Source organism: Caballeronia sp. INML2 (assembly GCF_023631365.1).
Taxonomy (GTDB): domain Bacteria; phylum Pseudomonadota; class Gammaproteobacteria; order Burkholderiales; family Burkholderiaceae; genus Caballeronia; species Caballeronia turbans.
This window is the reverse complement of record NZ_JALQDH010000074.1, coordinates 343941-400001: the sequence shown is the minus strand read 5'-3', so window position 1 is coordinate 400001 and position 56061 is coordinate 343941. Positions and strand designations below refer to the sequence as shown.

General features: G+C 65.3%; 56 protein-coding genes (2 of these 56 running past the window's edge). 33 read left to right on the top strand and 23 right to left on the bottom strand.

Annotated features, from left to right (window positions below; genetic code table 11):
• The 3 genes in view from NCT32_RS26655 to NCT32_RS26645 are tightly spaced (at most 33 nt apart) and all read right to left on the bottom strand, a layout consistent with a single transcriptional unit that may run on beyond the window.
• Positions 1-1108, bottom strand: the 5' portion of a protein-coding gene (locus NCT32_RS26655) for an FAD-binding oxidoreductase (RefSeq protein WP_061116487.1). It extends 227 nt beyond the left edge of the window; only the first 1108 of its 1335 coding nucleotides appear in the window; it begins with the start codon at positions 1106-1108; its stop codon lies off the left edge, out of view.
• A gap of 2 nt (positions 1109-1110) precedes the next feature.
• A complete protein-coding gene (locus NCT32_RS26650; protein WP_061116486.1) occupies positions 1111-1824 on the bottom strand; it encodes an HAD-IA family hydrolase in 714 nt (237 codons plus the stop codon).
• Between the two features lie 33 nt (positions 1825-1857).
• A complete protein-coding gene (locus NCT32_RS26645; RefSeq protein ID WP_061116485.1) occupies positions 1858-2934 on the bottom strand; it encodes an ABC transporter ATP-binding protein in 1077 nt (358 codons plus the stop codon).
• A 101-nt stretch (positions 2935-3035) separates the two neighbouring features.
• Here NCT32_RS26645 and NCT32_RS26640 point away from each other — a divergent pair, with 101 nt between their 5' ends.
• The 6 genes from NCT32_RS26640 (at position 3036) to NCT32_RS26615 (ending at position 11867) form a co-directional block, all read left to right on the top strand.
• Entirely contained in the window at positions 3036-4007 is a 972-nt protein-coding gene (locus NCT32_RS26640; RefSeq protein ID WP_061116484.1) for a LysR family transcriptional regulator, read from the top strand.
• Positions 4008-4382: 375 nt separating this feature from the next.
• Positions 4383-6815, top strand: coding sequence for a glucose/quinate/shikimate family membrane-bound PQQ-dependent dehydrogenase (locus tag NCT32_RS26635; protein WP_061116483.1), 2433 nt, complete (start codon positions 4383-4385; stop codon positions 6813-6815).
• Between the two features lie 153 nt (positions 6816-6968).
• On the top strand, positions 6969-7988 hold the full coding sequence (locus tag NCT32_RS26630) for a porin (protein WP_061116482.1): 1020 nt from the start codon (positions 6969-6971) through the stop codon (positions 7986-7988).
• A 252-nt stretch (positions 7989-8240) separates the two neighbouring features.
• Positions 8241-9536, top strand: coding sequence for a sugar efflux transporter (locus NCT32_RS26625; protein ID WP_061116481.1), 1296 nt, complete (start codon positions 8241-8243; stop codon positions 9534-9536).
• A gap of 59 nt (positions 9537-9595) precedes the next feature.
• On the top strand, positions 9596-10522 hold the full coding sequence (locus NCT32_RS26620) for a LysR substrate-binding domain-containing protein (protein WP_061116480.1): 927 nt from the start codon (positions 9596-9598) through the stop codon (positions 10520-10522).
• Between the two features lie 85 nt (positions 10523-10607).
• A complete protein-coding gene (locus NCT32_RS26615; protein ID WP_250490632.1) occupies positions 10608-11867 on the top strand; it encodes an MFS transporter in 1260 nt (419 codons plus the stop codon).
• 94 nt (positions 11868-11961) lie between these two features.
• Here the strand turns inward: NCT32_RS26615 and NCT32_RS26610 are convergent, their stop codons facing one another.
• From NCT32_RS26610 to NCT32_RS26580, 7 genes are all read right to left on the bottom strand, one after another.
• A complete protein-coding gene (locus tag NCT32_RS26610; RefSeq protein ID WP_061116478.1) occupies positions 11962-13194 on the bottom strand; it encodes an MFS transporter in 1233 nt (410 codons plus the stop codon).
• The gene (locus tag NCT32_RS26605; protein ID WP_061116477.1) at positions 13191-14393 is read right to left on the bottom strand and encodes a YbfB/YjiJ family MFS transporter; all 1203 of its coding nucleotides are present in this window, start codon (positions 14391-14393) and stop codon (positions 13191-13193) included. Before NCT32_RS26605 ends, NCT32_RS26610 begins: the two co-directional genes overlap by 4 nt.
• A gap of 109 nt (positions 14394-14502) precedes the next feature.
• A complete protein-coding gene (locus tag NCT32_RS26600; protein WP_061116476.1) occupies positions 14503-15426 on the bottom strand; it encodes a LysR family transcriptional regulator in 924 nt (307 codons plus the stop codon).
• A 78-nt stretch (positions 15427-15504) separates the two neighbouring features.
• Positions 15505-15921: an organic hydroperoxide resistance protein gene (locus NCT32_RS26595; protein ID WP_061116475.1), complete on the bottom strand. Its 417-nt coding sequence runs from the start codon at positions 15919-15921 to the stop codon at positions 15505-15507.
• 36 nt (positions 15922-15957) lie between these two features.
• A complete protein-coding gene (locus NCT32_RS26590) occupies positions 15958-16230 on the bottom strand; it encodes a hypothetical protein (protein WP_061116474.1) in 273 nt (90 codons plus the stop codon).
• Between the two features lie 56 nt (positions 16231-16286).
• Positions 16287-16505, bottom strand: coding sequence for a DUF4148 domain-containing protein (locus NCT32_RS26585; RefSeq protein WP_061116473.1), 219 nt, complete (start codon positions 16503-16505; stop codon positions 16287-16289).
• A 205-nt stretch (positions 16506-16710) separates the two neighbouring features.
• A complete protein-coding gene (locus tag NCT32_RS26580; protein WP_061116472.1) occupies positions 16711-17250 on the bottom strand; it encodes a thioredoxin family protein in 540 nt (179 codons plus the stop codon).
• Between the two features lie 239 nt (positions 17251-17489).
• Between NCT32_RS26580 and NCT32_RS26575 the strand changes: the two genes are divergently transcribed.
• From NCT32_RS26575 to NCT32_RS26565, 3 genes are read left to right on the top strand one after another with little or no spacing between them, the layout of a single operon-like run.
• Positions 17490-17633, top strand: coding sequence for a hypothetical protein (locus NCT32_RS26575; RefSeq protein ID WP_250477655.1), 144 nt, complete (start codon positions 17490-17492; stop codon positions 17631-17633).
• The gene (locus tag NCT32_RS26570) at positions 17620-18363 is read left to right on the top strand and encodes a response regulator (RefSeq protein ID WP_061116471.1); all 744 of its coding nucleotides are present in this window, start codon (positions 17620-17622) and stop codon (positions 18361-18363) included. Before NCT32_RS26575 ends, NCT32_RS26570 begins: the two co-directional genes overlap by 14 nt.
• Complete coding sequence (locus NCT32_RS26565; protein ID WP_061116470.1) at positions 18360-19688, top strand: HAMP domain-containing sensor histidine kinase; 1329 nt, start codon at positions 18360-18362, stop codon at positions 19686-19688. Before NCT32_RS26570 ends, NCT32_RS26565 begins: the two co-directional genes overlap by 4 nt.
• Before the next feature lie 56 nt (positions 19689-19744).
• Here the strand turns inward: NCT32_RS26565 and NCT32_RS26560 are convergent, their stop codons facing one another.
• The 6 genes from NCT32_RS26560 to NCT32_RS26535 form a co-directional block, all read right to left on the bottom strand.
• Positions 19745-20512 carry a glycosyltransferase family 2 protein gene (locus NCT32_RS26560; protein ID WP_061116469.1) on the bottom strand — a complete coding sequence of 256 codons (768 nt, stop codon included), beginning with the start codon at positions 20510-20512 and terminating at the stop codon, positions 19745-19747.
• A 61-nt stretch (positions 20513-20573) separates the two neighbouring features.
• Positions 20574-21383 (bottom strand): 1-acyl-sn-glycerol-3-phosphate acyltransferase, encoded by an 810-nt coding sequence (locus tag NCT32_RS26555; RefSeq protein ID WP_061116468.1) that lies wholly within the window; start codon positions 21381-21383, stop codon positions 20574-20576.
• A complete protein-coding gene (locus NCT32_RS26550; RefSeq protein ID WP_061116552.1) occupies positions 21376-22236 on the bottom strand; it encodes a MipA/OmpV family protein in 861 nt (286 codons plus the stop codon). The genes NCT32_RS26555 and NCT32_RS26550 overlap by 8 nt, the downstream gene beginning before the upstream one ends.
• 5 nt (positions 22237-22241) lie before the next feature.
• The gene (locus NCT32_RS26545; RefSeq protein WP_061116467.1) at positions 22242-23570 is read right to left on the bottom strand and encodes an NAD(P)/FAD-dependent oxidoreductase; all 1329 of its coding nucleotides are present in this window, start codon (positions 23568-23570) and stop codon (positions 22242-22244) included.
• 20 nt (positions 23571-23590) lie between these two features.
• Positions 23591-24307: a 3-oxoacyl-ACP reductase FabG gene (gene fabG, locus NCT32_RS26540; RefSeq protein WP_061116551.1), complete on the bottom strand. Its 717-nt coding sequence runs from the start codon at positions 24305-24307 to the stop codon at positions 23591-23593.
• A gap of 154 nt (positions 24308-24461) precedes the next feature.
• On the bottom strand, positions 24462-24722 hold the full coding sequence (locus tag NCT32_RS26535) for a phosphopantetheine-binding protein (RefSeq protein ID WP_061116466.1): 261 nt from the start codon (positions 24720-24722) through the stop codon (positions 24462-24464).
• Positions 24723-25188: 466 nt separating this feature from the next.
• Here NCT32_RS26535 and NCT32_RS26530 point away from each other — a divergent pair, with 466 nt between their 5' ends.
• From NCT32_RS26530 to NCT32_RS26485, 10 genes are all read left to right on the top strand, one after another.
• Positions 25189-25842, top strand: coding sequence for a hypothetical protein (locus NCT32_RS26530; protein WP_061116550.1), 654 nt, complete (start codon positions 25189-25191; stop codon positions 25840-25842).
• Positions 25843-25862: 20 nt separating this feature from the next.
• On the top strand, positions 25863-27545 hold the full coding sequence (locus tag NCT32_RS26525; RefSeq protein ID WP_061116549.1) for an AMP-binding protein: 1683 nt from the start codon (positions 25863-25865) through the stop codon (positions 27543-27545).
• Positions 27546-27613: 68 nt separating this feature from the next.
• A complete protein-coding gene (locus tag NCT32_RS26520) occupies positions 27614-28522 on the top strand; it encodes an acyl-CoA synthetase (RefSeq protein WP_061116548.1) in 909 nt (302 codons plus the stop codon).
• Between the two features lie 4 nt (positions 28523-28526).
• Positions 28527-29111: an outer membrane lipoprotein carrier protein LolA gene (locus tag NCT32_RS26515; RefSeq protein WP_061116465.1), complete on the top strand. Its 585-nt coding sequence runs from the start codon at positions 28527-28529 to the stop codon at positions 29109-29111.
• 7 nt (positions 29112-29118) lie between these two features.
• Positions 29119-31491, top strand: a complete 2373-nt coding sequence (locus NCT32_RS26510) for an MMPL family transporter (RefSeq protein ID WP_061116464.1) — start codon at positions 29119-29121, stop codon at positions 31489-31491.
• Positions 31488-32300, top strand: a complete 813-nt coding sequence (locus tag NCT32_RS26505; protein WP_061116463.1) for a polysaccharide deacetylase family protein — start codon at positions 31488-31490, stop codon at positions 32298-32300. Before NCT32_RS26510 ends, NCT32_RS26505 begins: the two co-directional genes overlap by 4 nt.
• 32 nt (positions 32301-32332) lie before the next feature.
• Entirely contained in the window at positions 32333-33055 is a 723-nt protein-coding gene (locus NCT32_RS26500) for a bifunctional 2-polyprenyl-6-hydroxyphenol methylase/3-demethylubiquinol 3-O-methyltransferase UbiG (protein WP_061116462.1), read from the top strand.
• Positions 33056-33134: 79 nt separating this feature from the next.
• Positions 33135-34340, top strand: coding sequence for a beta-ketoacyl-[acyl-carrier-protein] synthase family protein (locus tag NCT32_RS26495; RefSeq protein WP_061116461.1), 1206 nt, complete (start codon positions 33135-33137; stop codon positions 34338-34340).
• The gene (locus NCT32_RS26490) at positions 34337-35134 is read left to right on the top strand and encodes a beta-ketoacyl synthase chain length factor (RefSeq protein WP_061116460.1); all 798 of its coding nucleotides are present in this window, start codon (positions 34337-34339) and stop codon (positions 35132-35134) included. The genes NCT32_RS26495 and NCT32_RS26490 overlap by 4 nt, the downstream gene beginning before the upstream one ends.
• Complete coding sequence (locus NCT32_RS26485; protein WP_061116459.1) at positions 35131-35598, top strand: hypothetical protein; 468 nt, start codon at positions 35131-35133, stop codon at positions 35596-35598. Before NCT32_RS26490 ends, NCT32_RS26485 begins: the two co-directional genes overlap by 4 nt.
• Here NCT32_RS26485 and NCT32_RS26480 read toward each other — a convergent pair.
• The 5 genes from NCT32_RS26480 to NCT32_RS26460 all read right to left on the bottom strand — a co-directional run bounded on the left by NCT32_RS26480 (position 35571) and on the right by NCT32_RS26460 (position 40909).
• Positions 35571-36347: a class I SAM-dependent methyltransferase gene (locus NCT32_RS26480; RefSeq protein ID WP_061116458.1), complete on the bottom strand. Its 777-nt coding sequence runs from the start codon at positions 36345-36347 to the stop codon at positions 35571-35573. The genes NCT32_RS26485 and NCT32_RS26480 overlap by 28 nt on opposite strands.
• A 101-nt stretch (positions 36348-36448) precedes the next feature.
• Positions 36449-37111 carry a hypothetical protein gene (locus NCT32_RS26475; RefSeq protein WP_061116457.1) on the bottom strand — a complete coding sequence of 221 codons (663 nt, stop codon included), beginning with the start codon at positions 37109-37111 and terminating at the stop codon, positions 36449-36451.
• Positions 37112-37337: 226 nt separating this feature from the next.
• Positions 37338-37919, bottom strand: a complete 582-nt coding sequence (locus NCT32_RS26470) for a flavin reductase family protein (protein ID WP_061116456.1) — start codon at positions 37917-37919, stop codon at positions 37338-37340.
• 276 nt (positions 37920-38195) lie between these two features.
• The gene (locus NCT32_RS26465; protein WP_061116455.1) at positions 38196-39581 is read right to left on the bottom strand and encodes an MFS transporter; all 1386 of its coding nucleotides are present in this window, start codon (positions 39579-39581) and stop codon (positions 38196-38198) included.
• Positions 39582-39817: 236 nt separating this feature from the next.
• Positions 39818-40909 carry a porin gene (locus tag NCT32_RS26460; protein ID WP_061116454.1) on the bottom strand — a complete coding sequence of 364 codons (1092 nt, stop codon included), beginning with the start codon at positions 40907-40909 and terminating at the stop codon, positions 39818-39820.
• A gap of 298 nt (positions 40910-41207) precedes the next feature.
• Here NCT32_RS26460 and NCT32_RS26455 point away from each other — a divergent pair, with 298 nt between their 5' ends.
• The 13 genes from NCT32_RS26455 (at position 41208) to NCT32_RS26395 (ending at position 54119) form a co-directional block, all read left to right on the top strand.
• Positions 41208-41786: a UbiX family flavin prenyltransferase gene (locus NCT32_RS26455; RefSeq protein ID WP_061116453.1), complete on the top strand. Its 579-nt coding sequence runs from the start codon at positions 41208-41210 to the stop codon at positions 41784-41786.
• A 194-nt stretch (positions 41787-41980) separates the two neighbouring features.
• Complete coding sequence (locus NCT32_RS26450) at positions 41981-43168, top strand: FAD-dependent monooxygenase (protein ID WP_061116452.1); 1188 nt, start codon at positions 41981-41983, stop codon at positions 43166-43168.
• Positions 43169-43212: 44 nt separating this feature from the next.
• The gene (locus tag NCT32_RS26445; protein ID WP_250477846.1) at positions 43213-43728 is read left to right on the top strand and encodes a VOC family protein; all 516 of its coding nucleotides are present in this window, start codon (positions 43213-43215) and stop codon (positions 43726-43728) included.
• On the top strand, positions 43725-45071 hold the full coding sequence (gene fahA, locus NCT32_RS26440) for a fumarylacetoacetase (RefSeq protein ID WP_061116450.1): 1347 nt from the start codon (positions 43725-43727) through the stop codon (positions 45069-45071). Before NCT32_RS26445 ends, fahA begins: the two co-directional genes overlap by 4 nt.
• The gene (locus NCT32_RS26435) at positions 45068-45835 is read left to right on the top strand and encodes an alpha/beta fold hydrolase (RefSeq protein WP_061116449.1); all 768 of its coding nucleotides are present in this window, start codon (positions 45068-45070) and stop codon (positions 45833-45835) included. The genes fahA and NCT32_RS26435 overlap by 4 nt, the downstream gene beginning before the upstream one ends.
• Positions 45836-45859: 24 nt before the next feature.
• Entirely contained in the window at positions 45860-46678 is an 819-nt protein-coding gene (locus tag NCT32_RS26430) for a xanthine dehydrogenase family protein subunit M (RefSeq protein WP_250477845.1), read from the top strand.
• Positions 46679-46699: 21 nt separating this feature from the next.
• Positions 46700-47167: a carbon monoxide dehydrogenase subunit G gene (locus NCT32_RS26425; protein WP_061116447.1), complete on the top strand. Its 468-nt coding sequence runs from the start codon at positions 46700-46702 to the stop codon at positions 47165-47167.
• A gap of 12 nt (positions 47168-47179) precedes the next feature.
• On the top strand, positions 47180-47689 hold the full coding sequence (locus NCT32_RS26420; RefSeq protein ID WP_061116446.1) for a (2Fe-2S)-binding protein: 510 nt from the start codon (positions 47180-47182) through the stop codon (positions 47687-47689).
• Complete coding sequence (locus NCT32_RS26415) at positions 47686-50019, top strand: xanthine dehydrogenase family protein molybdopterin-binding subunit (RefSeq protein ID WP_061116445.1); 2334 nt, start codon at positions 47686-47688, stop codon at positions 50017-50019. The genes NCT32_RS26420 and NCT32_RS26415 overlap by 4 nt, the downstream gene beginning before the upstream one ends.
• A 23-nt stretch (positions 50020-50042) precedes the next feature.
• Positions 50043-50768, top strand: a complete 726-nt coding sequence (locus NCT32_RS26410) for an enoyl-CoA hydratase/isomerase family protein (RefSeq protein ID WP_061116547.1) — start codon at positions 50043-50045, stop codon at positions 50766-50768.
• Between the two features lie 46 nt (positions 50769-50814).
• On the top strand, positions 50815-52380 hold the full coding sequence (locus NCT32_RS26405) for a UbiD family decarboxylase (protein ID WP_061116444.1): 1566 nt from the start codon (positions 50815-50817) through the stop codon (positions 52378-52380).
• A 104-nt stretch (positions 52381-52484) separates the two neighbouring features.
• Complete coding sequence (locus NCT32_RS26400) at positions 52485-53411, top strand: LysR family transcriptional regulator (RefSeq protein WP_061116443.1); 927 nt, start codon at positions 52485-52487, stop codon at positions 53409-53411.
• Positions 53412-53660: 249 nt separating this feature from the next.
• Complete coding sequence (locus NCT32_RS26395; RefSeq protein ID WP_061116442.1) at positions 53661-54119, top strand: PRC-barrel domain-containing protein; 459 nt, start codon at positions 53661-53663, stop codon at positions 54117-54119.
• A gap of 60 nt (positions 54120-54179) precedes the next feature.
• Here NCT32_RS26395 and NCT32_RS26390 read toward each other — a convergent pair whose 3' ends face one another.
• Entirely contained in the window at positions 54180-54575 is a 396-nt protein-coding gene (locus NCT32_RS26390; protein ID WP_143756278.1) for a hypothetical protein, read from the bottom strand.
• 127 nt (positions 54576-54702) lie between these two features.
• Between NCT32_RS26390 and NCT32_RS26385 the strand changes: the two genes are divergently transcribed.
• Positions 54703-55446 carry a hypothetical protein gene (locus tag NCT32_RS26385; protein WP_250477843.1) on the top strand — a complete coding sequence of 248 codons (744 nt, stop codon included), beginning with the start codon at positions 54703-54705 and terminating at the stop codon, positions 55444-55446.
• 146 nt (positions 55447-55592) lie between these two features.
• Here NCT32_RS26385 and NCT32_RS26380 read toward each other — a convergent pair whose 3' ends face one another.
• Positions 55593-56061 carry the 3' portion of a DUF2950 domain-containing protein gene (locus NCT32_RS26380; RefSeq protein ID WP_250477842.1) on the bottom strand. The gene runs 446 nt beyond the window's last position, so only the last 469 of its 915 coding nucleotides appear in the window; its start codon lies beyond the right edge, outside the window; its stop codon occupies positions 55593-55595.

Here is a 56061-nt window from a genome sequence, read left to right as displayed (position 1 = left end):
CGACATGCGGCAGCGCGTTGAACGTCATGCCGACATAACCCGACCAGCGATATTCCACCGCCACATCCTTCAATTGCGGAAAGAGCGCGACCATTGCGCGTTGCAGCGCGTCGAACCCGGTCGGCTCGCCTTCCTTGCCGAATGCATCGCGTCCGCCGAAGAGCACGCGGCCATCGACTTTACGGAACCACTTCATCATGCGGCGCGTTTCCGTATAGCTGCGACGATGCACCATGAGTTGCGAATCGAGCTCAGGCGACAGCGGCGCCGTTGCGATCATCGCGCTTCTGAACGGCACCAGTTCACGATGATAGGAAGCCGTGGCGTCGGTCAGATTCGAGTACGCGTTCGTGGCGACGATCACCTGCTTCGCGCGCACCGCCCCGCCTGGCGCCCGCAAAAGCACGCGGCCGTCTTGCGCGCGCGCCATGTCGATCACCGGTGTCGCTTCGTAGATCGGCACGCCGCGCGTGGTCAGGCCCGCCGCTATGCCGCGTACGTATTCGAGCGGCAGAATCGTGCCCGCATCCGCGCTCAGCACGCCGCCGACGAAACCCTTCGCGCCCGTCTCATGCTGCACTTGCGCGTGAGACTGCACGGTCATCGAAGCATCGCCGAGCATCGTGCGCACCCAGTCCGCTTCGGCACAGATCGATGAGAGCGCGCGCTCCGTATGCGCGCAGCGCAAGCTGCCCGTGTGCTCGAATTGCACGCGCGTCAGCTTGAATTCGTCGATGAACGCCTCGACCGCACGCACGCCGTCATGTGCGAGCCGATGCATGCGCTTGGCCACATCGATGCCATGCGCGCCCGCGATGGCCGGAAAAGACAGCCGGAACTTCGACGACACCACGCCGCCATTGCGCCCGCTCGCGCCCCAGCCGACCGGATTCGCGTCGAGCACCGCGCATTCGACGCCGCGCTTTTGCAGCGCGTATGCGGCGCTCAGGCCCGAATAACCCGCGCCGATGATCGCCACCTCCACATCGATGTCGCGTGCCAGCGGCGCGCCCGTGCTGACCGGCGCGTCCATCACGGGCACGCGCGCGGCCATCGCCCGCCATAGCGATTCGGGTTGCGGGCGCGATGCCATGGTTGGGGTGCGCATTGTCAGGCGACGGCGCGTACTTCGTCGTCGACGGCATCCGCGAGCGCGGCCAGCGTCGCGAACTTCCAGGTCGGCGTGGTGACTGCCTCGGGCACCGGCGTCGCGCCGAAGCCCTTCATGCCCTGACGCCGCTCGATCCAGCACGTTGCATAGCCCAGCTTCGTCGCGATGCCGATATCGTGATACTGGCTCTGCGCCGTATGAAGAATCTCCTCGAACTTGTAGCCAAACGCCGCCTGACGTCCGCGGTTATAGGCGAAGAATTGCGGATCGGGCTTCGCGACGCCAGTTTCATCGCAGCACACGGTATCGTCGAACGGATTGCCGAGCGTGTGCGTATAAGCCGACAACGCGACGCGATCCGCATTGGTCATCGCCACGAGACGGAAGTGCTTGCGCAGCCGCTTCAATGCAGCGACGGAGTCCTCGAACGCGGGCCATTCGAGGACATCGCGCTGAAATGCTGCGGCGGCTTGCGCATCTTCGGGCAAGCCGAGTTGTTTCGCGAGGTACAGATAGACGTTCGCCATCTCATGGCTCGAACGGCCCGGATGCTTCGCACGGCCGTCCATATACGGCGCGAAGATCTGATCATCGGTCAAGTCCTTTGCCTTCGGGCCGCCCAGCCGGCGCACAGAATCCAGCACGCCCTTTTCGAAGTTGATCAGCGTGCCGACGACATCGAACGTCAGGACCTTGAAATCAGTGAGATTCATTGCTTCATCCTCTACGGGTTGCGGTAAAAAGAATCAGGCCGACACGACGATCGTGTCTTGCGGATCGAGCGCGACGATCATCGAGGCGCCCGGCGCGGGAATGCGCTTGCGCGCCTCGTGGCTGCCGGGTTGCCGAAGACTGATCGCGGTGCCGTCGGCGAGCGCGGCGAACACGCGCAGGCTCTCGCCTTGATAGAGCACTTCCGTCACGCGGCATGAAAGACAGTTCACATTCGCACGACCCTCGTCGCCGTCGATGACGAGCTTTTCCGTCTGCACGGCAAGCAATAGCTTTTCGCCGCGCGGCAAAGGGTGCGCAGTGCGCAGCACGGTGTCGCCGAGACGCACCGCATCGTCGCCGGCGCGCGTGACATCGAGCATCGTCGCTTCGCCGATGAAGCTCGCGACGAACGCATCGCAGGGACGGTCATATAGGCGTTCTGGCGTATCGATCTGCACGAGCCGGCCGTCCTTCAAGACTGCGACGCGATCGCTCATCGTAAGCGCCTCGCGTTGATCGTGCGTCACGTTGACGATGGTCGCGCCGAGCTGCCGATGCAGTCTGCGCAACTCGATCTGCATGGTCTCGCGCAACTGCTTGTCGAGCGCGGAGAGCGGTTCGTCCATCAGAATGAGTTGTGGCTGAAACACGATTGCACGCGCCAGCGCCACGCGCTGTTTCTGTCCACCGGAAAGCTGATGAATGCCGCGGCTTTCATAACCTTTGAGTTCGACCATCGCGAGTGCATCGGCGACGCGCTTCGCCCACGTCGATTTCGGCTCGCGGCGCGCGCGCAATGAGAACGCGACGTTCTCGCCCACGCTCATATGCGGAAAGAGCGCGTAATTCTGAAACACGATGCCGATATCGCGCTTGTGCGGCGGCGCAAATGTAATGTCACGCTCACCGACCCATACGCTGCCCGATGAGGGCTGCACGAAACCGCCGAGGATGCCGAGCAGCGTCGTCTTGCCCGAACCCGACGGCCCGAGCAGCGAGACGAACTCACCCGGCGCGATGTCGAGCGATACGTCGTCCAGCGCTGTCACCGCGCCGTAGCGCTTGGTCGCGGACCTGATCGACACTCCCGTTTTAGCGCGTGCGTCCATGTCGTTCGTCTCGTCGAAAAGAGCAGTGGTTGGGAAAATACTATGTCGCCATGTTTTTGACGGCAATTCCAAAATTGTTGGATCGGGCATAACATGAAGTCATGCCAAACCTTCGCAAGAAACTGCCTAGCGCCAACGCGCTCTTCGTGTTCGAAGCGGCCGCGCGCTGCGGGAATTTCACGCGCGCCGCGCAAGAGCTTTATGTGAGCCAGCCCGCCGTCAGTCGCATGCTCGCGCGCATGGAAGACCATATCGGCGTGCGGCTTTTCGAACGCGTGCGCGGCGGTATCCAACTTACGGAAAGCGGAGAGATTCTGTATCGCAAGATTTCCGAAGGCTTCAGCGGCATCGAAAGCGCGATTCGCGAAATTGAGGCGCGCGCGACGGGCGTCGAAACGGTCACGCTGTCCGTATCCACCGGCTTCACGACGCATTGGCTCATGCCGCGCATGAGCCGCTTGAATCAAGCGTTTCCCTCGGTCGACATGCGGTTTCAATTGATATCGGGGCGCATCGGCGGCCCGCTGGTCGATGTCGATCTGGGCATGCGCTTTCTGCACGATGAAGAGATCGACGAAAACGCCGTGCTCGTGATGCCCGAGACGCTGCTGCCGCTGTGCAATCCGCGTTATCACGAACTCGCGCAGACGGATGCGGCGCGCGCGCATGGCGATACGGTCATCGTCATGGATGACGAGGAGCGCGGCTGGCACGAGCGTTTTCATGCGTTCGCTTCAAAGGAGCGCCATGCGGCCGGCATGCTGCGCTTCAACGATTACGCGATCGTCGTACAGGCAGCCTTGCTCGGGCAAGGGATCGCGCTTGGCTGGCTGAACGTGACATCGCACTGGCTCGCGCAAGGCGCGCTCGTGCCGGCCGAAGAGGAACTGCTCGTCACGAGTCGCCGCTGCTGTCTGCTCACACCGCCGAACCGGCCGGTGCGGCCCATCGTCGCCAGCGTGCGCGAATGGATCATTCAGGACGCGTTAAGCGACATGCGCACTGTCGAGATCAAATACCCGCGATTGGGTTTGCGTGAAGCGCTTCGTCAAACCGGCATCGAGCTCGGCTGAGGGCGTTTTGCCCGCCCGCTCGGTCTACAACGAAAGGCGAGCAATGCGGCGGATCGGGGAAGCCCTTTCTGCGCCCAACCGCATCGCATGGAACCGCATGCGGATCAGGAGTACTCGGTGCGTGATCGCATGAGTTCACAAGTCGCCCCCATTCGTCGGGACGCGTCAGCCCCCTGTCTTTGAGAAGTAAGCTTCAGGTCCAATCCTGCAGGGTTTTAACTAATTGTTTAAAATTCGCACCGGTGATTGGTGGATATGGTCATCGGCATATCGACTGCAGTCGCTGTCGCACCACGGAGCGCTCGCGGTCATTTGCACGTAGCTTTCGGTTCTCGCGTGCCGGCCTCACGCGAACAGTTTCATGGGAGAAGTCAGATGTCTGGAAGTGAAGCCCGGCCCTCAGCGACGCTGAGAGCCGGATGTGCATTGCTGGGGCTAGCGCTGCTGGCAGTGGGCCTGTTTTTCGTCGTCGGTGGCGCGAAGCTCGTGTCATTGCATGGTAGTGCTTATTTCCTGATTGCGGGCGTGGTCATTGCCGTATCCGCCGTGCAGTTCTTTCGGGCAAAGTCGTCCGCTGTCGTCATCTACGGCGCAGCATTCATTGGCACGCTGATCTGGGCGCTAATCGACGTCGGCCTTGATTTTTGGCCGCTCGTATCGAGGCTCATGGTGCCGGCCGGCTTCATGGTGCTGGCACTCCTCACCTGGCCGTCGCTTCGTAAGACCGATACCGCGCCGTCCGCAGCGAAGCCCGCCTTCGCACTCGCGGCTCTTATCGCGCTCGGCATGATCGTGACGTTCGTGCAGATGTTCCAGCCGCATCCGACGGTCGCCTTAGACGGCGTGCCGACGCCGCTCATACCCGTCGCGAAAGAGCAGGCGCAGAAAGACTGGAGCAATTACGGTAACACGCCGGGGGGCAGCCGCTTCGCCGCGATCGATCAGATCACGCGCGACAACGTGAACGACTTGCGGGTCGCATGGACTTTCCATACCGGCGATGTCCCCATCAGCCCGACCGGCAACGGCGCCGAGGATCAGGAAACGCCGCTGCAGATCGGCGATCGCATCTATCTTTGCACGCCGCATAACAACGTGATCGCCGTTGATGCGGACACTGGCAAGCAAATCTGGAAACGTGAGATAAACGCGCAGGCGCAGGTGTGGAACCGCTGCCGCGGTCTCGCTTATTTCGATGCGACCAAGCCGCTCGTTCAGCCTACGTCGGCGGGCGCGACGCCGGTGCCGCCCGTCGCCATCACGGCGGGAGCCAACTGCCAGCGCCGCTTGTTGATGAATACGATCGACGCGCGCCTCGTCGCTATCGATGCCGATAGCGGCGAAATGTGCGAAGGCTTCGGCGATCACGGCTTCGTCGATCTGAAAGCGGGCCTCGGCGAGGCGGCCGATCCGAAGTACCAGCTGACATCCGCGCCGACGCTGGCGGGAACGACAGTCGTGGTCGGGGGACGCGTCGCGGACAATGTGCAAACCGACATGCCGGGCGGCGTGCTGCGCGGCTTCGACGTGATGACGGGCGAGATGCGCTGGGCGTTCGATCCCGGCCACGACGATCCCAACGCGCGCCTGCAGCCGGGTAAGACCTATGCGCGCAGCACGCCGAACTCGTGGGCGCCCATGTCCTACGATCCCGCGATGAACACGGTGTTCATCCCGATGGGCAGCTCGTCTGTGGATTTGTGGGGCGGCAACCGCACACCGCTGGATCATCGCTACGCCACGTCGATCCTCGCTCTCGATGCGGCCACTGGCAAGGAAAAGTGGGTGTACCAGACCGTTCACAACGACCTCTGGGACTTCGACGTGCCGATGCAGCCGAGCCTCATCGACTTTCCCCAAGGCAACGGCCCGGCGAAGCCAGCTGTCGTGTTCGGTACCAAGTCCGGCCAAATCTTCGTGCTCGACCGCATGACCGGCAAGCCGCTCACCAAGGTCGAAGAACGCCCGGTTAAGAAAGGCACGATCCCGAACGAGCAGTATTCGGATACACAGCCGTTCTCCATGGGCATGCCGACGATCGGTGTCGGCCCGCTCAAGGAATCGGACATGTGGGGAGCCACGCCGTTCGATCAGCTGATCTGCCGCATCAGTTTCAAGTCGATGCGTTATGACGGCCTCTTCACGGCGCCGGACACGGATGTATCGCTGAGCTTTCCCGGATCGCTCGGGGGCATGAACTGGGGTAGTGTCTCGACCGATCCGAACCATCACGTCATCTTCGTGAACGACATGCGCCTCGGACTGTGGGTGCAGATGATCGCGCAGAAGACGGACAATGCAGCCGCAAGCAACGGCGGAGAAGCGGTGAACACGGGCATGGGCGCGGTGCCGCTCAAGGGCACGCCCTACGCGGTGAACAAGAACCGCTTCATGTCGCCGCTCGGCATTCCGTGCCAGAAGCCGCCGTTCGGCACGCTGTCTGCCGTCGACCTGAAGACGCGCAAGCTGCTGTGGCAAGTGCCGGTCGGCACCGTGCAGGATACCGGTCCATTCGGCATCAAGATGCGCGCGAAGATGCCCATCGGCATGCCGACGCTCGGCGGCACACTGGCGACGCAGGGCGGCCTTGTGTTTATCGCGGGCACGCAAGACTACTATCTGCGGGCGTTCGACAGCGCGACCGGCAAGGAAGTGTGGAAGGCTCGCCTCCCCGTGGGCAGCCAGGGCGGTCCTATGAGCTATGTCTCGCCGAAGACCGGCAAGCAGTACGTGCTGATTTCGGCGGGCGGCGCACGTCAGTCGCCTGATCGCGGCGACTATGTCATCGCGTATGCGCTGAGTCGATGATGCGTTTCTGACGAAGAACGGCGGCGGCGCCCGACGCGCGTGCCGCCGTGCGCTCCCCACAATTGAGCAGTATCGGCGGCTCCCGCCGAAGGTTCCATGAGTTCGATCATTCCTTCGAGTCGCCTCGTTGCGAGGCGCTCTCGTTCGCACGCCATGACGCGGCGTGCAGTTTCAGTCGGCATTGCCGTTTTATCCGGCGTGTGCGTATCAGCGGGTCACGCGCAAAGCTCGGTCACGTTATATGGCGTCATCGATACGAGCATCGAGGTGACGAATCCCGGCTCATCGTGGACGCCGCGGATGGATTCGGGCGCGTATCGCGGCTCGCGCTTTGGCGTGCGTGGCTCCGAAGCACTAGGTTCGGGCACGCGTCTGCTGTTTGACCTCGAAGGTGGCTTCAACTCCGCCGACGGCAGCATGTCCACCCCCGGCACGCTCTTCAATCGCCAGGCGTGGATGGGTGTCGGCGCGCCGTGGGGCGAAGTGCGCGTGGGCCGCCAGTATTCGCCGATTTACATTCCGTTCAAGGGACAACTCGATGGCTTCGGCGCGGGAACCATCGCATCGGGCCTCAACAATCTGTCGAAAATAACGCCCTACACCAACAACGGCATTACGTATCTGTCGCCGGATATGCACGGCTTGACGGCGACGGTGATGATCGCGTTGCGCGACAGTGGCAGCGGTAACGGCCTGTCCGGCGACTTCGAAACCTTCGCGTACCGTCAAGGCCCGTTGCGCATCTCCTACGCGCATCAGCAGACGCACGGCGGCACGGCGACGTTGCGCTCCAACCTCGGCGGCGTGTCGTACCGGCTCGGTCACGTGACGGCGTTCGTGTCCTTCTTCAACGACGATGGCGGTTCGCCCCGATATCACAACGACGGCTTGTCCACATCCGTGCGCTATGCGTTTAGCCCGCGTTTGCGCGCTTCCGCAGGGTACGCGTTCGCGCGCGACCGTTCGGGCGGCGGCAACGACGCGGACCAGTTCAGCCTCGCGTGCGAATACGACGTGTCGCCGAAGCTGCTGCTGTACGCGAGCGGCGCGATGCTACGCAACCGCGGCAATGCAACCTTCACGCTGAGAGGCGTCAACGTCACCGGCCTCACGCCTGCCTATCCTGGCGCGCCCGTTCGTGGCGTGCAGATCGGCATGATCGACCGCTTCTAGGCAAGCGCAGCCGTCAGTTGCTGGCCGTGCCGCAAAGAGCCTTACCTCATAATCTACGCTCGGGCACTACAGCTCGCGCCGAAGCGCAATACCGACCGGGCCATCACGATCGACCGTTTGCCACACAAATCATCGGATCGCAATGGCAAACTGCCGCAAAACCGCGGGCGTCGCTACCGCGCGGAACGCCGCTTGCGCCCGCAGCACGACCCGCACTTTCGCGCCCGAGGCCTACAAGCCGACCCACGTCCGATGAACACACGCCTCTTCAGCCTCACACGCATCCCGTTCTTCCTCCCACTCGCCGGCGCAACGCTGATGCTCGGCGTCGCGATGTCGTTCACCGCGCCGTATCTGTCGCTGTTCAGCGTCGAGCAGGCGGACATGAGTCCTCTGCGGCTCGGCGTATTCATGACGCTCATCGCCGCGAGCGGCGTCGTCGCCAGCGCTTTCGCCGGAAAATGGTCCGACAGGCACGGCCACCATCGCGGATTGCTGCTGGCGGCGCTCATCGCATCGTCGCTCGGCTTTTTGCTGCTGTGTCTCGTGCGCAATTACGCCGCGCTGGTCGCGATCGGCGTCGTGTTTCTCGGCGCGGGCGGCTCGGCCATGTCGCTCGTGTTCTCCTTTGCGCGGGCCGCACTGCCCGTCGATGACGCCGCCGAGCGATCCTTCGCGCTCGCCACGCTGAGGACCGTCCTCTCGATGGCCTGGGTATTCGGCCCCTCCGTCGGCGCGCTCGTGCTGGCCGCGGCCGGTTTCTACGGACTGTTTCTGTTTGCGGCAGCCTGCTTCATCGCGTGCGGCGCAATCGTCTGGCGCATGCACGATTCGCCCAAGGGCGACGCGCACAGCGCGCCCGCGCACTATGCAGGCGATCCGTCATCGCTGCTCGAAGTGACCGCGCCCGACACCGATGAATTCGTGCCGCCGCACGCCGGTGTGTCGCACTCGCGCGCGGAAATCTGGCGCGCCACGATCGCGATGACGCTCGTCGGACTCGCCGCGAGCGCGACCATGATCGTCTTGCCGCTTTACGTCGTGCACGGCATGCACGGCACGCGCATCGACGTGTCGGTGATGCTCGGGCTCGGCGCATTCCTCGAAATTCCGACGATGCTCGCGCTCGGCGCACGCGGCTCGCGACTCGACAAGCAGCGATGGCTCGCGTCGTCCGCGGCGGTGCACATGATCTATTTCGTTGCGGTCGCGGCATCGCAAAGCGTTCAGTTCCTGATTCCGATGCAGGCCTTCAATGCGTTCGTCGTGTCGGTGATTTCATGTCTCGGCATGACCTACATGCAGGACCTCATGCCGCGAACCCCGGGTGCGGCGACGGCACTGTTTTTCAACGCATCGCGCGTCGGCTCGATTCTTTCCGGCGTGTTGTCGGGCGCGCTCGTGGCGGCGCTCGGTTATCGCGGCACGTTTCTCGTCTGCGGTGGCATCGCGCTCGTCGCGGCGGTGCTGTTCGCCAACCCGCCGTTCAGGCTCATCGCGCGGCGCCTGGTTGCCTGGTGGCAGGCGCGGCGTCAGCCGGCTCGCTGACATCGCCTGCATCGGCAATGGCAATATAGACGCACACGTCGTCCATCCAACACGCCAACATGCCCCAGCGCCTCCCGCCGCTCAATGCACTGCGTCTTTTCGAAGCCGCCGCACGCCATCGCAGTTTCAAGGTCGCCGCCGCCGAACTCAACGTGACGCCGGGGGCGGTGAGTCACGGCATCGGCGCTTTAGAAGACATGCTCGGCGTCGAGCTTTTCGTGCGCGAGCCGCGCGGGCTGTCGCTGAGCGCGGCGGGCGAGCATTATCTGCCTTACGTCGCCGAAGCGTTCTCGCTCATCGCCATCGGCACGCAAACGCTGCCCGACAAGCGCAAGCGCCGCTCCATCGCCGTCACGTGCGCGCCCACGCTCGCCGCGCGCTGGCTCGTCCCGCGCCTCGCGGATTTCCGCGCGCACTGGCCCAACGTCGACGTGACCGTCGACACCTCGCGCCGTCAGGCGGGCTTTCCCGTCGATGGCTTCGATTTCGGCCTGCGCCTCTCCCGCGGTCCGGTCGACGGCGCGTCGTGGCAACGTCTGTTCGGCGAGCGGCTCGTGCCCGTGTGCAGTCCGGCCTATCGCGCAACGCTGACGGGCGCGGACGGCATGCCCGATCTCGCGCGCGCCGCGCTCATCCACGTCGATACGGCGAGTCAGGACTGGCAGGCATGGATCGACGCGGCGGGCATCGACGGCCTCGATCTCCACGGCGGACTGCGCTTCGATACCGTCCAGCTCGCGTTCGATGCCGCCGCGGCCGGGCTCGGCGTCGTCATCGGCAGACGTCCGCTCGTTGATCGCGAACTGGCGGCGGGCACGCTCGTCGAGGCGTCCGCGACGAGCGTCGAAACGCAGACCGCCTACTGGCTCTGCGAGTCGCCGCAAGCGAGCGCCCGCGCGGACCTCGTCGCGTTTCGCAACTGGCTGATCGCGCAGGCGGCGGAGTTCATCGAAAACAACGGCGACGAAGCGAACCGTCACGGTTGAACTGCGTTCATCCGTTCGCGAAAACTTTTCGTTTGTCAGCACGGACGTTCGCCTGCGAGGATGCGCGCAAGGAGGAAAACGCGCCATGTCATCCCTGTCGAGCACTACGAACACCAACCGCGCAACGACGTGGGCGCTCATCGGCGCTGCCGCGCTGGTCCTGAGCGCCGCGATGGGCGTGCGTCAGACTTTCGGGCTATTCATCGGGCCGTTTTCTTTCGATCGCGGGCTGCCCGTCACGCTGGTCGCCTTCGCCATTGCGCTGCACAATCTCGTCTGGGGCTTCGCGCAGCCGTTCGCCGGCGCCGCGGCCGACCGATACGGTGCCGCGCCCGTGGTCGCGACGGGCGCGGCCACGTTTGCCGCGGGACTCGCGCTCGCGGCCGGCGCGACTTCCGGATGGATGCTCGTGCTCGGGCTTGGACTGCTCGTCGGCATCGGCATCAGTTGCACGAGCTTCGGCGTCGTGCTCGCGACGGTCGGACGCGTCGCGTCGCCACACACGCGCAGTGTCGCGATGGGTCTCGCCAGCGCGGGCGGCTCGCTCGGGCAAGTGCTGATGGTGCCGTTCGCGCAGACAGTGCGCGTGCATGCGGGCGTGCCGGCGTCGCTCTATGCCCTCGCCTTCGTGCTGCTGCTCGCCGCGCCTCTCGGCATCGTGCTCGATCGCGCGAGCCGTCGGAGCAAGGCATCGGTGTACGCATCGGCATCGAACGAAACACACGCGATGCCGCTGCGCGAGACGCTCGCGTATGCGTCGCGTCATCGCGGCTACCGGCTGCTCACGCTCGGCTTCTTCACATGCGGTTTTCAGCTCGCGTTCATCGCCACGCATCTGCCGGGCTATCTGATGCTCTGCCACATGCCGGTCGGGCTCGGCGCGACGGCGCTCGCGCTGATCGGCTTCTTCAACATGATCGGCAGTTGGGGATGCGGGTGGCTCGGCGGACGCTGGCGTCAGCATCACGTGCTCGCGTGGCTCTATCTGATTCGCGGCGGCACGATCGCCCTCTTCGTCCTGCTGCCGACGACGAGCGTGTCCGTCGTCGTCTTCGCCGCCGTCATGGGGCTGACGTGGCTCGGCACGGTGCCGCTCACGAATGGGCTCATCGCGAAAGTATTCGGCACGCGGCATCTGGGCACGCTGTTCGGCGTCGTGTTTCTCAGCCACCAGCTCGGCTCTTTTCTCGGCGCGTGGCTCGGCGGCTATGTGTTCGACACGACCGGTTCGTATTCGCTGATCTGGGGTGCGACCGCCGTTGCGGGTCTCGTCGCGGCGCTGCTGCACTTTCCTATCGATGATCGGCCTGTCGACGAAGCATCGATCGCGGGCGTGCGGGCTTGATTGGAGCGTGTCAGAAAATGTCGCCAACCCGCTTCGCATACCCCGACAAAAGAGCCCAACATGCTCCGAATGAAACCTGACCACGCGCGATACCTCAGCGCCGCCGCGCCCAGTACGCCAGCCCCGCACATGCAATCAGCAAGCTGCCAGTGGCGAAGAACACTGAGTGCAGCCCGAACCACACGCCGATCTGCCCGCCGATCAGCGGCCCCACCACCTGCCCGCTGAACTGCGCCGACTGCAGATAACCGAGCATCTGCCCGCTGCTGTTTTCACTGACGGCGCTGCGCGCGAGCTTCGCGATGGAAGGCAACAGGCCGGCAAGCGTCATGCCCATCAGCATGCGCAGTCCGGCGAGCTGCCACCACTGATGCACGAACGCCTGCGGAATCATCGCGATGCCGGTCAGCACGAGGCATCCGACGATCACATTCCAGCTTCCGATGCGATCCGCCAGCGCGCCGAGCCGCGCCGCCGTCAACATGCTGCCGAGCGCCGAGCAGGCCATGACGATGCCCGCGATGCGCGCCACGTGATCCGCACTCACGCCGAGACTGCCGATATAAACGGTGATGACCGGTTCGATCGACATGTTCGCGACCAGCACCATCATCGCGGTCGCGAGCAGCGCGGCGACCACGACATGGTTCGTGCGTGGCGCATGCGTCGAAGCCGCGTGCGACGCGCGCTTCTTCGCATCGTCGGGATGAAAGTCCTCTCTCACGAGAAAGATCGTGGCGAGCGCAGCCACCGTAATCATTCCCGCGCCCGCAAAAAACGTCCCGCGAATGCCGATCAATCCCGGCAGCATTCCGCCGATGAGCGGCCCGGCGAGATTGCCCGCGAGCGCGCCCGTCGACAATATGCCGAGCGCCCAGCCGGCCCGCTCGCGCGGCGCCTGCGTGCCGATCATCACGGTCGAGGCCGAGGCATAACCGCCGATCAACCCCGCGAGCAGACGCAACACGACCAGTTGATGCACCGAATGCGCCACGCCGATCAACGACATCACGACGGCCATGCCCACTGCCGCGCGCACGAGCATCGGCTTGCGGCCGTAGCGATCGGCGAGGCGTCCCCAAAGCGGCGCGGTGACGGCGGTGCCGAGAAACGTCGCGCTGAACGCGACGCCCGACCATTCGATCACCGCCGCCTGCGATTCCACGCCGAGCTGCCGGACATACAGCGGCAAGAACGGCAGCAGCATGCTGAGGCTCACGAGCGTCGTGAACGAACCGAACACGCAGACGGCGAGATTGCGCCGCCAGTACTGTTCGTTGCGTTCGGCGTAACCGGGCGGCACCGATGCGGAAATAACCTGGCTCATTTCGACCTCAACGCGGCAATGAGATCGATGGCGAGCGCAATCGCAAGCGCCCCCGCCCCGATCCCGAACAACAACCGATAATTGCCGCCGCTATTCGAAAACAGAAACGAGAGACCGTAAGCCGCGAGCGCCTGCAACACGGCGAATCCCGTGGTCGCGGTGCGCCACGCGCCCTTTTGCGCCGCCGGATGATGCCCGAGCAGTTCGTTCACGCGGCCGAGCACGAGCGGCACGATGCCCGGCGTGAACGCACCGACCAGCACGCTCGACACCATCAGCACACCCGAACTCGACGAAACCGCGGGCAGCGCGACGGCCACGAGCTGAAGCAGATACGCCACGCGCAATGCAGGCCCGAAGCCGGCGCGGTCGGCGAGATGGCCCGCGAGGAGCGGTCCGGCCATCGCGCCGAGCCCATACAGCACCCAGAACTCCGCGCCCGCGTCGACACCTTTGCCGAGACCACGCGCGACGAAATCGACGAGAAAAATCATATGCGGCACGAGACCGACCGCATTGAGCGCGTACTCGACGAACAGCGCGCGCAACGCGGGCGGCGACGGCGCCTTCGCATGGCGGTGTTCGTTCGCGTGCGCGGAGGCAGGCGCATCCTGCGACGGCCATCCGTTCCACGCGACGATCGTCAGCAGCGACGCCACCACCGCGAGCCCGAGCCAGGTCTGCGTGAGCCCTTGCCGAAGCAGCAGCGGCACGATCGTCCCCGACGCCGCGATGCCGAGCCCGATGCCGGTGAAGATCGCACCGCTCGCGAACCCGCGGCGCGACGGCGCGACATGCGCAATGATCGTCGGCGCGGCGAGCACCATCAACGCGCCGCCGGAAATGCCCGACAAGAACCGCCACGTGAAGAACCAGAGAAACGAAACAGGAAACGCGCACGCGATGAAGGCGACGGTCGCGAGCACCATCATCGCGCGCAGGACGGTCGCGGCGCGCGCGTGCCGCGCGAGCCAGCCCGCCGCGAGCGCGCCCGCGAGATAGCCGCCGAGATTGGCTGCGCCGAGATACGCCGCCGTCGACGCCGGAAACCAGTGCGCGCCGATGATCGCCGGCAGAAGCGGCGTGTAGGCAAAACGCGCAAGCCCGATGCCGATCAGACTTGCGCTGGCGCCGGCGAGCATGCCGCGCCAAAGATGGAACGGCTCGGGTTCCGGTCGATTCAAGACTGCGTATCGCATAGCCCCTCCACTACGGCTTCGAGCGCGGCCTACGCGCGCTTCGATGAAGGCCAGTCTATATTCGATCGAATGTGGAGAGAATCGACGCCCGCAGGAAGACAATCTTCCGTTATGCGGTTGAATCGATCTGCAATTGCTTGAAGTGACGCCGCAACCGCGGCGTCGCGAAATCGACGAACGCGCGCACCTTCGGCACCGACAGCCGTCCGTGCGGCGTCAGAAGATGCACCGGCAACGGCGCATGTTCGCTATCCGGCAGCACGATGCGCAGCGTTTCGTCCCTCACTTCTTTCGCGACGTGATAGGAAAAAAGCCGCGTGAGGCCGTGTCCTTCGACGGCCGAGGCCACCGCCGCGCGCACCGTGTTCACGATGAAACGCGGCGTGAACTGCACGACTTGCGGGATCGTCGAGCCGCCCGAAGTCGGAAAGCTCCACGAATCTAGGCCGAAGTGCGTCATCGAGATGATCCGATGTTGCGCGAGATCGGCAGGCTGTGCGATGCGCGGATGCTTCGCGAGATAGCGCGGCGACGCGGCCACGACGCGCCGCACCTCCCCCACGGGAATCGCGATCAGTGTCGAGTCCGACAGATGCGCGATGCGCAGCGCCACATCGATGCCTTCGTCGATCAGGCTCACGGGCCGGTCGAGCATTTGCAGGCGCACGGACACGGCGGGAAAGCGCGCGATGAAATCGTCGAGCATCGGGCGCAGCAGGTCTTCGCCGGCGGCGACGGGCGCGGTGATCGTCAGAAGCCCGCGCGGCGCGGAACGTTCGTGCGCGATCAGCAAATCGGCTTCTTCGAGATCGACGAGGATGCGGCGGCACGCGGCGGCATAACGTTCGCCGGCTTCGGATAGCTTGATCGTGCGCGTCGTGCGATGCAGCAAGGCCGTGCCGGTGTGTTCTTCGAGAAAGGCGATCGCGCGGCTCACGGCGGCGGGCGAGCGGCCGAGCCGCCGCCCCGCGCCCGCCAGACTGCCCTCGTCCAGCGTGGCGATGAAGACTTTCATCGCGTCGATTCGGTCCATGTCGGCTCGTTGCTTCGATTGATCGATGAAGCGCCAAGTCTACCGGACCGAATCGCCGATGCGCGCCGATGAAATGCGTCAGACCACCGTGATCGTCACGTCGATGTTGCTCTTCAGCGCCTTCGAATAAGGGCAGGTCTGATGGGCCAGGTTCGCGATTTCCTCGGCCACCGCGCGCTCGATGCCCGGCAGGCTCACGTTCAGGCGCGCGCGCAGCAGATACGCTTCGCCCGCCAGGCCGAGGTCCACTTCCGCATCGACTGCGGTGTCGGCGGGCAGCCGAGTCTTCAGCTTCGCGGCGGCCTTGCCCATCGCGCCGATGAAACACGCGGACCAGCCCGCCGCGAGCATCTGCTCGGGATTGGTGCCCGCGCCCGCCGATCCGGGCGGCGAGAGTTTCACGTCGAGACGGCCATCGGTGCTCTTCGCATGGCCTTCGCGGCCTCCGACGACGCGGGTTTTGCCGGTGTACAGGACGGTGTCGATCTGGGTCATGATGCGTTCCTCGTGTGTGTTCGAAAGGTCAATGGATCAGTGATGCGCAAAGAGCCTGGCCGCGTCGTTCGTCGACGTGCCGCGCAAGCCCGATTGCGAGACCGTGTCGGTCATGCCGCCATACGACTGCATGGGCATCGCGGCGCTTTCACTGGCGATGGTCTGCGCGCTCACGCCGCGCTGCGAGGCGGGCGCGCCGGCGAGCGGGTCGTAGTGCGGCGCGGGACCGTAGCCGCTGCTGGCGAACGCGGAACCGGCGGCGATGGCGCTGACGGCGATGACTGCGGCGGTGACGAATTGCTTGATCATGATTGGGCCTCTATGAGTAATGTCCGTCGATATTCGGTAATAAGTTGACAAGCCGATCAGCTGCCCTGATACAGACTGCGCAGCGCGGCGATCTGGCCATCGCGCTGTGCCTGAACCAGTTCGCGCTTCACTTCGGCGCGGGTCTTGCCGGCGTTGTTCTGGCTCGCCACGGCCTGTTGGGTCTGCACGTTCACCGGGGTGTTCGGCACGGCGGCATGAGCGACACCGGCGACAGCGCTGGCGACGAGAGCGAAAGCAACGATGGTGGATTTCATGGTGTTTCTCCTTGAGCGGATCGATCGGTCAGTTAGATGAGTCACGGCACTCGGGCTTCGCGGTGTGCGTCTTGCGTTTCACTCGTGAGCCGTCGTTGTGTGTATTTGAAGCCCCGCAGGTATCTGGCTTGTGTCCGGGATGCGGGCCTTGTGCAATGTTTTGTATCGCGTGCATTCCAGATACATTGCGATACGGAACCCGGCTTCAGCGCTCGGCCAAAAGCTTCCGGATCGCCGCTTCGGTCTGCGCGTAATCGCCCTCGCCGACGTGCGTGTAGGCCACTTGCCCGTGCTTGTCGATCAGATAGAACGCCGGCCAGTACTGGTTGCCGTACGCGGCCCACGTCGCATAGCGGTTGTCCTGCGCGACGGGATACGTGATGCCGAAGCGCTCGATCGCGCGCTTCACGTTGTTCGTGTCCTGCTCGAACGGAAACTCGGGCGTATGCACGCCGATGACGACAAGCCCCTTGTCCGCATACTGCTGATGCCACGACTTCACAGCCGGCAGCGTGTTGACGCAGTTGCCGCACGCGAAGGTCCAGAAATCGACGAGCACGACCTTGCCGCGCAACTGCGCGAGCGTGAGCGGCTCGCTGTTGAGCCAGTTGTCGATGCCGGCGAATTCCGGCGCGGCGGTGAAATGAGTGCCGGCGCTTGCGGGCGTTGCGGCGTGCACGGGCGTGATGGCCGCGCAGGCTGCCAGGCCGGCGCACGCGGCAGCGTTCTTGATGACGGCGAGCATGACGAAGTCCTTTGAATGCGGTGGAGATCGGAGCGGCGCGTCATGAACCGGTCGCCCCGGCAGGCCGACGTTCGCATCGGCATGACCGCATTGGACTGCGCGCGCGTATCGCGCTTGTGTCGGACAAGGGCGCGCAGCGCAATGTTATGTGTCGCGCGACATGCGAGATACACTGCGATACAAAACTTCCGCTGAACCGCGCTATAACGCAGTCATCGCATCATCAGCGGGAGCTTCGAATGAAACGCATGCTGGCGGTGCTCGCCTTTCTCGCAGGCGGCATCGCGACGGAAATGGCCCATCCGGTTCAGTGTCTGCTGGTTAGCCCGAGCCGGGTGCAACTCAAGCGTCAACGACAACGATCCATCGATGGAAACCACTGATCACGTATTGATCGTCGACGACGATCGCGGCATTCGCGAACTGCTCGCCACCTACCTCGAAAAGAACGGCATGCGCGTGTCGCTTGCGGCGAACGGACGCCAGATGCGCGCGGTGCTGGAGCAGCAAGGCGCGCCGGATCTGATCGTGCTCGATCTGATGCTGCCCGGCGAAGACGGTCTCGTGCTGTGCCGCGAGCTGCGCGCGGGCAAGTACCGCGACGTGCCGGTGCTGATGCTCACCGCGCGCAACGAGGAAGCCGATCGCATTCTCGGTCTCGAAATGGGCGCCGACGATTACCTGCCGAAACCGTTCGCCGTGCGCGAGCTGCTCGCGCGCATCCGCTCGGTGCTGCGCCGCACGCGCATGCTGCCGCCGGGAATGGAAGTGAGCGAATCGTCGCAAATGCTGGCGTTCGGCGACTGGCGCCTCGACACGACCGCGCGTCACCTGCTCGATGCCGAAGGCACGATGGTCTCGCTGTCCGGCGCTGAATACCGGCTGCTGCGCGTGTTTCTCGACAATGCGCAGCGCGTGCTCACGCGCGACCAGCTCCTGAACCTGACGCAAGGACGTCAGGCCGATGCCTTCGATCGCTCCATCGATCTGCTCGTGTCGCGTCTGCGCCAGCGCCTGCGCGACACCGCCCGCGAGCCGCGCTACATCAAGACGCTGCGCAGCGAAGGCTATGTGTTCTCGGCGGAAGTCAAACCGGTCGAGTCTTCGCAATGAGCACGGTTTCACCCGCTTCCCTGCTGCACTGGCCGCGCACGCTGTTCGCGCGGCTCGCGCTGATTCTCGTCGTCGGGCTGGCGCTCGCGCAGACGTTCTCGTTCCTTCTGACGATGCGCGAACGCGACGATTCGATGACCCACATGATGATGGGCTACGTCGAGCGCGAAGTGGCGAGCTCGGTCGCGCTGCTCGATCATCTGCCGCCGGACGAGCGCAAAGAATGGCTGCCGCGGCTCGCGCGCCGCAGCTATCAATTCATCCTCGGGCCGGGCGTGGCCGGTGCGCCGCCGGATGCCGCGTTGTCGGAGCGCTTCGCGCGTTCCATCGGCGAAGGCATCGGCAAGCGCTATCCGCTGACGGTCAATGCCGTGCCCGGCGACAAAGAGCGCTTTCAGGTGCATCTGCGGCTGTCGGACGGCTCGCCGCTCACCATCGACATGCGTCCGATGGTCGGCATGCCCTTATCCGGCTGGTTGCCGCTGGTACTGGTCCTGCAACTGATCGTGCTCGGCGCGTGCTGCTGGCTCGCGGTGCGCCTCGCGACGGGCCCGCTCAAGCGCCTCGCCAATGCCGCCGATACACTCGGCCCCGATCTCAAGGCCGAACGCCTGCCCGAATCCGGGCCGGAGGAAGTCGCGCGCGCCGCGAAGGCATTCAACGCTATGCAGGACCGCGTTTCGACATACATGACCCAGCGCATGCAGATTCTCGCGGCGATCACGCACGATCTGCAGACGCCGATCACGCGCATGCGCCTGCGCGTCGACGTGATGGACGACGAGTCGACCGGCGCGAAGCTCCAGCAGGACCTGAAGGAGATGGAATTGCTCGTGAAGGAAGGCGTGACCTACGCGCGCACGTTGCACGGCACGAACGAAGCGCCGCGCCGCATCGATCCGGATGCGCTTTTCGAAAGCATCGTCGACGACTACCTCGATGCCGGGCAGTCGGTGACGTTGCGCGGCAGCATCGGCGGCGCGCTGATGGCGCCTCCGCAGGCGTTGAAACGTGTCGTGGGCAATCTCGTCGATAACGCGATCAAGTATTCCGGCGCGGCGGAGATCGAAGTCTGCACGCGCAACGATGGGCGCGCCGTCATTGCCGTGCTCGATCGGGGCCCGGGCATTCCCGACGAATCGCTGGAGGCGGTGTTCGAGCCGTTCGTCCGGCTGGAAGGCTCGCGCAACCGGCAAACCGGGGGCACGGGGCTCGGGCTCGCCATCGCGCGGCAACTCACGCTCGCGATGGACGCCTCGCTGACGCTGCATCATCGCGAAGGCGGCGGCCTGGAAGCGCGTCTCGTGTTGAAGAAGGCGGCGTAACTCGCGCGAGACCGTATCGCGTTCGCGATGAGCGCGACGTCACCGATCCGCGCCGATCATCGCCCCGACAGGCGTCTCGCGATGAGCAGCGGCAAGCGCAGCACGAAGCCGAAAAAAAGCCGCGCATGCATCCACGTGAGCAGCAGGTTGTCGCGGCCATAGTGGAAATGCGAGACGCCGCCCTCTGCCGGCGTGAAGTAGCGCACGGGCGCGTCGAGGTTGATCGGGCGCACGCCGCGCCAGCACAGACGCACCACCGCCTCGGGATCGAAGTCGAAGCGGCGCATCCACGTTTCCTTTCGCATCAGCGCGGCGAGCGGCTCGATCGGGTAGACGCGAAAGCCGTACAGCGAATCGCCAATGCCCATCCAGAGCGTCTCCAGATTCGCCCAGCCGTTCGAGATGCGCCGGCCCTGCACGCGCAATTGCGGCGCGCTGGCGTCGAATCTCGGGCGGCCGAGGATCATCGCGTCCGGCGCGCGCATCGACGTTTCCATGAACGTGCTAATCAGCGCGGCGGGATGCTGGCCGTCGGAGTCCATCGTCAAAGCGTGAGTGAAGCCGAGTCTCGCGGCTTCGTCGAGGCCCGCGAGAATCGCCGCGCCCTTGCCGCGGTTCTCCGGCAGCACGATCACGCGCAGGCCCGGATCGGAGTGCGCCATCGCGGTGAGGCGTTCGGCGCTGCCGTCCGTGCTGCCGTCGACGACGACCCAAACGGGATTCCACTGCGCCCGCGCGCCGCGCACGGTTTCGTCGACTTTCTCGCCGGGGTTGTAGCTCGGAATGAGGACGAGATGCGTGGACGATGCGCGTGTCGAAGGCATTGAGCAAAGCGGGGAGCAAAAGAGATACGACGAATTCTAACGTCTGCCGGCGCGGCGGCTTTCAGTCGCGCGAACGATGCGGGTCGAGTTCGCCCGCATAGAAACGCTGCAATTCGGCGATGAACGCCTGCAGCGCGGCATGATCGCGGCCCGGCGGCGCGAAGCGGCGGCCGAGCGTCACGCGGTACGTGATGGGCAGTGCGGGCTTTCTGAAGATCTGCCAGCCCTTGCCGAGAAACCCCGAATCCGTCTCGATGATGAGCGTCTGCACCGGCACCTGCGCGCGCCCCGCGATCAGCGCGATGCCGCCCTTCAGCGGATTCACGGACGCGTGCTCCGTGCGCGTGCCTTCGGGAAACAGCAGCAGCGGAGCGCCGCGCTGCAATTCGGCGACGGCGGCGCGAATCAGTCCGACCGGCGTATCGTTGACGATATAGCCCGCGAGCAGCGCGCCCGGCCCGAGAAACACGTTGCTGGCGACATCGCCCTTCATCACGCAACACGTATCGGGCACGCGCGACGCGATCAGGAGCGCGTCGAGCAGGCACGGGTGATTCGGCGCGAGGATCATCGCGGACTCATTTGCAAGCGAGTCGAGCCCGGAGAGATCGAAGCGGCATGCGCCGAGCGTGCGCAGGAGCACGAAGTAACCGTGCCACACGCGCTGCACGACGGTGCGCCCGACGCGCCGCCCGGCATCGGCGGAAAGCACGCGCCGCAGGATCGACGCGAACGGAAACCACGCGAGGCACACGAGCGCGAGCACGACGAGCGCGAAATAGAACGCCACGCATTGCCACGCGGCTTCGAGCGTCCGGCGAGGCGACGCCCTCTCGCCCGCGCCGCCGATTTTCCGATGGGCGTCACTCATCGCTCGCCACCATTTTCGACGACTGCCCGAACACCCACGCCACCGCCACGCCGCCCGAGAGCGCGCTCTTTTGCCCGACGAGCGGGCTATCGCCGAAGCTCGCGCCGGCGAGGTTCGCGTAGCGCATGAACGCGCCGACCCAGTAACGGCTGAAGCGCCGCGACATCGACACGAGCGCCTGCGTGCCCGCGTAGCCACCGTGCGCCTGAAACGCGGGACGGCCGGGCGTCGCGTATTGCGGGGCGACCGTGTAGAAGTGGTCGCTGTATTTGCCGTCGGCGAACATCGGCCCGGCAAGCATGCCGACGCGCAGCCCCGACACGCCCGCGACATCGATCAGATCGAGATTCAGGTTCGGCTCGAACTGCCAGCCGACCGTCTTCGGCGACGATTCCAGCGTGATGCCCATGCGCACCGGCAAGCGCAGATCGAGCAGCGTGTCGCGCGATGGCGAGCGCCACAGGTGCACTTCCATCGACGGGCCGATTTCGATCGTCGGCTTGAGATCGGGCATCCCGGCGCGCGCGTTGTCGTCGCGGCTGGAAACGGGCAGCGAGCCGAGCAGGCTGATATTGAAGTTGATGCGGTCGGTGTCGAGCAACTGGCCGCGCACGCCGTCGCGATCGGCGCGGAAGAACTTGCCGCGATAGATCACGTAGGGGAACGGAAAGACCCACGCGCGCGTCTGGTCCGAGCCCGGATAGTGGGGAAACGCCGCGACGCCCATGCCGAGGCCGAGCTCCCACAACGGCTTGCTCGGCGGCGGCGCTTCACCGGCGCACGCTGCCGTGCTCGCGACGAGCAACAGCAGGGGCAGCAGGCGCGCAAGAAGCGACGAGCGAAATCCCGGCATCGTGATCAATTGGCCGAAAGCTCCGCGCGTTTCGCGTCGCTCAGATTGCGGCGGCGCTGGCGATAAGCGCGCAGCGAATTGCGCCAGTCGAGCGCGGCCGAGACGTAATAGATGCCCTTGAAGGCGCGCAGCGAATGCCAGATCGGCGTCGTGCCGAAAATATCGCCCGCGAGCAGCGACAACAGCGCTTCCTTCATGCGCAGCGGGTTTCTCGGGCCCATGAAGAGATTGCGCATCGTGGGCGAGGTCATGCGGTAGATGAACCACGAAAACTCGCGCGGGCCGTGGCGCACGTCGCGGTCGAACTTCGCGAGCGCGGCTCGCGCGCTGGCGGGATTTTTCAGCGCCGTGTCGATCGCTTCGGCGCCCGCGAACGCGCTCTGCATCGCGAGCATCACGCCGGACGAGAACACCGGGTCGATGAACGCGAATGCGTCGCCAAGCAGCAGGAAATTGCGTCCGTGCGTCATGTCGCCGGTGTACGAGTAGTTGCCCGTCGCGTGGACTTCGCTGATCAGCTCGGCGTCTTCGAGCCGCTCGGCGAGCGGCGCGCACAGCGCGATGGTGTCGCGGAAGAACGTTTCGACCGACGTGCCCTTCGGACGCCGCTTCAGATACGCCGGCCACACGACCGCGCCGATGCTCGTCGCGCCGTCCGCGAGCGGGATGAACCAGAACCAGCCGTGCTCGAACCAGAACACGGTGATGTTGCCTTCATTCTGACCGACGTTCCGGCGGGCATTCCTGAAATGGCCGTACAGCGCCGACGAATTGTGGCGCTCGTTGCGGCGCTTCGTCTTGAAATGATTGGCGAGCAGCGTATCGCGCCCCGACGCATCGACGACGAAACGCGCGCGCACTTCCTCGATGCGGCCATCGTCGTGCTCGGCGCCGATCGTCGCGCTGGAACCATCCGGCGCGAACACGACGTCGCGCGCGCGGCAGCCTTCGCTCACATGCGCGCCGTGCTTCGCCGCGTTGCGCAGCAGGATCTCGTCGAGCTCGGAGCGGCGCACCTGATACGCGCTCGGCATCGACTTGTCCCAGGCATCGGCGAAGAGAAAGCGTTGCATGCGGTCGCCGTGTTGCGGCGATACGAACTCGGCTGCGAGCTTGACCATGCCGATCGCGCGCACTTCATCGGCGACGCCGAGCCGTTCGAAAAGCCGCAGATTCGCCGGCAGAAGCGATTCGCCGATATGAAAGCGCGGATGCCGCGCCTTCTCGAGCACCCGCACGCGATAGCCGCGGTCCGCAAGCAAGGTCGCCGCCGTCGAACCGGCGGGTCCGCCGCCGATCACCGCCACATCCCAGGTTTGAATCGCTTCGCTCATTGCGCTCCTTTCGATCCGATTCACGCGATTCCGCCGTTGATCGACAAAACCTGTCCCGTGACATAAGCCGCCGCGTCCGACACCAGATATGCGACCATGCCCGCGACCTCCTCCGCCGTGCCCGGGCGCTGCGCCGGCACCAGTTGCCTGATGCGCTCGGGCGGAAACGCGTTGCCGAGCATCGGCGAATCGACGACGCCGGGCGCCACCGCGTTCACCGTGATGCCGCGCGATGCAAGCTCCTGCGCGAGCGCGCGCGTCGCGCCGATCAACCCTGCTTTGGCCGCCGCGTAATTCACCTGCCCGCGATTGCCCATCAACCCCGAGAGCGACGACATATTGACGATGCGTCCCCAGCGCGTGCGGATCATCGGCATCAGAAGCGGCTGCGTGACGTTGAAAAAACCGTCGAGCGTGACGTCGAGCACGCGTTTCCATTGCTGGCGGGACATGCCGGGCATCGGCGCGTCGTCGTGGATGCCCGCGTTGTTCACCAGAATCTGCACCGGGCCGTCGGCGAGGATGCGCGCAATCGCGGTATCGGTGGTGTCGGGATCGGTCACGTCGAAGGCGATTGCATGCGCCGTGCCGCCCGCCGCGCGAATGGCTTGCGCGCAGCTTTCAGCGCGCTCGATGCCGCCGTTCGCGTGGATCCAGACTTCGTGCCCGGCCGCGCCCAGCGTCCGGCAGATGGCTTGTCCGATCGCGCCGCTGCCGCCTGTCACGAGCGCGCGCATGGCGTGGCTCCCGTCATCGATTGCATTGCACGTTTCCGTTTCGATGTTGCGCGGCCGCACCGGCGAGCGCACGAGCGTGCGCGTCGTTCAGTTCCGATGCGGCGGATTTCACTTGCATGACAGCGGCGGGCAGCGCATGAAGCCGCGGCCCGCCTTATCGTGTGCGATGCGCGGCGACGTGCGCCGCAAGCGCGCCGAGGCTCGCGAAGATCGTCTCGTTGTCCGGATCATCCGAGCGCAGCTCGAAGCCGTATTTCTTCGAGATCAGGAGCGCAATCTCCAGGATGTCGATGGAATCGAGCCCGAAGCCTTCTTCATACAGCCGTGTATCGGCCGAAACCGCCTTGGGATCGACATCCTCGAGATTCAGTTCGGCGACGATCAGCTCGGCCAGCTCTCTTTCCAGTTCATTCATCGTATGTGCGGACCCGCGCAAAAACGCGCGTCAGGGGCGGCTCGAAAGACGTACGCCCCGGGTTCTCCGCACGCCGCCGGCCGCCTGTTATCGAGATAATTGCGGTGGCGAAATTCTAGTCGAAGCCCTCCGGGGCGCCTAGTAGGAAAGGTAACCGGCCGAAAGGCGTGCAGCAGCACGATATTTCCGAGGAAAATCAGCCGTTTCGCCGCCGGGCGGGCCCCTGCGCCGGTAGGGTAAAATTCGCCGGTCTGACGAATGTAAGAGCATCGAACAAACGGTTACAGACCGGTCGCGCACCCGCGCGGGAAAATGATCGTCAGGCAGGCGACTGCCGAGTTTTTGTTCATTAACCGAGCGTTCTGGCAAGAGCGCCGCAGCCGCAATCCATGTTGCATACCTTTTTCCTTCGATCCGCGTCTTTCAACCGGCCTTCATGTGCGTCGCGCGACGCGGGAGCGCGCCGATGAGCGCGGTCGGCTTCGTTCGCGCGGCGGGCGTCGCGGGCGCGATCGCCGCTTATCAACTTGCCGCGCACCATGCCGCTTCCGCGCCGGGCGCACACGGGCTGGGTCTCGCGCTCGTCCTGGCGCCAATCCTGCTCATCGCGCTGAACGCCGCGTTGCGCTCGCCGGCGCGTCCGTGGCTGGTGCCGCTCTGGGCGCTCGCATGTACCGGGTTGTGGCTGGCGCGCGCGCCGCTCACCGCGCATTTCGGCTGGGGCTTGTGGGCCGAGCACGCGAGCTTCAATGTCGCGCTCGCGTGGATGTTCGGCCGCACGCTCGTTCACGGCCGCGAGCCGCTTTGCACGCAATTCGCAACCATGGTCCACGGCAAGCTCGAACCCCGTGTCGCGCGCTATACGCGGCGCGTCACGGCGGCGTGGACGGTCTTCTTCGTCGCGACCGCGGTCGTGTCGACGGTGCTGTTCGCGTGCGCATCGATCGTCACGTGGTCCACGTTCGCCAACTATCTCGCGCTGCCGCTCGTCGGGCTGATGTTCGTCGCCGAATATGCGTGCCGCCGCATCGCGCTGCCGGACATGGAGCCGTCGAGCATCATGGACGCCATTCGCGCCTACACCCGTTCGATGCAGATGCGTCGCAGCGGGGCGCAGTAATGTCGTCGAACTCATCGCACATGCAGACCTTTCCGCTCGTTTTCCATTCGTCGCCGGATCAGACGATCGCCTGGCGCGACGGTGCGCCCGTCACCGTGCGCGCGTTTCTCGCCGACGTGCGCGCACTCGCCGATGCACTGCCCGAAGGTCAACACGTGTTCAACGTCTGCACGGATCGCTATCGCTTCACGGTGAGCCTGTGCGCGACGCTCGTCGCGGGCAAGACGAGCCTGCTGCCTTCGACGCATACGCCCGACATGGTCCGCGCGCTCGCCTCGTTCGCGCCGGACGCGTTTTGCCTGCACGACAACGACGATTGCGCAATCGATCTGCCACGCTTTCGATATCCGCAAACCGCCCCGTCCGACGACGCGGCGCGCGAGACGGCTGTCCCGCACATCGACGGCGCGCGCGTCGTGGCTTACGTGTTCACGTCGGGTTCGACCGGCGTGCCGGTGCCGCATCGCAAGACGTGGGGCTTTCTCGTGAAGAACGTGCGCGCGGCGGCGGCGCGTCTCGGCCTGCTCGGCGAAGCGCGCGCGACGCTCATCGGCACCGTGCCGCCGCAGCACATGTACGGTTTCGAATCGACGGTGCTGCTCGCGCTGCTCGGCGGCCTCGCGTTCAGCAACCGCCAGCCGTTCTATCCCGTCGATATCCGCGCCGAACTTGCGGCGGTGCCCGAACCGCGCGTGCTCGTCAGCTCGCCGATTCATCTGCGTGCGCTGTTCGCGAACGAGGAAGCGTTGCCGCGCGCGTCGCTCGTGCTGTCGGCGACCGCGCCGCTTTCCGAGAAGCTCGCGCGCGACGCCGAAGTGCGCCTCGGCGCGCCGCTCATGGAAATCTACGGCAGCACCGAAACCGGCCAGATCGCGACGCGCCGCACCGCGCGCACCGCCGCGTGGGAACTGTTTCCGGACATCGCCTTGACGCCGCGCGCCGACGATGCCGGCGAGCAGACCGTCTGGGCCTCGGGCGGCCACGTCGAAGTGCCCGTGCCGATGGGCGACGCGCTCGAACTCATCGACCGCACGCATTTTCTGCTGCACGGCCGCAAGGCGGATCTGATCAACATCGCGGGCAAGCGCACGTCGCTCGCGTATCTGAATCATCAGCTGAACGCGGTGCCCGGCGTGATCGACGGCGTGTTCTACATGCCCGACGAAAGCCCCGCCGACAGCGAAGCCGTGCGCCGTCTGACGGCGCTCGTCGTGGCCCCGGAACTCGCGTCGGCGGATCTTCAGCGCGCATTGCGCGAGCGTATCGACGCCGCGTTCATGCCGCGCCCGCTGCTGTTCGTCGATTCGCTGCCGCGCAACGCAACCGGCAAGCTGCCGCGCGAAGTGCTGACGCAACTGATCGAACGGGAACGCAACCGCAAGGCGGCGCTGACCTTTACCGTGCCGCCGGGACACCCCGCGCTCACCGGGCATTTTCCCGGACGCCCGATCGTGCCCGGCGTCGTGCTGCTCGATCACGCGCTCGACGCGATCGGCTGCGCGCTCGGAAAGAGCTTCGGCGCATGCAGGATCGAATCTGCGAAATTCCTGAGCCCGGCCGAACCGGGCGAAGTGCTCGACGTTGCGTACGAAACGTCCGCGAGCGGCGCGATCCGCTTCACGGTTCGCGCCGGCGCTCGCACGGTGGCGAGCGGCGCCGTCGGCATGATCGACAACGACCGCCGGGACACGCAAGCATCGTGAACAAGCCGCGCAACCGCGACGACTGGGCTGACCGCCAGGAACGCAGCAACCTCGCGCTGCTGCGTTTCATGACGTGGGTGTCGCTGCGCTTCGGGCGGCGCATCGGGCGCGTGTTGCTGCGGATCGTCACCGCGTATTTCGTGGTGTTCGCGCCGCGCGCGCGGCGTGCATCGCGCGCTTATCTGAATCGCGCGCTCGGCCGGCACGCGGGCTGGCGCGATGGTTATCGGCACGTATTCTCGTTCGCGTCGACGATCCACGACCGCATCTATCTGCTCAACGAACGCTTCGATTTGTTCGATATCCGCACGCATGGCGTCGAGGATGTCGAGGCCGCGCTCGCGGGCGGACACGGCGCGTTCCTGATGGGCGCGCATCTCGGCAGCTTCGAGGTGGTGCGCGCGATCGGGCGGGCGCAGCCGCATATCCGCATCGCAATCACGATGTACGAAGAAAACGCGCGCAAGATCAACGCGATTCTCGCCGCCGTGAATCCGGCTGCGCATCACGACGTGATCGGACTCGGCAAGGTCGATGCGATGCTCAAGGTCCGCGAGCGGCTCGATGCGGGCGCGCTCGTCGGCATTCTCGCGGACCGCACGCTGCGCCAGGCCGGCGATGCCCTGAAGGAACGCGAGTTCCTCGGCACGCCGGCCGCGTTTCCGCTCGGGCCGCTGCATATGGCGGCCGTGTTGCGGCGTCCGGTCGTCTTCATGACGGGGCTGTATCTCGGCGGCAACCGCTACGACATTCACTTCGAAACGCTCGCCGATTTTTCGAAGGTCGGGCGCGGCGAGCGCGCCGCCGCCGTCGATGCCGCACTCACGCGCTATGTGGCGCTGCTCGACAAATATTGCCGGGCGGCGCCGTACAACTGGTTCAATTATTTCGACTTCTGGCAGACGAACGCCGCGCAGGAACCGGGGCAAGCGCGCACGGCCGGTGCGCGCCTGCGGGAAGTCGCGAGGGATTCCTGAGCTTATGCGAGCTTTTTACGCGGCGCTGGCCGCCGCCGTTCTTTGCGTCACGTCGACGCTGGCAGTTGCCGCCGACGCATCCTGGACGCTCGATCGCCTGATGAACACGCTCGGCGCGAAAAAATCCGGGCGCGCGCATTTTACCGAAACGCGTTATCTGAAGATCGCGCAGGAGCCGCTCGAATCGTCGGGGGAACTGGTGTTCGTCGCGCCCGATCATCTGGAAAAACACACGGCCAGCCCGAAGCCGGAGAATCTCGTCGTCGACGGCGACATGCTCACCGTCGATCGCAACGGCCGCAAGGTGACGATTCCGCTGCGCAACTATCCGGAATTGGGCGCGTTCATCGAAAGCATTCGCGCGACGCTTGCGGGCAACCGGTTCGCGCTGGAAAACGCGTACACGGTGTCGATCGACGGCAAGGGCGACGACTGGACGATGACGCTCGTGCCGACCGATTCGCGCATGAAGCAGAAAGTCAGCTCGATCACGCTCGCGGGCACCGGCGCGGCGCTCGCGCGCGTCGAGATCAGACAGGCCGACGGCGACCGCTCGCTGATGCGCCTGCAAGACGCGTCGGCGCACTGAACCCGGCATGCGCGCGGTTTCGCGGTCCTTGCGCCAGCCTGCGATCATCGTCTGGCTGTGCTTTCTCGCGGTTTGCGCGGGCGTCATCGCGCGTACGCACTTTTCCGCCGATCTCTCCGCTTTCCTGCCGCGCGCGCCCACCGAGCAGCAACGCGTGCTCGTCGAGCAATTGCGCGACGGGCTCGTCTCGCGGCTGATTCTCGTCGGCATCGACGGCGGCGACGCGACCGGACGCGCCGATGTCTCGCGCAACGTCGCGGCGAAGCTGCGCGAGGACAAGCGCTTTTCCGCGATCAACAACGGCGAGCCGGTCGGACAGGCGCGCGACGAACGCTTCGTTTTCGAGCATCGCTATCAGTTGAGCCCCGCAGTGACGCCCGAGCGTTTCAGCGTGGCCGGCCTGAAGGACGCGCTCGCCGACAGCCTCGATCTGCTGACCTCTTCCGCCGGCATGATGACGAAGGACTTGCTGCCGCACGACCCGACCGGCGAAGTCACCGCGCTCGTCAGCCAGCTGGACAGCGGCGCGCAGCCCGCCATGCAGGACGGCGTGTGGGCATCGCGCGACGGCCGGCGCGCCGTGCTGCTCGCGCAGACCGCGAGCGCCGGCTCCGACACCGATGCGCAAGCCAGCGCGATCGCCGCGATCCGCGAAGCGTTTGCGCACGCTGCGCCGGGCGCGTCGCCGTATCGCCTGCTGATGACGGGACCGGGCGTGTTCGCCGTCGATACGCGCGACACGATCATGCGCGACGTGCGCTGGCTGTCGGCGGCGAGCATCGCGCTGATCGTCGTGCTGTTGCTGGCGGTGTATCGCTCGGTGCCCACGCTGCTGCTCGGTTTGATGCCGGTGCTCTCCGGCGTCGCGGCGGGCGTCGCCGCCGTGAGCCTCGTGTTCGGCACGGTGCATGGGCTCACGCTCGGCTTCGGCACGACGCTGATCGGCGAGGCCGTCGATTATTCGATCTACCTCTTCGTGCAGTCGGCTGGGGTAGAGCGGCGCGAATCGCTGAAAGACTGGGTCGCCAGCTTCTGGCCGACGATCCGCCTCGGCGTGCTGACGTCGATCTGCGGCTTCGCATCGATGCTCTTCTCCGGCTTCCCGGGTCTCGTGCAACTCGGGCTGTATTCCATCGTCGGTTTGTCGACGGCTGGCATCGTCACGCGTTTCGTGCTGCCGCATGCGTTGCCGCAAAACTTTGCGATTCGCGACGTCTCGCGCCTCGGCAAACGGCTCGCGCGTTTCGCCGCTCATGCGTCGCGCCTGCGCGCGGCGCTCGCCGTGTTGCTCCTCGCGGCGGTCGCCATCTTGCTCATGCACCGACACGGGCTCTGGAGCCAGGAGCTGTCCGCGCTGAGCCCCGTTCCGAAAGCGAGCCAGGACCTCGATGAACGTCTGCGCGCCGATGTCGGCGCGCCGGACGTGCGCTATCTCGTCGTGGTGTCGGCGGCGAACGAGCAGGCGGCGCTCGAGCGGGCGGAAGCGGTCGCGCATCAACTTCAGCCTCTGGTCGATGCGCACGTCATCGCCGGCTATGAAAGTCCGGCGCGCTATCTGCCGAGCGACGCCGCGCAACGCGCGCGGATCGCGAGCCTGCCTTCGGCCGCGGATCTGCGCACGCGCCTCGCAGCCGCGCTGCGCGACCAGACGATCCGCGTGAAGCCCGAGGTCTTCGAGCCGTTCATCGCCGATGTCGAAGCGGTCCGCGCGCAACCGCCCCTGCGCCGCGCCGATCTGCAAGGCACGTCGATGGCGCTCGCAGTCGATTCGCTTCTCACCGAACGCGACGGCCGCTGGACCGCGATGCTGCCCTTGCGCGCGGCCGAAGGCCCGGAATTGCAGGCGCAGACAATTCGCGCGGCGGTGGCGGCATCGCAGGTGCCGGACGCGCTTTTCGTCGATATGAAAGCCGAAGCGGACCGCCTTTATCAGAACTACGTGCGCGAGGATATTCGCCTCTCGCTCGGCGGATTCGCCGCGATCGTCGTGCTGCTCGTGCTCGCGCTGCGTTCGCCGGTGCGCGCGGCGCGCACGCTGGCGCCGCTCGTCGCGGCGGTGATCGTCGTGATCGCGGGACTCGCGCTCGCGGGAAAGTCGCTGACGATCCTGCATCTGATCGGCATGCTGCTGATCGTCGCGGTCGGCTCGAACTACGCGCTCTTCTTCAACTATCGCGCGCACGCGGGCCGCGACGCGATTTCCCCGCAGACGCTCGTGTCGCTCGTGATCGCGAATCTCGCGACCGTGCTCGGCTTCGGGCTGCTCGCGCTGTCCAGTGTGCCGATGCTCAAGACTTTCGGCCTGACGGTCGGCCCCGGCGCGATCCTCGCGCTCCTGTTCTCGGCGATCCTCGCGCCGCGTTCCGGATTCTCGCGATGAACCCGCCCGGCCAGCCGCGCCGCTGGACCCCGACGCCTTTGATCGGCGGGGCGGCCGCCGTGCACGCTGGCGCGCTCGCGGCGCTCGCCGCAGCGCCCGCGACGTGGCCGTGGGCGGCAGGCGGCGTGATCGCGTCGCACCTCGCGTTGACGGCGGCGGGACTCTGGCCGCGCAGCGCGCTGCTCGGCCACAACTGGACGACGCTGCCGGAATCGGCGGGCGCATGCATCGCGATCACTATCGACGATGGACCCGATCCCGAGGTCACGCCGCGCGTGCTCGATCTGCTCGACGCGCATCGCGCACGCGCGACGTTTTTCTGCATCGGCGAGCGCGCGCGGGAACATCCGCGCATCGTCGAGGCGATCGTCGCGCACGGACACGCGGTGGAGAATCACAGCCAGCGGCATCGGCATACCTTTTCGCTGATGGGACCGGGCGCGATGCGGCGCGAGATCGACACGGCGCAAACGACGCTCGGCGACATCGCGGGAACGCGGCCGCTCTTCTTTCGCGCGCCGGCTGGATTGCGCAATCCGTTTCTCGAACCGGTGCTGTGCGGTCTCGGGCTGCATCTCGCGAGCTGGACGCGGCGCGGCTTCGACACGCGCACGGGCGATGCGGCCCTCGTCGCGCGGCGCTTGCTCGACGGGTTCGGCGCGCGCGACATCCTGCTCGTCCACGATGGCCACGCCGCGAAAGACGCGAACGGCGCGCCCGTCGTGCTGGCCGCGCTCGACACGGTCTTGCGTGCGGCGGCGGATCGCGGACTCGCAACCGTGACCTTGCGCGAGGCGATCGTGGGCTAGACTGCACGAGCCCTTCCCTCGATCCCGCCCGCATGGTGCCGAACGCGCTCATCGAAACCGCCAGCCGCCCGTATCGCGCGGCGGGCCGCTTTGCGTGGCACTTCGCGTCGGCCAAGCTGCGTCACGATCCGTTCTTCGCCTACATCCTCGCGCACGGCCTGATTCCCGATGGCGCGCGCATCCTCGATCTCGGCAGCGGTCAGGGTCTGCTCGCCGCGTGGCTCATCGGCGCGCGCGCGTGGCATCGCGATCACGCGGATCAGGCGTGGCCCGCGAACTGGCCCGCGCCGCCCGCGCCGCAATCGATCTACGGCATCGAACTGACGCCGCGCGACGTCGACCGGGCTCGAATCGCGTTGCGAGGGAATGAGGCGCGCGTTCGCTTCTTCTGCGATGACATTCGCGTGACGCCGTTTCCACAGGCCGATGTCGTCGTCGCGTGCGATGTCCTGCATTACGTCGATTCGAACGCGCAGGAAGCCGTGCTGCACCGCGTGCGCACGAGTCTCGCTTCGGGCGGCATGCTTCTGCTGCGTGTCAGCGATGCCGCCGCGGGCTGGCGCGCGAGCGTGGATCGCGCCGTCGATTTCGGCATGCAGCTCGCCCGTTCGGGACGCACCAGCGGATTGACGGTGCGCAGCGAGGCGCAATGGCTCGCGCTGCTCGGCGAGCTGCGCTTCGATGTGACGATCTGTCCGATGGGCAACGGCACGCACATGGCCAATCGTCTTTTGATTGCAAGGACCGCCGGCTGACGCGCGTCCGGGCAGAAAGACCCGTTTGTTACAATTCATCCCATTCGAAACCCGCCGCACATTGGGAATCCAAGCCGTAGTGAACCCTCTTCTGCTTACGCATTTCACCGCCACGAGCTGCGCGGGCCGTGGCCTCGAAGCGACGCTTGCCGCGCTGTCGGCGGCACGCAGCGGACTCGCCCCGTGCGATTTCCAAGGCGCCGCGCTGCGCACGTTCACGGGCCGCGTCGCCGGCATCGAGGACGCGCCGATCCGTGCGGAGCTCGCCGAATTCGACTGCCGCAACAACCGCCTCGCACAACTGGCGATGACGCAGGACGCCTTCGACGAACGCGTGCGCGAAGCGATCGAACGATACGGCGCGCAACGCATCGGCGTATTCATGGGCACCAGCACGGCGGGCATTCTGGAAACCGAGCTCGCCTACCAGCGGCGCGACGCGCAAACCGGCGCGCTGCCCGCCGACTTCAATTACGCGACCACGCACAATCCCTACTCGCTCGCCGGCTTCGTGCGCGCGTACTTCGGGCTGCGCGGACCGGCGGTGTCGGTGTCGTCGGCGTGCTCGTCGGGCGCGAAGGTGTTCGGATCGGCGCGCCGCATGCTCGAAACCGGCCTGATCGATGCAGCCGTGGTCGGCGGCGTCGATACGCTCTGTCTCACGACGCTCTACGGCTTCAACTCGCTCGAATTGCTCGCGCCCGGACCGTGCAAACCGTTCGACGTGAAGCGCGACGGCATTTCCATCGGCGAGGCGGCGGCGTTCGGCTTGCTCGAACGGGACGCGGCCGGCCACGCCGATGACGACACGATCCGCCTGCTCGGCATCGGCGAATCGAGCGATGCGTATCACATGTCGTCGCCGCATCCCGAAGGACTGGGCGCGCGCATGGCGATGGAACAGGCGCTCGCGAGCGCCGGCCTCGATGCAGGCGATATCGGCTACGTGAACCTCCACGGCACCGCGACGCCCAGCAACGACGCCGCCGAAAGCCGCGCGCTCACGAGCCTCTTTTACCGCGTGCCGTGCAGCTCGACCAAGGGCGCGACGGGTCACACGCTCGGCGCGGCGGGCGCGCTCGAAGCGGTGATCGCGGCGCTCGCCTTGCGGCACCAGATGATTCCGGCGGGCGCCACCACGAGCGAGCCGGACCCCGCGCTCGGTCTCGATTACGTGCTCGAAACGCGCGGCGCACCGTTGCGCGCGGTGCTCTCCAACTCGTTCGGCTTCGGCGGGACGAACTGCAGTCTCGTGTTCGGGCGCAAGGGAGCGGGCTCGGCATGACTCCATTGCTTGCTTATATCGAAGGCGTCGGCATGATCGGGCCGGGACTCGCCGACTGGCCTCATGCCGCCGACGTGCTGGCGCAGCGTGCCGCACGAGTCGCCTCGCAGACCGTGCTGCCCGCGCCGGCGAGCCTGCCGTCCGCCGAACGCCGCCGCACCGGGCCGGTCGTGCGCGCGGCGCTCGCGGCCGCGCACGAAGCGGTCGCGCAAAGCGGCCGCGACGCCGCGACGCTCGCCGCCGTGTTCGCGGCATCGGGCGGCGATGGCGGGAATTTTCATGCGATCTGCGAAACCCTCGCGAGCGACGAACCGCAACTCTCGCCGACGCGCTTTCACAACTCCGTCCACAATGCGCCCGCGGGCTACTGGAGCATCGCGACTCGCGCGATGGCCGCATCGAACGTGCTGTGCGCGTACGACGGCAGCTTCGCGGCGGGCTTGCTGGAAAGCCTCGCGCAAGTGAGCGTCGATGGCGCCGCGACGCTGCTCGTCGCCTATGACACGGACTATCCGGAGCCATTGCGCCGCGTGCGCCCGATCGCGGATGCGTTCGGCGTCGCGCTGGTGCTGGCGCCGCGAAAGAGCGAGCGCACGCTCGCGCGCATCGAGGCGCGTCTCACGGATGCGAACGCGTCCTCCTTCGCCGATGCCGATATCGAAGCGCTGCGCCTGTCGAATCCCGCCGCGCGCGCGCTGCCGTTGCTCCAAGCGCTGGCGTGCGGGAAAACATCGCAGGTCGTCCTCGATTACCTCGACGGCACGCAACTCGCCGTGGACATCGACCCGTCATGACGGCGGCTCAGGTTCTCGATCACGACTGGATCGCCGCGCGCATTCCGCATAGCGGCGCGATGTGTCTGCTCGACGCGGTCGTCGCGTGGGATGCGCAACGCATCCGCTGCGCCGCGACGAGTCATCTTCACCCGGACAATCCGCTGCGCTCGAAGGGGCGGCTCGCGCCGGTGTGCGGCATCGAATACGCCGCGCAGGCGATGGCGGCGCATGGCGCGCTCGTCGGCGATGAAGGCAAGCGGCCGCGCGTCGGCATGCTGACCAGCGTGCGTGGCGTTCAGACGCACGTCGAGCGGCTCGATACGCTCGATGGCCCGCTCGATATCGAAGCCGAGCGCATGGGCGGCGACGACAACACCGTGCTGTACCGCTTCACCGTTCATTGCGCGGGACGCTTGCTGTTGAGCGGACGCGCCGCCGTGATCCTCGACGCGGCTCAGGCCGCCGGTTTCGTCGCGCAATAAGCGGAGAAGATGCCGAGTTCGACATCGCGGCGCACGTTCGCAAAGCCCGCGCGTTCGATGGCAGCGATCACGGCGGCGGGCGGCACGCACGCCTCGATCGTGTCCCAGTAATAGCGCATCAGTTCGACGCTTTCCCCTTTCCTTCCGACGATGCGGGCGATCATCGGCACGACGCCGCGCATGTAGAACTTCAATGCCGCGACGCCGACACCGTGCGCTGGCCGCGTGATCTCGAGCACGCAGAGCTGTCCGCCGGGCGCGAGCACGCGAAAATATTCATCGAAGGCTTTTGCGAGATTGCTGACGTGCCGAAGCGCGAAACCCATGCTGAGGAAGTCGTAAGCGGCACTGTCGCACGGCAGATCCTCCGCGGTGCCGATGCGTGTCTCCACGCCGATCGGCAGATGCGCCTCGCCGACCATGCCCGGACTCGGATCGACACCCGTGACGAGCGACGGATCGCCCGTGATCGCGACCGCTTCCTTCGTGACGAGCCCGGTGCCCATGCCGACGTCGAGCACGCGCATGCCGCGCGCGAGACCCGCCGACCGCAGCGCCCGGTTGCGATACCACGCGCCGGAGCCGAAGGCCATTGCGCGCTCGATGGCGTCGTAATCGGAGGCGGTGCGGTCGAACATGGCGCGCAGCCAGAGGCGCCTGCCGGGTTCGTCGGAATAGTAGGCGGTGAGCGGCTCGTGCGGGGCTTTATTGCCGGTTTCGTCGAGTTCTTTGCGCCGGGGGGAAGTCATTGGGTCTCCTGTGACTATTCGTGCGCCTGCAAGCTGCCGTCGCACGTTTTTATCACAGGGCGATCGAGGGCGTCACCCTCGCTCGCGCGCATGAATTCCGATCATTCGACGACAACCTCGCTCCGCACGGCCATCTCGGGCGCCGGCAACGTGAGCGTCAGCGCCTTGCGCGCGCGCATCAGCGAGTTGCGCACGCGCCGCTCCGGGCGGCTGAACATGCCGCCGCCCACCAGTGCGACGAACGACGCGATGAGAGGCACCGCGAGCAGCATCGTCGAGAATTTGAAGAGGCCGAGCTTCAGCGGGCTGCACGATGCCCATGCGGACCAGGCGACCGCGAACCCGATATACGCGATGGCCGCGGGCGCGCCCGCCAGCTCGGGCATGCCGATGCGTTGCGCGAGCGGCATCGGAAAGATCAGAACGAAGAGCGCAATACTCGACATCGCATGAACGAGCAGCGCGCGCCGCCGCTTCAGGAGGCTCGCGAGCGACCAGAACGCGAGCACGAGCACGAAAGGCGGACACGCAGCCACCACGGCTGCGAGCGCGAGATACATCACGACGCCGCTCATCAGATTGCGCAGATAGCCTTCCGACGACGCGTAATACACCATGTACCCCGCCGCGAGCGCCGCCACGCACGCGACGAACGCGGTGATGCCGCCCTGGCCGTCCGGCGAAACGACGAGCCTCAACATCGGGAGACTCGTGAAGCCGACCAGATAAATCAGGAACCGCACGACCGAAAAACGCTGTTTCATACCCGACCCCATTCCCCTGACGGTGCGAGCGGTCGCTTACGAGACCTGTCCTCGCCCATCTATCGCCCGCGTCCGAATTCGAATGACGGATCGCAAGCTCGAAAACGCCGCCGCGATTAGCCTGTCGGTCTTTCGCGGTCGACGTCTCTTTATCGACGGGGAAACGGGAAGCTTTAGCCCTTCGATGCGGGCTGGAGCGGGCGCACTAAACGCCCTGAGGTGGACATCAGCGCGTGAGCGGCTTCGCCTGCTCCATCGACGACGCGCGCACGAACTTGCCCGCGCCCAGATGGTGAATCGTATGCAGCGGCTGGTTCGAGTCGTCGATGACCCAGTGTCCGTCGACGAACACGCGCGCATCCGCGGCGGCGGCGACGACTTCCGCGAAGCAGGTGTCGTAGGCGTCTTCCGTGTGCTTCTCGTCGATGAGCCTGCATTCGAGCCACGCCGCGCAGTTTGTTTCGATGAGCGGCAGGCCGAGCACCGGCCCGGCTACCGTCTCGATGCCGAAGGCTGCGAACTTGTCGATCTCGCGCCCGCTCGTCGAACCGACCGCGTAGGTGAGGTCGATCATCGCGGCGCCGGGCACGATGAGGCCGAACGTGCCACTCGCGGCAGCCAGTTCGCGCGTGTAGGTGTGTTTGTCGATCACTACGGCGACGCGCGGCGGCGTGAACTCCACCGGCATCGACCAGGCGGCGGCCATCACGTTGCGGCGCCCGCCATGTGCGCTGGTGACGAGGACGGTCGGACCGTGGTTGATGAGACGGCTGGCGTGCTCCAGCTTGACGGGACGAAAGTGGCTCATGGTTTTACGAATGCAAAGGACAATGCGCGTGATTGTATGCGGCGTTCAAAATGCACGCCGGGCGACGCGTTCGTTCGGAGGCGCGTGGTGCTTGTGCTTTTGCAACGTTGCACAGCACTTCGGAAGCCTTCTCATGTCCATTGCTTTCTGACGGAGTGTCATCGCGCTTGCAGCGTACGCCGTGTCGCATGCCTTTCGATGCCACAACCATGAGATTTATCTGCCGCGCCGCCGTGCGGAAGGCCCGGCGGCGCGCCGAGCCGCGAGATTACGTGATCAAGAGTCCTGCACCAGCGAACCCTGCGCCGGTTCGACGGCCGTCTCGACGTTCCGCGGTTCGCCGAAGCGCGCGCGATAAAGCAGCGCGAGGATCGTCGAGAACACGGCGGCAATGAGGAACAGCAGCGAGGCCGCATAGAAAAGCTGCGTGACGGGCAGGTGCATCGACAGCAGCAGGCCGCCGATCACGGGCCCGGACACCGAGCCTATCTTGCCCACCGAAATCGCACTGCCGACACCCGCCGAGCGGAACGACGTGGGATAGATCATGCCGGCCACCGCATAGAGCCCGTACTGCGCGCCCACCACGCAAAAGCCGGTAGCGAACACGGCGAGCATGAGCCAGCCCTGCGACGAGCCGTGGCCGAGCGCCGCGACGACCGGAAGGCCGATGACGGGCAACGAAATGATCGCCGCGACACCATGACGATCGACGAAGCGGCAGAGCACGAGACCACCGATCACGCCACCCACGGAGAACATCATCGTGATGAGCCCCGCGCCGCGCGGGTCGATGCCCATGCCCTCCATCAGAATCGGCAGCCAGTTCTGCAGGAAATACAGCGCCATCGAGTTTGCGATGAACACGATCCACAGCAGCGGCGTGATGGCGGCGAGACCATCGGAGAAAATCAGCTTCAGCACGAAGCGCTGTTTCTCGCGCACTTCGCCGGCCACGAAGTGCGCATCGGCGGAAATTTTCAGATCGGGGCGCAGGCGCGTCATGAGTTTGCGCAGCATCTGCGGATCGCGCTGCCGCAGCACGAGCAGCTTCGCGGACTCCGGCAACATGAAAATCAGCAGCAGCGCAACGAGCACCGAGCCGACGCCGCCGACCGCGAACATGACAGGCCAGCCAAAGCGATGAATCAGCGACGACGACACCACGCCGCCCGACCCCGCACCGATGGAGAAGCCCGAGAACATCAGCGTGACCCATGTGGCGCGCAGGCGCTTCGGCGCATATTCTGCGACCAGCGCAACCGAATTCGGCACCACGCCGCCCATGCCGATGCCGGCCAGAAAGCGCAGCAGCATCAGTTCCTGAAGCGAAGTCACCCACACCGAAGCGTAGGTCAGCGCACCGAAGAAAAGGCTGCCGATGATGATCGCCTTCTTGCGCCCGAGCCGGTCACCGAGATAGCCGAAGATGAACGAGCCGATCAACGTCCCGAAGAGGCCCGCGCCGAACACAGGTCCGAATCCGCCGCGCGCGACGTGCCAGTCCTTGATGATGGCGGGCGCCGCGAACGACACGGCCGTCTGATCGTAGCCGTCCATCAGCATGATCAGGAAACACCAGAAGAGCAGACCGGCGGCGAAGCGCCCCGTCTTCTGCTCTTCTATCAATGTCGCAATGTTGAAAGTCCGGTCTGCTTGCATGTATGTCCCGTGTACCTCGTGCGGACGGACGCACCGGTCGGGCGCGTCCGCTCGCACTGCTGCTGAATGTCTCTCATGACGGCGCCGTGGCCGGAGTGACAATATAAGAGTCGGCCCCGCGCGGCTCAATCAAAAAGAAACGATGAAGCGATCGAAATAAGTGATGAATCCGCCTCGCACGCTCGTTCGCGCGCCGTTTGCACTCCGTTTCATCGCACGATGACGCCTCCATGTCTTCAAAACAGATGGTTGACGCCGATGCGCGCGACCGTCTGGCTGCCGCTCGTCGAGGGCTGATAGCCGAACTGCGCCGCGCGCGCGCCGGGACCCGAAGCGCGTTGCAGGCCCACGCCCGCGTACACCTGTGTGCGCTTCGAAAGGTAATCGGTCAGGAACAGGTTGTACTGGTTGATCGTGAGACCCTGAAACAACGAGTGATTCCCGGATACCCCGAGGATGAAAAAGCCCAGGCTGCCGACCAGTTCCGTGTTCACGCCGGCCTGATAGTTGTTCAGCGTGGCCGAGCCTTGCGCGTTCTGTAGCTTGACGCCGGAATACGTGACGTGCGGCGTGAAGATGCCTATCTTCACCGAGGCCCCGGCGGCGAGCGTGCTGTATCGGCTGGCGTTGAACATCGTGCCCTGCCTCAACGGCTGGCCGAGCAGCGAGTTCAGGCTGAAGGTGCCGAAGATATCGGCCGTGCGGTTATGGGACATCGTGTACGCGATGCCGAAATTCACCGCGCCGCCCGAATATTGCGCGCCGATGCTGTATTGACGCCCCGCGCTGAAATCGCCCGCCTGATTGCCGAAACTGTTCATCGCGCCCAGCTGGAAACCGTGGAAATCGATCGACTCGTACTTCACGGCGTTGTTGAGCGCGTGCGTATTCGCGAGGCCGTCCAGATTGCCGGGCGTGTAGTACGAGGAGATGCCCGGCACCGAGTTGTTCAGCCGCCCGACATATTGATAGATGTAGTCGTTGATGTTCCCGAAACTCAGCGAGCCCCAGCGATCGTTCGACAGGCCCACGTAGGCATCGCGATTGAAGAAGCTCGTCGGATTGATCTGCGCGCCGGTGTTGGTCAGAAAGCCAGATTCGAGCCGCGCGAACGCCGTGTTGCCGCCACCGAGGTCCTCCTTGATCAACAGTCCCCAGCGATCGGGCTGACGCTTGCCTGCCGATTCCTGGTACAGGCGCTTGCCCTGAGAGTTCGATACGAAATCGACACCGACGTCGATGCTCCCATACAGCGTCACAGAAGACTGCGCCCACACGGGGCCAGTCAGTATCGCGGCGCAGCCGCCGACGAGCAGACAAGTTCTCAACCGAAGTCTCCAATTTTTTTATCGTTGGCCGGTCGCTCGTCGGCGCCGGCTTCCTGCATCCCACCGTGCTGCGGATCATCGTTCGGAACCCGCTCTGCCCGATGCGGAACCGAGTTTAACCACTTCAATTCGCGTTTTGAATCACGAGTTATTTATCAATCAATAGAACATCTTGAATATTCACTCAGGGTCTTTACCGATCGATCCAAAAAAGCCCTATAAGTTATCCGGGAGATTGAATCGCCGTGCTAACATCCGCGACGTTTTGATTCCATCACGGTTAAAACGGAGAGCACAGATGCATTTCAGCGCAGTACAGCCCAGGCGCATGATCGTGGGCATCAGCGGCGCATCGGGCGTCGTCTACGGTGTACGGCTGCTGCAGTTGCTCAGGCAGCTCGACATCGAATCGCATCTGGTGATGAGCCGCTCCGCACAGGTCACGCTCGCGCACGAGTCGCCCTACAGCGTCGCCGATGTTCGCGCGCTCGCCACGGTCACTTATCCGAACACGGACATCGGCGCGGCGATTTCGAGCGGGTCGTTCCCTGTGATGGGCATGATCGTCGCGCCCTGCTCGATCCGCACGCTCTCGGAAATCGCCACGGGCGTGACGAGCGGCCTGCTCTCGCGCGCCGCCGACGTCACGCTCAAGGAGCGCCGCCGGCTCGTGCTGATGGTTCGGGAAACGCCGCTGCATCTCGGCCACTTGCGCAGCATGACGAGCGTGACCGAAGCCGGAGCAATCGTCTATCCGCCGGTGCCGGCATTCTACGCGAACCCCGAATCGCTCGACGACATGGTCGATCACACCATCGGGCGCGTGCTCGATCTCTTCGGCATCGAAAGCGCGGTCGTGCATCGCTGGGGCATGTGAGATTCATGCGCGTGCGCTCGCGCATTATCAATTTTCATTGATAACTCGTTCGAATTCTTTTGCTTCTTTAGCGGATGACGTTCCTTTAAAGTGGTTCCGTTTTAAAACGAAACCCCATTTAAAAGATTTATCTATCGAATGATAAATCTTCTCGATAAGAGACAGCGTCAATACGAAAGAGGTCGAAAGGTCGAATGAAGATCGTCATTGCAGGAGCCGGTATCGGCGGCTTGACGGCGGGAGCCGCATTACTAAGAGCGGGTTTCGACGTCACCATCCTTGAACAGGCGAAAGCTCTCGGGGAAATCGGCGCGGGCGTGCAACTGAGCCCGAACGCCACGCGCGTGCTTTACCGGATCGGCGTCGGCGAGCGCCTCGAAAGTCTCGCGTGCGAGCCGCCCGGCAAGCGCGTGCGTCTCTGGAACACGGGGCAGACCTGGCCGCTCTTCGATCTCGGGGCGGCATCGCGCGAAGTGTACGGTTTTCCCTATCTGACCGTGCACCGCGCGGATCTCCACGAAGCGCTCGTCGATGCGGTGCGCGCGTGTAGCCCCGATGCGGTCAGGCTCGATCACAAGGTCGAGTCGATCGTGCAGAAGGACGGGCGTGTCGAAGTGCAGACCGTCTCGGGCGCCCCCTTCGAAGCGGATTTGCTGATCGGCGCGGACGGCGTGCACTCGCGCGTGCGCCGCGCGCTCTTCGGCGCGGACGAGCCGGTCTATTCGGGCGTGATGGCATGGCGCGGCGTGATCGACGCCACGAAACTGCCCGAGCATCTGCGCACGCCTTACGGCACCAACTGGGTTGGACCGGGCGCCCACGTGATCCACTACCCGCTGCGCGGCCACAAGCTCATCAACTTCGTCGGCGCGGTGGAGCGCGAGGGCTGGCAAGTCGAGTCGTGGTCGGAGCGCGGCACCATCGACGAATGTCTCGCCGATTTCGACGGCTGGCACGAAGACGTGCGCACGATGATCTCGGCCATCGACGTCCCGTACAAATGGGCGCTCATGATTCGTGAGCCGATGCCACGCTGGAACTCGGGCAACGCCACCTTGCTCGGCGATGCCTGTCATCCCACGCTGCCGTTCCTCGCGCAAGGCGCGGGCATGGCGCTCGAAGACGGTTATCTGATCGCGCGCTGCCTCGCGCGCCACGCAAACGATCTGCCGCATGCGCTCGAACGTTACGAGTCGCTGCGCCTCGAGCGCACGGCGCGCATCGTGCGCGGCTCGGCGGCGAACACCAAGCGCTTTCACAATCCGGCGCTCGCGCATGCGCAAGGCGCAGCGGATTACGTCGATCGCGAGTGGAGCGAGGAGCGCGTGAAAGAGCGCTACAACTGGCTGTTCGAATACGACGTCGACGCCATCGAAGTCTGAGCGGGCATAGCTCGCCTCAACACGCCGCCTCAAGGAGACACAGCATGTCCGACCATTTGCCGCCGGTGCGCGGCCTGCATCATTTCGCCTGGCGTTGCCGCAATGCCGAAGAAACGCGTCACTTCTACGAGGACATCCTCGGCCTGCCGCTCGTTCATCTGATCCGCCTCGACCGCGTGCCGAGCACGGGCGAATATTGCCCTTACGTGCATCTGTTCTTCGAGATGGCGGACGGCTCGAACATCGCGTTCTTCGATCTCGGCGACGAAACGGCCGCAGAGCCTTCGCCGAACACGCCGCCGTGGGTGAACCATATCGCGCTGCGCCTTTCCACGCTCGACGATCTCGAAACGATGAAGCAACGTCTCGTGGCTCACGGCATCGAGGTGCTTGGCATCACCGATCATCACTTCGTGCGCTCGATCTATTTCTTCGATCCGAACGGCTTGCGGCTCGAACTGACGGTGCCCGTCGCGTCGACTGAAACGCTCGCTGCCTATCGAAGGGAAGCGCGCCCCGCGCTCGACGCCTGGGCCAGCAAAGGAAAAAGCGTCGCATGACCGCGCTCAACTCGACTCATGATCCGGCCCGGCGCAGCTGGATCGACTCGGCGAATCTCTCCGACGCGGACTTTCCGATCCAGAACCTGCCGCTCGGCGCGTTCTCGCGCGATGGCGCGGCGCGTGCGGGCGTGGCCATCGGCGAACATGCGGTGGACTTGCATGCGCTCTTCGACAGCGGTCTGCTCGCGGCCGGCAGCGATGCGGCGATTGCCTGCGAAGCCACGCGTGACGGCACGCTGAATCGCCTGATGGCGATGCCGCAGCGCTACGCGAGCGCTTTGCGCGCCGCGCTGTCGGATCTGCTGAAAAGCGATGCGCCGCAGCGCGCGCGCATGCAGCAACGAGCCGACGCCCTGCTGCCGCGCATCGACACGCTCGAACTGCGCCTGCCGTGCGAAGTCGGCGACTACACCGACTTTCTCACGTCGCTTCATCACACCGAGCGCCACGGCCGCTACAAGGGCCTCGCCGATCCGCTGCCGCCCGCGTTCAAGTCGCTGCCGATCGCGTATCACGGCCGCGCTTCGTCGCTGCGCGTGAGCGGCGGCGACGTGCGCCGTCCGAACGGCCAGTATCGCGATGCGAACGGGCAGATCGTGTTCGGCCCCGCGCCCGCGCTCGATTTCGAGCTGGAGCTGGCGGCGTGGATCGGCGAGGGCAATGCGTTCACGCAACCGATCGCCGTCGACGATGCACACGCGCACATCTTCGGCTATTCGCTGCTCAACGACTGGTCCGCAAAAAGCATCCAGTGGTTCGAACAAGTGCTCGGTCCGTTTCTCGGCAAGAGCTTTCATTCGAGCGTGTCGCCGTGGATCGTCACGTCGGAGGCGCTCGCGCCGTTCCGCAAAGCGCCGGTCGCGCGCGCCGTGGATGATCCGCCCGTCATGCCGCATCTGCATGGCGCGCGCGATCGGCAGCAAGGCGGGCTGCATCTGGAACTGCACGCGCATTTGTCGACGCGCCAGTTGCGCGAAGCCGGCGCCGCGGACCTGCGCATCACGAAAACGCATCTCGACAATCTGTACTGGACGTTTGCGCAGATGGTCGCGCATCACACGAGCAACGGCTGCAATCTGCGCGCGGGCGACCTGCTCGGCAGCGGCACGATTTCCGGCGCGGACGATGCCGCGCGCGCCTGCCTCACCGAACTCACCAACGCCGGCCGCGACCCGCTTCGCCTGCCCAACGGCGAGACACGCACCGCGCTCGAAGACGGCGACGAAATCGTGTTGAGCGCGCGCGCGACGAAGCCGGGCGCGGTGTCGATCGGCTTCGGCGAATGTCGCGGGCGCATTGCGCCGGCGTTCGTGCCGCGGCCAACGGAGGTTGCGGCATGACGCAGGCGTTCAACGGTTACACGCAGCTCGGCCACGGCCCGCGCAAGGTGCTTGCGATGAACGGCTGGTTCGGCAGCGCCGATGACTGGCAGCCGCTCGTGCCCGCACTCGATACGGATGCCTTCACCTACGTGTTCTTCGACTATCGCGGCTATGGCCGCTCGCGCGAGCGACACGGCGCATTCACCTTCGAAGAAGCCGCAGAGGACGTGCTCGCGCTCGCCGACCAGCTCGGCTGGGACACCTTCAGCCTCATCGGTCATTCGATGGGCGGCGTCGCGATTCAGCGCGTAATGCTCGCCGCGCGCGGACGCATCGATCGCATGGCGGGCGTGTGCGCGGTGCCCGCGTGCGGCTCGCGCATGGACGAAACGCGCCTCGCCGGGTTTCGTGCGGCTGTCGACGATGTCGAACGGCGCGCGGCGATCATCGCGTTCTCGACCGGCAATCGCCTTGCACCGCGTTTCACCGCGCATCTTGCGCGGGAATCGCAACGCCAATCGCGCGCGCAGGCATTCGCGGGCTATCTGCCGCACTGGGCGGCGAGCGATTTTTCCGCCGAGGTGACGGGCAACGAGACGCCCGTGAAGCTTTTCATCGGCGAGCACGATCCGTCGCTCACCGCCGACGTCATGGATCGCACCTGGCTCGCGTGGTATCCGCGCGCGAGCATCGAAACGCTCGCGAACGCGGGACATTACCCGATGTACGAAGTGCCGGTCGCGCTAGCGACCGCATTGGAAAACTGGCTGAAACAGGCCTGACGGCCACCGGCCGCGGGAGACTTCATGTACGAAACCCTTTACCTGCGCGCGTCCTCGCTCGATGAAGCGCTCGGCCTGCTGCGCGAACACGAGGACGCCCGGCCGCTCTCCGGCGGGATGACGCTGGTTCCCACGCTCAAGCAGCGTCTCGCCGCGCCTTCGCATCTGATCGATCTCACGCGCATCGAGTCGATGCGCGGCGTGAGCGTCGAAAGCGGCGTGCTGCGCGTCGGCGCGCTGACGAAGCATGCGGAAGTGGCCGCTTCGCCCGTGGTGATCGCGGCGATCCCCGCGCTCGCGCAACTCGCGAGCGTGATCGCCGATCCGCAAGTGCGCAACCGCGGCACGATGGGCGGCTCGGTCGCGAACAACGACCCCGCCGCCGATTATCCGAGCGCCGTGCTCGCGCTCAACGCACAGGTGCTCACTTCGCAGCGCCGCATCGGCGCCGACGATTTCTTCGTCGACACCTTCGAGACCGCGCTCGAACCCGGCGAGCTCGTGACCGAATTCGAGTATCCGCTTCCGTTGCGCGCCGCCTATGCGAAGTTCCGCCAGCCGGCGTCCGGTTATGCCGTGGTGGGCGTGTTCATCGCGCAGTTCGCGGATGCGATTCGCGTCGCGGTGACGGGCGCGGGCGCGTCGGTGTTCCGCTGGCTCGAGGCCGAAGCCGCGCTTGCCGCCGATCTGTCCGAAGCCGCGCTCATCCCGCTGAAGATGGATGCCGCCACCCTGCCCGACGACGCCAACGGCTCGTCCGCGTATCGCGCCCATCTGATCGAAACCTACACGCGCCGCGCATTGCTGGCGCTGCTGGCGCAGCCGCTGCGCCAGCCCGCCTAAACCGTTTTCAGGAGACAAGACATGGAGTTCACCGGATCGCAAACCATTGCCGCCTCGCGCGAGCAGGTATGGAAGGGCTTGAACGATGCCGCGGTGCTGCAGGCATGCGTGCCCGGCTGCGAAGAGTTCGTCGCACAAAACGACGACGAGTACAGGGCCGTCGTGATCGCGTCGGTCGGACCCGTCAAGGCGCGCTTCAAGGGCACGCTCTTGCTGTCGGAGCGCGACGGCCCGAACGGTTACAAGATTCTCGGCCAGGGCGAAGGCGGCATCGCGGGCTTCGGAAAGATGAGTGCGACGGTCACGCTCGCCGACGCCGACGAAGGCGGCACGCTTCTCACGTACGTCGCCGATGCGCAGGTAGGCGGCAAGCTCGCGCAGATCGGCTCGCGCCTCGTCACATCGGTGGCGAACAAGCTCGCGGCGGAGTTCTTCAAGCGCTTCAACGCGACGATGAGCGCAAACGCAAGCGCCGCCGCCGCACAGTAAGCGAGGTGAACCATGGCTGAAATCCAACTACGGGTGAACGGCGAGGACGTGACGCGCGAAGTGCCCGACGAGACGTTGCTCGTCGAGTTTCTGCGCGAAACGCTGCGTCTCACGGGCACGCATGTCGGTTGCGACACGAGTCAATGCGGCGCGTGCACGGTGCATCTCGACGGCGTCTCGGTGAAGTCGTGCACGGTGCTCGCCGCGCAGGCGAGCGGCGGCGCCGTCACGACGGTCGAAGGGTTGCGTAAAGACGAGAATGCTCCGCTGCATCCGGTGCAGAACGCGTTCGTGCAATGCCACGGCCTGCAATGCGGCTTCTGCACGCCGGGCATGATCATGTCGTCGAGCTTCTATCTGCGCCAAGAGCCGTCGCTCGACGAAGAGAGCATCTGCCACGCGCTCGAAGGCAACATCTGCCGATGCACGGGCTATGTGAACATCATCGAGGCCGTGCGTCATGCGGCGCACGCGATGTATCCGTCGCTCGGCGATGCCACCACCGAGGACGCCACACGATGATCGGCCAACCCATCCCGCGCCTCGAAGACCGGCGCTTCGTGACCGGCAACGGCCAATACACCGACGACCTGCGCGTCGAGGGCCAGGTTCATGCGGCGTTCCTGCGCTCGCCGCACGCTCACGCCGCGCTGCGCTCGATCGACGTATCGGCCGCGCGCGAGGCGCCCGGCGTGATCGCGGTGCTCGTGGGCCAAGATTATCTCGACGACGGCTTTCAGGGCGTCGATCACGTGCCCAATCCCATCGATGCTATCGACGCCACGAAGAAGGCCTTCCTGACTTCATCGACCGGCGAGATCTTCAACCAGCTGCATGTTCCGCTGCCGATCGACCGCGTGCGTTACGTCGGCGAGGCGATCGCGATGGTGATCGCCGACACCGCCCTCGCCGCGCGCAACGCGACGGAAATGATCGAGGTCGATTACGACGTGCTCGGCGCCGTCGTCAATGCAGCCGATGCGATGCAGGAAGGCGCGCCGCGACTGTGGGCGGGCGCGGCGCACAACCTGTGCTTCCAGACGCAGATCGGCGATCGCAACGAAGCGCGCCGCATCATCGCGGATGCGCCGTTCGTCCTCACGCGCGAGTTTCATCACAGCCGCGTCGTGAATTGCCAGATGGAGCCGCGCGCCGCGATCGGCGTGTTCGATGCCGAAAGCGGCGCTTACACGCTGATCTCCGGCAGCCAGGGCGCCGTGCGCCAAAAGCTCTGCCTCGCCGCCGCGCTCAAGGTGCCGCCGTCACAGGTTCGCGTCGTCTGTCCCGACACGGGCGGCGGCTTCGGCCCGCGTTCGTTCATCTACGTCGAGCAGCTTGCCGTGGTGTGGGCCGCGCGCCGCATCGGCCGGCCGGTGAAGTGGACGAGCGATCGCAGCGAAGCGTTCCTCTCCGACTATCAGGGCCGCGACCAGATCGTGCGCGCCACCTTCGGTTTTTCGCGGGACGGCCGCATCCTCGCCATCGACAACGAATGGATCGGCAATGTCGGCGCGCATACGGTGTCCTATGTGCCAATGTCCAATGGCACGCGCATCATGACGACCGTCTATGACGTGCCGCTCGCCGCCGTGCACATCAGCGCGGTGATGACCAACACCGTGCCGACCGCGCCCTATCGCGGCGCGGGCCGCCCCGAAGCGACGCACGTGATCGAGCGCATGCTCGACCTCGCGGCGGCGGAGCTCGGCCTCGACCGCGCGGAGATCCGCCGGCGCAATCTGATCGCGCACGAGAAGCTGCCGTACCGCAGCCCGATGGGCCTCACCTACGACAGCGGCGAATTCGCGCGCAACATGGCGCGCGCGCTCGAGCTCGCGCAATGGGACGGCTTCGAGGCGCGGCGCGCCGCCTCGCGCGCGAACGGCATGCTGCGCGGCATCGGGCTTGCGAACTACGTCGAGTCGCCCGTGGGCGCGCCGCGCGAGCGCATCGAACTGACCGTGCTGCCGGAAGGCCGCATCGATATCGTGTCCGGTACGCAGTCCACCGGCCAGGGCCACGAAACGACGTTTGCGCAGGTCATCGCGCAGCATCTCGGCGTGCCGATCGCGTCGATCGCGCTGCGCACCGGCGATACCGCGTTCGTGAGCGTGGGCGGCGGCAGTCATTCGGACCGCTCGATGCGCCTCGGCGGCATGCTGCTCGTCGATACCGCCGCGCAGATCGTGATGCTCGGCAAGCGCGTCGCAGCCGAGCTGTTCGATGTCGCGCCGGAGCACGTGAGCTTCGCTAACGGCGTGTTTTCCGATGCAGCTTCATCGCGTGAAATCGGCCTCTTCGAGGTGGCCGCCCACGTCGCGCGCGACGGTCTGCCGGGCGAGCGCGCCAAGCGCACGCTGTACGCCGAGGCCGAAGTGAACACGCGTGTCCCCGCGCATCCGACGGGCGCGGCCGTGTGCGAACTCGAAGTGGACCCGGACACGGGCGTCGTGAAGCTCGTCAATTACACGTCGGTCGACGATGTCGGCCAGCCGATCAATCCGCTGATCGTCGAAGGCCAGGTGCACGGCGGTCTCGCGCAGGGTATCGGACAGGCGCTGTCGGAAACCTGCTATGTCGATCGCGAAACGGGCCAGGTGCTGAGCGGCTCGTACATGGATTACGGCATGCCGCGCGCAGGCGTGATTCCCCGACTCAACCTCGAACTGACCGAAGACCCGACCCACGGCAATCCGCTGCGCGTGAAGGGCGGCGGCGAGAGCGGCATCACGCCCGCCACGGCGACGATCTTCAACGCGCTCGCCGACGCGCTCAGCGAATACGGCACCGACGAACTCGCGATGCCCGCCACGCCGAAAGTCGTGTGGGAATTCATCCACCGCGACGCATGAACACGCTCGACAAGGAGACCGGCATGACAAGCCCTCACGTTGCGATCCGCCGCAACGGCCCGCTCGTGGACGTGGTCCTCGACCATCCCGAAAACGGCAATCTGATCGACGCGCCGATGAGCGAGACGATCATCGAATGCATCACGACGCTCGACGACGATGTGAAGCTCGTGCGCATCCTCGCGAGCGGCCCCGACTTCTGCAAGGGCCGCCTTTCGCCGATGCCGCCGAAGGACGCGAAGCCGTCCGCCGAAACGCTGCGCCGCGTGGTCGCCGCGCCGCCGCTCGCGCTCTACGACGCGCTCAAGGCCGTGCGCGTGCCCGTGGCGTCGGTCGTGCGCGGCAATGCGCTCGGCGTGGGCTGCGCGCTCGCGGGCGTGTGCGACATCGCGCTCGCGTCCGACGATGCCGTGTTCCAGATCCCCGAAATGGAACGCGACATTCCGCCGACGCTCGTGATGTCGGCGCTGATCGGCCGCGTGCCGTTGAAAACCGTCGCACACATGGTGCTGAGCCGCGTGCGCTTGTCCGCGAGCGAAGCGCTGCACGCCGGGCTCGTGAGCCGTGTCGTGCCGGCGGCGAACCTGGACGCCGAAGCGGACGCGCTCGCCGACACGCTGCTCGGCTGCAGCGCGGTCACGCTGCGCGCGGTGAAGCAGTTCCTGCATCTCGCGCCCGAAATGCCGGCGAACGGTGCGAGCGGCTTTGCCGCGCATCTCGCGGCGACAGCGCTTTCCGCGCGCTTCTGAGGACGGCGCACGTGCGCCGTCACCCCCAAGCATCAAGGAACCCAGATTGAGACCCAACACCGCCATTCCTTCGACCGTCGATGGCACGCCCGCGCCCGACCTCGAACGCTTCCGCCTGCGCCGCTTCCTCGAATCGCTCGACGAGAGCGAACTCGAACGCCATGACGCGTCCGTCGATCTCGCCGACATCGCCGGCATCATGGAAGGCAACCCGCGCGCCGTGTGGTTCAGGCGGCCGTCCGGCGGCGCCGTGTCGCTCGCGGGCAGCGTCGCCGCGAGCCGATCGCGTCTCGCCAAGGCGTTCGATACGACGCCGCAGCGACTGCTCGACACCGTGCGCGAACGCCTGCGCGTGAAAGGCAAGCTCGTCGAAGTGAGCCGTGAGGAAGCACCCGCGCAGCAAGTCGTGCTCACCGGCGACGCGTGCGACTTCACCGCCCTGCCCGTGCATCTCCAGCACGATCTCGACGGCGCGCCGTACATTTCGGCGTCGATCGACTTCGCCGTCGATCCGGACACGGGCTGGACCAACGTCGGCATTCGCCGCCTGATGCTGCGCGGGCGCCGCACGGCGGGCATCGATCTCGTCGCGCCGTCGGATCTGCGGGCCATCGCCATCGGCCACGCGAAGCGCGGCGAGCGTACCCCGATCGCATTCGCCGTCGGGACGCATCCGGTCGATCATGTCGGCGCGACCATGCGCATTCCCGCCGACGAGCTCGAACTCGTCGCCGCGCTGCGCGGCGCGCCGATGGGCGTGGTCAAGTGCGTGACGAACGACCTGCTCGTGCCCGCCGACGCCGAGTTCATCCTGGAAGGCTATCTCGACGAGCGCGGCCACGCCGAGCCCGAAGGCCCGTACGGCGAATTCCTCGGCTATTACGGCGGCGTGAAGACGAATCCGCTGTTCCATCTGACCGCGATCACGCATCGGCGCGACGCAGTCTTTCAGACGTGCACGATCGGCGGCCGCTCGATGGCGCGCACCGATACCGCGCAGCTCGCCGCGCTGCGCACCGAAGTGACGGTGTGGCGCGCGCTCGAAACCGCCGTGCGCGAAGTGAAGGCCGTCTATGCGAACCCGGCCACCGGCGGCATGTTCAACGTGCGCGTCGCGATGCAGCAGCGCGTGCCGGGCGAGGCGCGCAACGCGATCGCGGCCGTGTTCGCATCGCTTGCAAACGTGAAGCATGTTTTCGTGGTCGATCCCGACATCGACGTGTTCTCGGACGAGCAGATGGACTGGGCGCTCGCCACGCGCTTTCAGGCCGATCGCGATCTGGTGCTCCAGGACAGCCTGCGCGCGATGCCGCTCGACCCGTCGCTGCTCGGCGCGACGAAAACGGCGAAGGCCGGCTTCGATCTCACGCTGCCGTTGCTCGCGCCGGGCGCCGAGCGCGATCTCGAGCATCGCGTGCCGACGCCGCCCGCGTATCGCGGCGCGCGCTTCGACTCGCTCGAAGCGGCGCTCGAAGACGGACCGAAGCGCTTTTCCGAACTGATGGCCGCGACCGGCACGCGCGACGGCCGCGAAGTGGTCCGCTGGCTCGAAGACACGGCGCAACGGCGCGCGATCACACGGGACGAGGAAGGCCGCTACGTCCTTGCGTGACGCACGGGCTGTCGCACCGGAAAGTCCCGCGGTGCGGCAGCCGCTGCTGCGGACGGGATAGAATCGGGCATGCTCCACGCCCGAAAAACAAACGGCCGTCGTCGATGAATCTATCCCTCAAGCAACTCAAGGTTTTTCTTGGCGTCGCGAATGCGTCGAGCTTCACGAAGACCGCGCAGAGCATGCATCTCAGCCAGGCGGCGCTTTCCGCGATCATTCGTGAACTCGAAACGCAGCTCGATTGCCGTCTGCTCGAACGCACCACGCGCACGGTCTCGCTGACCGAAGCCGGCCGCCTGTTCTATCCCACCGCGATGGCGATCGTCGAGTCGCTCGAGAAATCGGTCATCGAACTCAACGAGCTGGGGCGTCAGAAACAATCGTCGCTGCTGCTCGGCTGCACGCCGATGATCGCAGCGAGCCTCATGCCCTCGGTGCTCGCGCGCTTTTCGAATGTCTATCCGAACGCGCAGATCGAACTCGTCGACCGCAATCCGACCGAACTCGTGCAGATGGTCGAGGAAGGCCATCTCGACGCCGCGTTCGGCGTGTTCTTCTCACAGCTTTCCGGCATCGACCGCACGCCGATCTTCCCGACGCGGCTCGTCGCCGTATCGCCCGCGCAGGCAGGCGCGCCGCTGCGCGGCTCCGGCATGCGCTGGACCGCGCTCGAGAATCAGCCGCTCATCACGCTGCCGAAGGACAATCCGCTGCAACGGCTCATCGAGGCGACACTATCGAAAGAGGAAGTGACCGTGAGCCGCCGCATCGTCGTGGGTCACTTGCAGACAGCCATCGCGATGGCGCAGGAAGGGCTCGGCACCGCGGTCATGCCTTCCTTCTGCGAACATATCTGCTACCGCTACAGGGTGCGTGTCGACGCGTTGCGGCCCGAAGTTCCGCTTTCGTTTTATCGCATCACGCGAACCGGGCGCGACACGCTCGCCACACTCGACCAGTTCACGTCGATGTTCACCGAAGCCGCGAAGGAAGACCCCACCGGATTCAGCGACGCCGATATCGACGAGTGAGGCGCGGCGACGTTCCCCCAGACGTTCCCCCAGGCGTTGCACACGACCGTTCGGGAACATCGCCAGGAGCTCGCTTCTCGACTGTGCGTTCCATCCCGACAGCGAACGCGCCCTGGGGCGGAAAAAAGCTTATCTGCAGGCCTTTATGAACTCAATGAACGACGATCAGACTGCATCGCGCGCCGGAACGTTCTTTGCGCGAGCCCAGACAAGCCGAGAGCGATTCGGCTTCTTTGTGGGAGACACATCATGTCAGTCGATACAAACCATATGAACATCGTTGGCAAAGGCGCGGCAACGGCAGATGGTCCGGGCCCGGACGTCATGGCCGCGAGCACGCTGGATGGAAATAACGTGCTGAGTTCCGATGGGGACGATGTGGGCAAGATCAAAGAGATCATGCTCGACGTCGCTTCTGGTCGCGTCGCCTACGCGGTTCTCTCGAGCGGCGGCTTCCTCGGTATCGGAGATAAGCTGCTGGCGGTTCCGTGGAGCGCTTTGACGCTCGACACCGACAACAAATGCTTCCGGATAGCGGCGACTACTGAACAGGTGAGGAATGCGCCGGGATTCGACAAGGACGGTTGGCCCTCGATGGCGGACCGTTCGTGGGCGGATTCGATCCATCGCTACTATGGCCGGCCGCCATATTGGCAGCGCCTGGAGCGCGACGATGCAACATATCGCGACGTTCCGCCGGCGTTCTAAACGATAACCTTCCAGGATCGGCGGCGCCTTAGGCGTCGCCGGGTCGAACTGCACCGCTCGTCAGATTTTTTCAGCAGAAGACTCGACGACAAGAGCATCAGCAAGTGCTTCCTTAATGCGGGCCGTCCCGGCGGCGTCCTCGACGATCACGATTAGTGTAAAGAGCAAGCGCGAAACCGACGACGCTTCGTGCTTGAGCGCAGCCGCACCGAATGACTCGTAATGCGGCGCAAGAGAAGGATACAGTCCTAGATCTTCGCCATGAGCGGCAAAGGTTGCGTGGTCTTCCATGCAGCCAGTGTCGCGTTCCGTGCAGTACTCAGTGCTCGCAATGTAACGCGCTAGCCTGATTGAATCCAGTTCATGCACTTCGCTTCCATAGCCCAGCATCAGTTTCTCTGACGCATGTTCTGCCGCTCCCGCGCTCGAGAACTTCGCTATTAAAGTTCTGGCCACTTTTCCTCCTTCCACATCGCTGGGCGGACAGGTTTAAACGTCGCCTGCGAATGACTATTTGATTTGCACGGCAGTTCCTCCAATGTTGGTTAGCACGAGCCTTGCCGCGAGATTTGGCGGAGCTGCAATGGACGCTCAACGGTTCTCATTTCGGCAAGATGAGATTCACTATCGTCGGGCCGCAAGAGCACGCAACAATAACGAAGGCGAGCGGAACATTTTTTGCGCAATAAAGGGCGGCGACGGATTTCGATTTCCTTTAGTCGTCGCGATATCGGATTCGAGCTGGAAGTCGCCAATTTGCTATGGCTCAGCCGGGAATCGCGGCTTCGAGAGTGCCGCAAGTTTGCCTTTAAAAATAGACGTACAGGAGATTGCAATCATGAAAAAGTTAATAGCTGTCATCGCATCCGCATTGCTAGCCACTACTGTTTTCGAACAAACGGCGGCGGCGGCAGACGCTAACGATGCGCAAAAAGCTCAGCTGAAGGCAAACAGTGAGAAGATGGAAGCGCAGGCCACCGCGAACAAGAAGAAGGCGGAGGCACAGACCGATGCCGAGAAGGCGCAGGCCTCAGCTAATGAAGACAAAGCGTCTGCTCAGGCCGACGCCGACAAGAAGGCCGCCAAAGGCGCCAAGGCGACCACGCCCGCCGAGGCGTCCGGCGCTCGACATGATGCGGCGAACGCGCAAGCCAAGGCCAATAAAAAAATGCAGCAGGCCCAGAGCAAAGCTGACAGAAAGAAGCACGACGCCGCAAACGATGCGAACGTAGCACAAGCGAAGGCCGACGAGAAAAAGGTCGAAGCGCAAAACGACGCTAACAAAAAGGCGGCGGAAGCCAAAGTCGACGCCGCAAAGAAGCAATAGAAAATGATGGGCGATCGTGCCGCTGGCCGATCGCCTTTAATCGTCACTCGTCCTGGCGCAGTCCGCACTGACGCTTTTGGCATTCATCGCGACACTTTTTTGTTTTCGATGAGCGGCCTTCGAAGCAGGGTGCGCTAGCTCGTCCATCAAGGCTCCTCGACGCGGGTCCAGGACGCATCGGGATCGAACTCGGTTAGCGGCTGTGCCGATGGGCCGCGATTCTTTTGATACACGACGCCGTTGTTGTTGACGACGAAAGTCATCACGCCGCTTGCGCCATACTGCGCGGGGTACGCGGCCATCGCGAAGCCGGCCAGCATGCGCCCGTTGATGATGTAGTTGAAAGGGCCGCCCGGCGCGTGCTTTCCCTGTCGCGTGAGAATGCGGAAGTAATATCCGTGATATGCATCGCCTGGGTTTCGATCCTTGAGATAGTTCGCGCTTGCTGCGATCAGCGGCCCGAACGGACTCGGCTCTTCACCCTTCGATTCATCCGCCGGCCAATACAGCCCGTCACGCTTGCCTGGCGTGCTGCCGAGCTTGCGCGCGTATTGCAGCACGCCGTCGCCCACGCGGTCGCGCGTCGCGTACTCGCGTTGCGCATCGACATACGCG

Excerpts from the sequence above, each read along its gene's own strand:
- NCT32_RS26650 (WP_061116486.1), bottom strand. The coding sequence starts at position 1,824 with ATGAATCTCACTGATTTCAAGGTCCTGACGTTCGATGTCGTCGGCACG.
- NCT32_RS26645 (WP_061116485.1), bottom strand. The coding sequence starts at position 2,934 with ATGGACGCACGCGCTAAAACGGGAGTGTCGATCAGGTCCGCGACCAAG.
- NCT32_RS26640 (WP_061116484.1), top strand. The coding sequence starts at position 3,036 with ATGCCAAACCTTCGCAAGAAACTGCCTAGCGCCAACGCGCTCTTCGTG.
- NCT32_RS26635 (WP_061116483.1), top strand. The coding sequence starts at position 4,383 with ATGTCTGGAAGTGAAGCCCGGCCCTCAGCGACGCTGAGAGCCGGATGT.
- NCT32_RS26630 (WP_061116482.1), top strand. The coding sequence starts at position 6,969 with ATGACGCGGCGTGCAGTTTCAGTCGGCATTGCCGTTTTATCCGGCGTG.
- NCT32_RS26625 (WP_061116481.1), top strand. The coding sequence starts at position 8,241 with ATGAACACACGCCTCTTCAGCCTCACACGCATCCCGTTCTTCCTCCCA.
- NCT32_RS26620 (WP_061116480.1), top strand. The coding sequence starts at position 9,596 with ATGCCCCAGCGCCTCCCGCCGCTCAATGCACTGCGTCTTTTCGAAGCC.
- NCT32_RS26615 (WP_250490632.1), top strand. The coding sequence starts at position 10,608 with ATGTCATCCCTGTCGAGCACTACGAACACCAACCGCGCAACGACGTGG.
- NCT32_RS26610 (WP_061116478.1), bottom strand. The coding sequence starts at position 13,194 with ATGAGCCAGGTTATTTCCGCATCGGTGCCGCCCGGTTACGCCGAACGC.
- NCT32_RS26605 (WP_061116477.1), bottom strand. The coding sequence starts at position 14,393 with ATGCGATACGCAGTCTTGAATCGACCGGAACCCGAGCCGTTCCATCTT.
- NCT32_RS26600 (WP_061116476.1), bottom strand. The coding sequence starts at position 15,426 with ATGGACCGAATCGACGCGATGAAAGTCTTCATCGCCACGCTGGACGAG.
- NCT32_RS26595 (WP_061116475.1), bottom strand. The coding sequence starts at position 15,921 with ATGACCCAGATCGACACCGTCCTGTACACCGGCAAAACCCGCGTCGTC.
- NCT32_RS26590 (WP_061116474.1), bottom strand. The coding sequence starts at position 16,230 with ATGATCAAGCAATTCGTCACCGCCGCAGTCATCGCCGTCAGCGCCATC.
- NCT32_RS26585 (WP_061116473.1), bottom strand. The coding sequence starts at position 16,505 with ATGAAATCCACCATCGTTGCTTTCGCTCTCGTCGCCAGCGCTGTCGCC.
- NCT32_RS26580 (WP_061116472.1), bottom strand. The coding sequence starts at position 17,250 with ATGCTCGCCGTCATCAAGAACGCTGCCGCGTGCGCCGGCCTGGCAGCC.
- NCT32_RS26575 (WP_250477655.1), top strand. The coding sequence starts at position 17,490 with ATGAAACGCATGCTGGCGGTGCTCGCCTTTCTCGCAGGCGGCATCGCG.
- NCT32_RS26570 (WP_061116471.1), top strand. The coding sequence starts at position 17,620 with ATGGAAACCACTGATCACGTATTGATCGTCGACGACGATCGCGGCATT.
- NCT32_RS26565 (WP_061116470.1), top strand. The coding sequence starts at position 18,360 with ATGAGCACGGTTTCACCCGCTTCCCTGCTGCACTGGCCGCGCACGCTG.
- NCT32_RS26560 (WP_061116469.1), bottom strand. The coding sequence starts at position 20,512 with ATGCCTTCGACACGCGCATCGTCCACGCATCTCGTCCTCATTCCGAGC.
- NCT32_RS26555 (WP_061116468.1), bottom strand. The coding sequence starts at position 21,383 with ATGAGTGACGCCCATCGGAAAATCGGCGGCGCGGGCGAGAGGGCGTCG.
- NCT32_RS26550 (WP_061116552.1), bottom strand. The coding sequence starts at position 22,236 with ATGCCGGGATTTCGCTCGTCGCTTCTTGCGCGCCTGCTGCCCCTGCTG.
- NCT32_RS26545 (WP_061116467.1), bottom strand. The coding sequence starts at position 23,570 with ATGAGCGAAGCGATTCAAACCTGGGATGTGGCGGTGATCGGCGGCGGA.
- fabG (WP_061116551.1), bottom strand. The coding sequence starts at position 24,307 with ATGCGCGCGCTCGTGACAGGCGGCAGCGGCGCGATCGGACAAGCCATC.
- NCT32_RS26535 (WP_061116466.1), bottom strand. The coding sequence starts at position 24,722 with ATGAATGAACTGGAAAGAGAGCTGGCCGAGCTGATCGTCGCCGAACTG.
- NCT32_RS26530 (WP_061116550.1), top strand. The coding sequence starts at position 25,189 with ATGAGCGCGGTCGGCTTCGTTCGCGCGGCGGGCGTCGCGGGCGCGATC.
- NCT32_RS26525 (WP_061116549.1), top strand. The coding sequence starts at position 25,863 with ATGCAGACCTTTCCGCTCGTTTTCCATTCGTCGCCGGATCAGACGATC.
- NCT32_RS26520 (WP_061116548.1), top strand. The coding sequence starts at position 27,614 with ATGACGTGGGTGTCGCTGCGCTTCGGGCGGCGCATCGGGCGCGTGTTG.
- NCT32_RS26515 (WP_061116465.1), top strand. The coding sequence starts at position 28,527 with ATGCGAGCTTTTTACGCGGCGCTGGCCGCCGCCGTTCTTTGCGTCACG.
- NCT32_RS26510 (WP_061116464.1), top strand. The coding sequence starts at position 29,119 with ATGCGCGCGGTTTCGCGGTCCTTGCGCCAGCCTGCGATCATCGTCTGG.
- NCT32_RS26505 (WP_061116463.1), top strand. The coding sequence starts at position 31,488 with ATGAACCCGCCCGGCCAGCCGCGCCGCTGGACCCCGACGCCTTTGATC.
- NCT32_RS26500 (WP_061116462.1), top strand. The coding sequence starts at position 32,333 with ATGGTGCCGAACGCGCTCATCGAAACCGCCAGCCGCCCGTATCGCGCG.
- NCT32_RS26490 (WP_061116460.1), top strand. The coding sequence starts at position 34,337 with ATGACTCCATTGCTTGCTTATATCGAAGGCGTCGGCATGATCGGGCCG.
- NCT32_RS26485 (WP_061116459.1), top strand. The coding sequence starts at position 35,131 with ATGACGGCGGCTCAGGTTCTCGATCACGACTGGATCGCCGCGCGCATT.
- NCT32_RS26480 (WP_061116458.1), bottom strand. The coding sequence starts at position 36,347 with ATGACTTCCCCCCGGCGCAAAGAACTCGACGAAACCGGCAATAAAGCC.
- NCT32_RS26475 (WP_061116457.1), bottom strand. The coding sequence starts at position 37,111 with ATGAAACAGCGTTTTTCGGTCGTGCGGTTCCTGATTTATCTGGTCGGC.
- NCT32_RS26470 (WP_061116456.1), bottom strand. The coding sequence starts at position 37,919 with ATGAGCCACTTTCGTCCCGTCAAGCTGGAGCACGCCAGCCGTCTCATC.
- NCT32_RS26465 (WP_061116455.1), bottom strand. The coding sequence starts at position 39,581 with ATGCAAGCAGACCGGACTTTCAACATTGCGACATTGATAGAAGAGCAG.
- NCT32_RS26455 (WP_061116453.1), top strand. The coding sequence starts at position 41,208 with ATGCATTTCAGCGCAGTACAGCCCAGGCGCATGATCGTGGGCATCAGC.
- NCT32_RS26450 (WP_061116452.1), top strand. The coding sequence starts at position 41,981 with ATGAAGATCGTCATTGCAGGAGCCGGTATCGGCGGCTTGACGGCGGGA.
- NCT32_RS26445 (WP_250477846.1), top strand. The coding sequence starts at position 43,213 with ATGTCCGACCATTTGCCGCCGGTGCGCGGCCTGCATCATTTCGCCTGG.
- fahA (WP_061116450.1), top strand. The coding sequence starts at position 43,725 with ATGACCGCGCTCAACTCGACTCATGATCCGGCCCGGCGCAGCTGGATC.
- NCT32_RS26435 (WP_061116449.1), top strand. The coding sequence starts at position 45,068 with ATGACGCAGGCGTTCAACGGTTACACGCAGCTCGGCCACGGCCCGCGC.
- NCT32_RS26430 (WP_250477845.1), top strand. The coding sequence starts at position 45,860 with ATGTACGAAACCCTTTACCTGCGCGCGTCCTCGCTCGATGAAGCGCTC.
- NCT32_RS26425 (WP_061116447.1), top strand. The coding sequence starts at position 46,700 with ATGGAGTTCACCGGATCGCAAACCATTGCCGCCTCGCGCGAGCAGGTA.
- NCT32_RS26420 (WP_061116446.1), top strand. The coding sequence starts at position 47,180 with ATGGCTGAAATCCAACTACGGGTGAACGGCGAGGACGTGACGCGCGAA.
- NCT32_RS26415 (WP_061116445.1), top strand. The coding sequence starts at position 47,686 with ATGATCGGCCAACCCATCCCGCGCCTCGAAGACCGGCGCTTCGTGACC.
- NCT32_RS26410 (WP_061116547.1), top strand. The coding sequence starts at position 50,043 with ATGACAAGCCCTCACGTTGCGATCCGCCGCAACGGCCCGCTCGTGGAC.
- NCT32_RS26400 (WP_061116443.1), top strand. The coding sequence starts at position 52,485 with ATGAATCTATCCCTCAAGCAACTCAAGGTTTTTCTTGGCGTCGCGAAT.
- NCT32_RS26395 (WP_061116442.1), top strand. The coding sequence starts at position 53,661 with ATGTCAGTCGATACAAACCATATGAACATCGTTGGCAAAGGCGCGGCA.
- NCT32_RS26385 (WP_250477843.1), top strand. The coding sequence starts at position 54,703 with ATGGACGCTCAACGGTTCTCATTTCGGCAAGATGAGATTCACTATCGT.